The sequence below is a fragment of the Acinetobacter sp. UBA2581 genome, from assembly GCF_002339435.1.
Classification (GTDB): domain Bacteria; phylum Pseudomonadota; class Gammaproteobacteria; order Pseudomonadales; family Moraxellaceae; genus Acinetobacter; species Acinetobacter variabilis.
In genome coordinates this window covers 1,733-59,403 of sequence record NZ_DDLD01000103.1, presented here as the reverse complement: position 1 = coordinate 59,403, position 57,671 = coordinate 1,733, and the positions used below count along the sequence as shown (strand labels likewise).

Here is a 57,671-nt window from a genome sequence, read left to right as displayed (position 1 = left end):
AATAAAACCTGGATTTGATTTGTATGAAAATGAGGGTGTATATGAAATCAGAAGAAAAAGACGATTTAAATGGTCGGGTAGAGATATAGAAAGCAGCCTAATTGAATTTTCTAAATATCATAGTTCTATTAGGACTAGGATAATTCCTATTTATTCAACACAAAATCGATGGTACTTAAAAAAATCAGTAAAAAACCACAACAATATAAAGAATTCATCTTTAGTTTTGATATATGCTGCGATGCATAGATTAAGTGAATTAAGCCGTTACGATCCTATTTCGTTTTCAGGACATTTTAATGTTAATCATAACTGGTTATTGAACGAATTTATTAAAACTTCAGGTTCACAATTTATCTATGGTATAGCTTCTGAATTAACAGGACTTGAATTCATGAAGCCTGATGCATTTTAAATGTAATTTGAATTTGGTTTTTAGGAAATGCTATGAAACTCAACTCATTCTCCCCAATCCCTGAAGATGATGAAGAACTTCATCTTCCTGAACTGGTGTACTGGGCATCCCTAGGTGATGTTGAACAGGTTGAGCAGGGCTTACAAGAAGGTCTAAACGTTAACTCCGCTGATGAAGAAGGCTATAGCGCATTACAAGCTGCTGCTGAAAATGATCATCTTGAAGTGGTGAAGTTACTGGTGAGTAAAGGCGCAGATGTCGATCATCGCAGTACCTATACCGCTTTGGAATTGGCAGAAATGGCCGGTAATAAAGATGTAGTGGCTTATCTAAAAAGCCTGAAAGGCGGCATTTAAATAAAATAAGATCAAGAAAATAAAAAAGCCTCCAGATGGAGGCTTTTTATGGTTTGAACTTAGGCCGCATCGCCCTCCAGTTCTTTTAAGATAGCGTCATTGAAAGCAGGAATGTCATCCGGATTACGTGAAGTAATCAGTACCCAGTCGCCAGTATTGCAACGGTGAACCTGTTCATCGACCCATTTACCACCGGCATTTTCCAGATCCAGTTTGAGGCTCTTGTATGAAGTCAGGTTTTTATCCTTAATTCGCTGTGCATCAATCAGAACCCATGGCGCATGACAGATTGCGGCAATTGGTTTTTGCTGATCAGCAAAATGCTGCACGATTTTCTGGGCAGATTCATTAATTCTTAAAGTATCTGCATTCACAGTGCCACCAGGAACAACCAAGAGATCATAATCATCCAGTGTGACATGATCAAAACTGGTATCAGGCGTATATGAGGTAGCAGCTTTAGTATCGCCTTTTACAGTCGCCACCTCTTCATTTTTTTCTGCCGCATGAATCACTTCAAATCCTTTGGATTTTAGAAAATTTAAAGGCTCGACCAGTTCATCATGTTCAACGCCTTGGTTTGAAGTAATAAAGAGGACCTTTTTTACCATGATTGCTATTCCCAAAAAATGTGAGGATTTTCAGATTAACAACAAGGCGATTCTTACAATGTTGGATTTTTAGCTCGGAACTGTTAAACAATGCTAAGAATTTATAGATAAAAAAAGCCCCAACATCCTGTTGGGGCTTTTTTCGTATCTCGTGCTTAGGTATAACTCCTGTCGTACCTCACATCCTGGTGCACTACTTTATTCTTCTTGTTTTTAGGTATTTGAGCTTCCTGCTCTGTATGTTTGTAGAATAGTCTGAACCTGAAAACTGGCATAGACGTCGATGACATCTATCATTGTACGTCTGGGCTTACAGGGTGAAGACCAATTTCCATAAGTCATTATATTATTTAGAAGTGTATATCTAAGCCGATATAAGGACCTTTAAATTCCAGTTCCAAAGCTGGCGCATTATTTTGTTCGGCATCAATATTCATGATGCGATAGCCGACTTTAGCCCCTACATCGACCAGCAGGTTATCAATAAAGTCATATTGTAGTTCAGCCTGAACATCAGTCTTTTTAATATCGCTACCATGACTGTAAACCGCTTCAGCTTTAGCACTCATGCCAGTAAATGGCAGTTTTACCCCAGCTGTAGCATAGAGTAATGGACTGTATTCATCTAGATCGTACTGAGTCAGGGCACCTGCATTCAGATCTCTGACTGTACCATCCAGATTAGTCAGACCAGCACCAATATCAGCATGCACAATGGTATCCAGCAGTTCGTAATACAGAATATAGTCGATATTATTAAGTTCGATATCGGCAGTATTCAGCGGGGTGCTTTGTTCGCTATTATTGTCCAGACTCACATATTTGATTTTGGCATTTGGCAGTAGTGGTACTGGATGTTCAAATGCAACCGACAGTTGTGCTGTACCTTGGCGATCCAGGTCCTGTTTGCCGGCATTGGCAGACTGGCTATAACCGTCAAAATTCCAGTAGCTGGCATCTGCTTTAAGACCAATCACATCCGCATGGCCTATGCTGCTCAGTCCTAATCCTAGTAATAATGCAGTGAATAATTGTGTACGCATTTCTAATTTTCCTTACGCTTTCTTCAAATTGAGCGATTTTGTTACCTAAATACATCTTCTTAAACGTAATCAGTAAGTGCATGATATAGGTAATTTCTAAAATGTATATGCTAATGTGAAGGGCAGAATAATGGGATCGACAGCAGCACAACATCATCAAGACTATTCATTATATGTGGCAGGACAGCCGGTACAAACGGGTGAATGGCTGGAGGTCAAACATAAATATAGTCAGGAGCTTTATGCTCGTGTCGCGCTGGCAGATGCTGAAACTTTAGAAAAGGCAATTCAGTCTGCGACTCAGGCAGAAGCAGAAATGGCAGCATTGGAACCTTTCCAGAAACAGAAAATTCTGCTGCATTGTGTGAAGCGGTTTAATGAAATCCGTGAAGAACTGACTGAAATCCTGATTGCGGAAGGTGGCAAGCCACGTAAAGCAGCCAGCGCAGAAGTAGAGCGTCTGATCAATACTTTCCAGATTGCGGCAGATGCGGTCACCCAGATGGATCAGGGCCGTATTTTGCCTCTGGCAGTCACCGCTGCAGCTTCAGGCTATCAGGGTATGGTTAAACAAGTTCCGATTGGTGCTGTATCCCTGATTAGTCCGTTTAACTTTCCATTAAATCTGACTGCACATAAAATTGCGCCGGCAATTGCTGCAGGTTGTCCATTCGTGTTGAAACCGGCGAGTCTGACTCCGGTTTCAGCCTTAAAAATTGCCGAGATTCTGGCAGAAACTGATTTACCGAAGAATGCCTTCTCAGTTCTGCCGTGTCCACGTGATCTGGCGGATGTACTGGTTACAGATGACCGTTTTAAATTGCTAAGCTTTACCGGTTCCGATGTCGTGGGCTGGGATATGAAAGCTCGTGCCGGCCGCAAAAAAGTCACACTGGAACTCGGTGGCAATGCCGCAGTGATGATTGAGCCAGATACTGAACTTAGTGAACAGCTGATTGACCGTCTGATTGGTGGCGCTTATGGTCATGCAGGGCAGGTGTGTATCAGCGTGCAACGTATTCTGGTGCATCAGGATATTTTTGAAGAGCTGAAAGACAAGCTGGTTCAGAAACTGCAAAATCTGAAAGCCGGTGATCCGAATCTGGAAACGACTTTGCTGGGGCCAATGATCAAGGAAGCTGAAGCTAAACGTTTGCATCGCTGGATGGAAGATGCCGTAGCGCAAGGTGCCCATGTACTGACCGGTGGTGAAGTGAAAGGGGCGATGTTTGAACCGATTCTGTTGGAAAAGGTAGATCATCAACTTGAAATTTACCGTAATGAAGTTTTCGGTCCAGTCGCCATTATTGAAGCTTATAGCGATTTCGAATCAGGAATTGCCTGTATTAATAGCAGTCGCTTTGGTCTGCAAGCCGGTATCTATACTCAAAATCTGCAGAAGATGATGTATGCCTGGGATCATCTGCATGTGGGTGGTGTGATTATCAATGATATTCCATCATTCCGTGTCGATAATATGCCTTATGGCGGTGTCAAAGATTCCGGTCTGGGCCGTGAAGGCATTCAGTCTGCGATTCGTGACATGCAGGAAGAACGTATGCTTGTCATCAAATGTTAAGCTGACCGAATCAATCAGTACTATTCCACAATCAGCATAAGGCAGGCCGGTTGTGGATTTTTACTTTTTATTGCTCAAAAAGACAGCAGGCTAGGCAGAAAAGATAGGCTGAATAAATTAAGACACAACTCTGTTTTTATTCAGAAGAAAATAAGTGAAGAAGGTATAAAAATACTTTTTCAATCTCTATTTAACACTTGATGAGTTGAGCATGAAAAATTGCTTGAAAACTGTAGTAAAACTTAAAAACAATACATTCCAAAAAGTTTGTATACATATAACTAATAAAATCAAGAGCTCAGCGTAGAATTATTGAGCATTTGATAAGAATAGATTATAAAAAAAGAATGTTTTAAGCAGAAATTACAGAAAAAATTTGAAAAAGTCAGTATTGTTGAACCATCTACAAGGTCGGCCTTCTGCTCAGACTTTAAGCAAGCTGTCCGGCTAGCTGACCTGTTTGTATATTAGAGTTCGATGCCCAAAAGGTATAACTCTAATTCAAACACCCGAAATAATTGAAATGCTTCTTCAGTGCTCGCGACATAACCATAACAAGCAGTATTGAATGAAGTTTAAAGTTTAGGTGTTCTATGACAGATACTCGAGAGAATTGGTCGGCACGATCAGGATTTATTATTGCAGCCATTGGCTCTGCCGTTGGTTTGGGGAATATTTGGCGCTTTCCATACGTTGCCTATGAAAACGGCGGCGGGGCATTCTTGATTCCTTATCTGATTGCGATTTTTGCAGCAGGTTTACCTCTATTATTTTTAGATTATGCAGTCGGACATAAGTTCCGCAAAGCACCACCGATGGCCTATAAAAAACTCATGAATGCAGAATCTCTGGGTTGGTGGCAGGTCATGGTGACCCTGATCATCGGGATTTATTATGCCAGCGTCCTGTCTTGGGCCGGCAGCTATATGATTTATTCCTTTGGGCAGCAATGGGGCACAGATACTCAAGCCTTTTTCTTCAATAGCTACCTGCAAAATGGTGAGGGCCTGACCTTCGGTTTCGTCCCTGTACTGTTCTTTGGTCTGGTGATCGTTTGGGCAGCCGTGATGCTGATTCTTTACGGTGGGGTACGCCGTGGGGTGGAACTGGCGAATAAAATCTTTATGCCTTTGCTGGTAATTTTATTCACGATTCTGGTGATTCAGGCGGTACGTTTACCGGGTGCAATCGATGGCTTAAATGCCTTCTTTACCCCAAACTGGGAAGCCATGACCAATTATAAAGTCTGGCTGGCTGCTTTTGGTCACATCTTCTTCTCACTCTCAGTGGGCTTCGGGATTATGTTGACCTATGCCTCTTACCTGAAACGTAAAACAAACCTGACCGGTTCAGGTGTCGTGGTGGCATTAGCTAACTCGTCTTTTGAAATCCTGGCAGGTATTGGGGTTTTTGCAGCACTTGGTTTTATGGCGTTCAGTTCAGGTGCAAAGGTTGAAGATGTAGTCTCTGGTGGTATCGGTCTGGCCTTTATTGCCTTCCCGAAAATCATTTCCAGCTTAGGTGCAGGTGGTGATCTGTTTGGCTTCCTGTTCTTTGGTTCATTGACTGTAGCCGGTATTACTTCCATGGTGAGTATCCTGCAGGTGCCAATTGCGGCATTCCAGGACAAGCTGGGCTGGTCAAAGAACAAGTCAGTGACGATTATTGCCGGTGGTTCAGCAGTTGTATCCACCTTGATGTTCTCGACTCATAGTGCCATTACCTTTGTCGATATCATTGACTACTTCGCTAACAACATTGGTATTGTGGGTGGTGGACTGTTCTCGATTATTTTATTGTCCTGGTTCCGTCGTCCATTGATGAAACAGCTGGAAATGCATGTCAATGAATTTGCCAGTGTGAAACTTGGTGGCAGCTGGAAATTCATGCTGACTGTGATCACGCCCTTATCTTTATTATCGGCATTAGGTTTAACCCTGAAATCAATCATGGCAGAAGGTTATGGTGACTATCCTGCAAGTACACTATGGATGATTGGTGGGGGCACGATTGCATTCTTTATTCTGGGCGCCATTCTGTTCAGCCTAGTTAAAGATCGTCATAGTTAGGAGAACGAATATGAATACATCTGCATTAATTATGATGATTTTCTCCATGGTTTTATTATGGGGTGGTCTGGCATTGGCTGTCATGCATCTGGCAAAAAATCCAGAAGAACCAGAAGACTAAAAATCTTCACATAAACACATTGTTGCTGTAAATGAAAGTCATTATCATCTTTGGTGATAATGACTTTTTTTATGGGCAGACTTATGGGAATTGCTCCCGTTACTGATGCACAAGTCTATACTGCTTTTGCAGTGACATTTTTAGCAGGCCTGGCTACCCTGGTGGGTGGGGGATTGGTGCTGTTCTTAAAAAAACCTAATTACCGGGTTTTAGCCTTCGGACTGGCCTTTGCTGCGGGAGCAATGATCTATGTCTCTCTCACAGAAATTTTAAATAAATCTATTAGTTCTTTTAGCCTGGCCTTTGATGAAAAATCCGGTTTTGCTTATGGCACCTTTGCTTTTTTATTGGGTGTGGTACTGGTCTTATTGCTGGATCGATTCGTTCCTAATCCGCATGAAACCATTGAGGCACAATCGAAACAGGATCTGAGTCAGCCGCAACTGCTAAGAACCGGCCTGCTGGCCTTATTCGCGATTAGTGCACATAACCTGCCAGAAGGATTGGCGACTTTTTTTGCGACGCTGGAAAGTCCTGCACTGGGTGCACCTTTGGCGGTTGCCATTGCAATTCATAATATCCCTGAAGGTGTCGCAATTGCATTACCGGTTTATGGTGCAACAGGCCGTAAAGACTATGCACTTGTGGCCAGTCTGGTTTCAGGTCTTGCTGAACCTCTGGGCGCTGCGCTGGGCTATTTCATTCTGGCACCATATATGAGCCATACTATTTATGGTATGGTGTTTGGGATCATTGGTGGGGTGATGGTTTATCTGGCACTAGACGAACTCTTGCCGACTGCAAAACGTTTTTCTAAAGGTCATGAAACCGTGTATGGTCTGGTCAGTGGGATGGCGGCACTGGCGACCAGTCTAGTGATTTTTAAATTTGTACAATAATAATCTCAAATCAAGACAATAAAAAAGGCAGCCGAAGCTACCTTTTCTTTTAGCAATATCATTTAAGCAGTCTTTTCAATCCGGCAATAGAAAAAGCCATCGCCTTGACCGGTTTTAGGTAGCAGCTGACGACCATGGATCTGTTCAATGCCCCAATCGGCCTCAATTTTAATTTCTTTAGCCTCGGGATGTTTGCTAAAGAATTCGACCATCTGCTGTTCATTTTCTGCTTTTAGAATCGAACAGGTGATATAAAGCAAAGTACCGCCAACTTTCAGTTGCTGCCACATATTTTCTAGAATCTGTTTTTGCAATTCCACCGTCTGGGTGATATCAGTTGAATGACGCAGTAAACGAATATCTGGATGGCGACGCATTACACCGATGGCTGAACATGGCGCATCCAGCACGATACAGTCCGGCTGTTCCGGTGCCTGCCAGGTAATGGCATCTGCAGCCTTAATTTCAACATGATCGCCTTCTAGTAACAGACGTTCAAGATTTTCAGTGACACGTGTTAAACGCTTGGCATCCTGATCCAGTGCAATCAGTTTACGCGGCTGATATTTTTCTAGAATATGCGCCGTTTTACCACCCGGTGCTGCACAGGCATCAATAACATACTTGTCCTCCAGATTTGGCAATAAGGTAGCGCAGAGCTGGGCATGTTCATCCTGTACCGAAAAACCACCGATATCAAAACCAGGTAAATCAGGTACTTGTACATTGGCATCGAGAATAATCCCGACCTTGGAAATCGTACAGGCGTGGGCAGGAATTTCGTGCTCTTCCAGAATTTCCAGATAGTCCTCGCGGCTAACCTGACGTTCATTTACGCGCAAGGTCAGTGGAGCAATCTGCTTTAACTCATGACTTAGTTCAGTGAGCTGTTCTGGCCAGTCTTTTTTCAGGCGTTTAAAGAGCCAACTTGGCAGGCTATGAGCCTGATCCAGTGCTGCCTGAAATTCCGATGTTTCACGTGAAACACGGCGCAGGATGGCATTCACTACGCCACTTAAAGCCTGATAGCCGAGTTGCTTTACGGCAGTCACGGTTTCAGAAATGGCAGCGTGTGGCGCGATTCGGGTTTCCAGTAACTGGTATAGGCCGACATAGAGACAGGTTTCTACCGTGTCATTATTTAAAGGCTTCACTAGCAGAGGCAAGGTAATACTTTTAAGTGCATACCATTGACGTAAAGTACCCAACACCAGTTCATGGAACAGGGCACGGTCACGGTCAGCCACTTTCTTTAAATGCAGCGGCAAAATGCTAGCCAGAGATTGTCCTTGCTGTACAGCAAGTAAGGTACGAATCACTTGGGCACGCAAGTTAAGGTGAGATGTGCCTGATTCAGAATGACTCATGCCAATAATTGTCCTACATGTAATTTTTGGGTCTGGTTAATTTGTACCGGATTGAGCGGTTTGCCGCCCGGCCATTGCAGTGAAGTGAGACACACTGCTTTTTCATCACCACAGGCTACATGCACACCCTGTTTATCAATCGCCAGAATCGTGCCAGCGGCATGACAGTGTGCATTTTTTTCTGAGAGTACCGAACCCCAAACCCGCAGGTTGTTATTTTCATCTAGAGGGATAAAAGCCACCGGCCAAGGATTAAAGGCACGGATATTACGGTCAATATTAGAGGCAGTACAGCTCCAGTCAATTCGGGCTTCTGCTTTAGATAGCTTATGAGCATAGACGGTAAGTTCTTCGTCCTGCACTTCCCGTGCGGCTAAATACTGTTGTAATTTTTCTTCAGATTCCAGTACCGCTACAATTGCTTCCGCACCTTGAGCAGCCAGTTTATCGTGCAGGCTGGCTGAAGTATCTTCTGCAGTGATAGGACATAAAGTTTTATACATCATATCACCAGTGTCCAGCCCGGCAGCCATTTTCATGATGGTCACGCCAGTTTCGTGATCACCCGTTGCAATTGCACGTTGGATCGGCGCAGCACCGCGCCAGCGTGGCAGCAGTGAACCATGAATATTCAGGCAACCATATTTAGGCGTATCCAGAACCACTTGCGGCAAAATCAGACCATAGGCAGCTACGACCATCACATCAGCATTCAAGGCTTTTAACTCAGCCTGAGCAGCCAGACCTTCTTCAGTTGAAGACTTAAAATGAAGTGGTTGATATACCGGAATGTCATGTTCAAGCGCCAGCTGTTTCACAGCAGAAGCGGTAAGTTTCTGACCACGACCGGCTTTACGGTCCGGCTGAGTATAGACCGCCACAATTTCATGATCGGTTTTGAGAAGCGCAGCCAATGCAGTTGCTGCAAATTCTGGTGTGCCTGCAAATATGATTTTCACACATGAAATTCCAAATAAACTTGGCAGCTATTATAAGCTAAAAGCCAAATGGCCGCCTAATCTACAATGCACTTAACTGTTACAGCGATTATAGACTCATACTTTTAATTAAATTTTATATAAAAAAAACTCATGCAAATTCTAAAAATTATTCATGAAAGTTTTGTATTGTCCAATCCATGATGGCGGTATAGTAGCTTTATTAAGAGATTTTTATTGTCAGCTCACCGAGACCTCTCTATAGACATTTTTGTCTGCATCTACAACGAATAGGTCATCTTGTAAAACAATGGCTTGTAGTATGATAGGTCTAACATTCGACTGATTTAAGCTCATTGTCAGTATGATCTAGCCAGAGTGAACTTTTTTCGGTTCATTTCAAGCTCAAACTTTGTTGGAAATATAAAATGCCTGACTATCGTTCAAAAACATCGACACACGGAAGAAACATGGCGGGTGCGCGTGGCTTATGGCGCGCAACTGGGATGAAGGATGAAGACTTCGGTAAACCGATTATTGCCGTGGTGAACTCATTCACCCAGTTTGTACCGGGTCATGTTCACCTTAAAGATCTAGGCCAGCTCGTGGCACGTCAGATTGAACAGGCAGGCGGTGTAGCAAAAGAATTCAATACCATTGCTGTAGATGACGGCATCGCGATGGGTCATGATGGTATGTTGTATTCACTGCCTTCACGTGACCTGATTGCTGACTCGGTAGAATATATGGTCAGCGCACACTGTGCCGATGCCATGGTGTGTATCTCGAACTGTGACAAGATCACTCCGGGGATGCTGATGGCAGCAATGCGTCTGAACATTCCGGTGGTCTTCGTGTCTGGCGGTCCGATGGAAGCGGGTAAAGTAAAAATCCGTGGTAATGACAAAGCCATCGACCTGATCGATGCGATGATCGTTGCGGCAGATGATAACTATACTGACGAAGAAGTTGCGGAATACGAACGTTCTGCATGTCCAACCTGTGGTTCATGTTCAGGCATGTTCACTGCGAACTCAATGAACTGTTTGACTGAAGCATTGGGTCTATCGCTTCCAGGTAACGGTTCAACTTTGGCAACTCATGCGAACCGTAAAAAACTGTTCGAACGTGCAGGTTCTCTCATTGTTGAACTGGCAAAACGCCATTATGAACAGGACGATTACAGCGTATTGCCACGTTCAATGGTGACCAAAGCATCGTACGAAAATGCCATGACTTTGGACATCGCAATGGGCGGTTCAACCAATACCGTTCTGCATTTATTGGCTGCTGCAAACGAAGCGGGTGTGGATTTCACCATGGATGACATCGACCGTCTGTCTCGTAAAGTACCAGTGCTTTGTAAAGTTGCTCCTGCGAAGAATGACGTGCATATGGAAGATGTACACCGTGCCGGCGGTATTATGTCGATTCTCGGCGAACTGGATCGTGCAGGCCTGTTAGATACCTCTGTCGGTACGGTTCACGAAGCAACATTAAAAGATGCTTTGGACAAGTGGGACATCATCCGTACTGAAGATGAAGAAGTGTATAAATTCTTTAAATCAGCACCAGGTGGTGTACCGACTCAGACTGCATTCTCACAAGATCGTTACTACTCACGTCTGGACGGCGACCGTGAAAATGGTGTGATCCGTAATGCAGAACATGCCTTCTCTAAAGACGGTGGTCTGGCTGTGCTTTATGGTAATATCGCACTCGATGGCTGTATCGTAAAAACGGCTGGTGTAGATGAATCGATCCTGAAATTTAATGGGACTGCACGTGTATTTGAAAGCCAGGATTCTGCTGTAGATGCGATTCTGGGTGGCAAAATCACAGCAGGTGATGTAGTCGTCATTCGTTACGAAGGTCCACGTGGTGGCCCTGGTATGCAGGAAATGCTATACCCAACCAGCTACCTGAAATCTAAAGGTCTTGGTAAAGAGTGCGCACTTCTGACTGACGGCCGTTTCTCTGGTGGTTCTTCAGGTCTGTCGATTGGTCACGTTTCTCCAGAAGCTGCTGAAGGCGGTGCGATTGGTCTGGTTGAAGATGGCGACCGTATCGAAATTGATATTCCAAACCGTACCATTCACCTAGCTGTTGATGATGCGACTATGGTCGCTCGTCGTGCAGCACAGGATGAAAAAGGATGGCATCCAGTGGAAGACCGTCCACGTAAGATTTCTAAAGCATTAAAGGCCTATGCAATGCATACCACAAGCGCTGCAAAAGGTGCAGTTCGTGAAATCTAAGCTGTAAATCTTTATAGCGCAAAAAAGCACTCCAGAGGAGTGCTTTTTTATTTTTGATAATTGCACTACCTCAAATAACTGAATCAGATACACAGAGTCTTACTTTTATCTAAAGATCGCTTTCTATACAATCAAATAAAACCTAGACAGCTTTTAGGCTTCACAAGAATTACATCCAGGACGAATAAAATGAGTAAAGACAATATCCGAGAACATTCTGCTTCCGTCTATGAAGGCATCGAAAATGCACCGGCCCGTTCCATGATGCGTGCCACCGGTTTTCAGGATGAAGACTTTACTCGTCCGTTTATCGGGATCGCATCGACCTGGGCCAATGTGACTCCTTGCAATATGCATATTGATGGCCTGGCACGTACAGTCGAGCAGGGCGTGAATGCTGCCGGTGGTAAGGGCATTATCTTCAATACCATTACTATTTCTGACGGGATCTCGAACGGTACTGAAGGCATGAAATATTCCTTGCTATCGCGGGAAATTATTGCCGATTCGATTGAAGCAGTAGTTGGTTGTCAGGCCTATGATGGCGTGATTGCCATTGGAGGTTGTGACAAAAACATGCCGGGCTGCATCATGGGCTTGGCGCGCTTAAACCGTCCGGGTCTGTTTATTTATGGCGGTACCATCAAACCGGGTGAAGGCCATACCGACATGATTTCGGTATTTGAAGCGGTGGGCCAGCATGCCAAAGGCGAAATTAATGCGATTCAGGTGAAACACATTGAAGAAGTGTCTTTGCCAGGGCCGGGTTCTTGTGGCGGGATGTATACCGCGAATTCTATGGCCTCTGCAATTGAAGCGCTCGGCATGAGCCTGCCGGGTTCATCAGCACAGGAAGCGGTGTCTGAAGACAAACAGATCGATTGTGCCCGTGCCGGTGAAGCAGTGATGAATCTGCTCCGTCTGGATATAAAACCACGTGACATCATGACCAAAGCGGCTTTTGAAAATTCAATTAAAGTATTGATTGCATTGGGTGGATCAACCAATGGGGTGCTACATCTTTTGGCAATGGCACATACGGCGGGTGTGGAACTAAGCCTGGATGACTTTGTACGAATTGGAAAAGAAATTCCTGTCGTGGCCGATGTCCGCCCATCCGGTAAATACCTGATGTCAGAACTGATTGCTATTGGTGGAATCCAGCCATTGATGAAACGCATGCTGGATGCTGGCATGCTAGATGGTTCCTGCCTGACTGTGACTGGAAAAACACTGGCAGAAAACCTGGCCGATGTAGAAGATTATCCAGAAGGTCAGCAGATTATCTTGCCATTCGACAAACCGGTGAAAAAAGATTCGCATCTGATCATTATGAAAGGCAACCTGTCACCGAATGGGGCTGTGGCCAAAATTACCGGTAAGGAAGGCCTATATTTCAAAGGACCGGCACGGGTGTTTGAAGGTGAGCAGGGCGCGATGCGCGGGATTCTGGATGGCGAAGTTCAACCAGGTGAAGTGGTCGTCATTCGCGGTGTCGGGCCTAAAGGTGGGCCGGGTATGCCGGAAATGCTGAAACCGACTTCTGCCATTATTGGTAAAGGTCTGGGGGATTCAGTCGCACTGATTACTGATGGCCGTTTCTCAGGTGGAAGTCATGGTTTTGTGATTGGTCATGTCACACCGGAAGCCTATGAGGGTGGCCCGATTGGTCTGGTACAAAATGGCGATGAAATTTTCATTAATGCGGAAACCCGTGAAATGACCTGGCATATTTCGGATGAAGAGCTTGCTGCACGTCAGGCGGCCTGGGTGAAACCGAAACCGAATTACACTCACGGGGCACTGGCGAAATTCGCCAAACTAACCTCTGGGGCGGAGACCGGGGCCGTGACTGACCTAAATCTTGAAATCTAAAGTCCTAGAAAACATTGAACATTTGTTGCTGACTTGATATAAGTTTTGCACAAGACTTATATCAGGTCATAAACATCCTCATAATAGGATGTTGAATAAAACGATCCTGCTGGCAAGGGCTGGCATGACAAAATCTTTTCGAGGCACCTCTCATGTCCCTGCTACGCCGTTGGTTTGATCCAATCCGATCGAGTTGGTTTTACCAGAAACCAGTTCGTCAAACGGTGTTATCTATTGAAGATGGCTTGAGCATCCATTTAAGACTGGATGATGTTTATAGTTATCTGGCGGTACAACAGTTACCGCAACTAGAAGAAATTCTCAGTCCGGAACTGAAGCCACTCAAAGTCATCATTTCAGATCAGCAGGCTGAACCGCCTAATCAAATGTCTTTTGATGAATGGCAGCACTATTGTCTGAATGATGCCAAAATTTTATCTAAACAGCATCGTTTCAGCTTTCATGAGACCCCAGAATTACCGACAGCTGACGCCTTAAAGCAGGCAGAAACTATCCTGAGAAATACACCGTTACGCGGACAGGATTTTCTATATTTGCTAGAAGATGTATTCCATATGCTCTGGCAAAAACAGAACGGAAAATTGCGCACCTTATATGCGATGGCTAGCCGTCATCATGCGCCGCAGAATTTTCCGGAACGAATTTTTGAGCATAGTCCGATTCTGGCCAGCTATTTCCAGTTTGGCGGACGCCAGTATCAGGCGGTAGATGACTTGTTACGTCTGACCCGTCGCCTGAAACAGCAGAGATTACTGACCGGCAACCCGATTTTCCTGATCAATCATATTGAATGGCGCGAGCATCTGATCAGTGATGCCGAAGAGCTGAATGAAATCCAGTCCATGGATCCAGAGCTAGACCTGTATATCGCTCTGGAAGATCCTATTTCCTGGTTGTTGCTGGCTTATATCAAGGAAGAGCTGGCTGATTTTTATAATATCCAGTTGAATGTCTATCCGCTGTCTTATCAGGGACGCGACTGGTTTGACTGGAGTCTGGCGACGCGTTTATCCAAGCGGACTGAAGTCAAATTTACCCCATTCTGCCGGCCAACTGAGCAGGCCGTGATACCGATGGCGCAATTGTTTTATAGCTGTCCGGAAGAGCAGCGGATTGAAGCCATGTACCAGATTCTGGAAGCGGTCTGGACTCGTGGTTATGATCTGTCTTATGCAGCGCATTTCAAGCGTATGCAGCAGGAACTGAATATTACTGAACTGACTCAGGAAGATGTTCTGGCCAAATTGCAGGAAAATGACACCTTATGTGAAATGAAGTCCCAGCCGAATTTACCCGTCCTAGAACTGCGTATTGATGGGCAAAGTTATACATTTAATAGCTTATATCGTGTCTGGATGATTGAAAGTATTTTCAGTAATGTGTTAGAAGAAAAGTATAAGAGTGATAACTAAACTGAAAGTGACTGAATAAACATGGAAAAAATCAAAGCTGAATCATTACAACATGCACGTCAACAGATCGATGCCATTGATACAGCTTTAGTCGAGCTGATCGCTGCGCGTCAATTTTATGTTGATCAAACCACCCGTTTTAAAAAAACTGAAACTGATCTGCAATCGCCGGAGCGTATGGAACAGATCGTGGAAAATGTCAAAGCCTTGGCACAACAGCAAGGTGTGGATCAGGCGTTTATTGAACATCTATACCGGGAAATGTTCCAGTATTTTATTCAGCGTGAACTGAAAGAGTTCCGTCCTTAAATAATTTTCATATCCGATTTTTGCTGATGAATCTGATGAGTTTCAGCACGTCCATCTGAAGCCTCAAGATTTACTTGAGGCTTCCTTCTTAAAACCCTGATTTTACTCTATTCGTGATTTCTATAGCATGGGCTTAAATCAATTTAGGGTCATCAGATGACTGCTTTTGTTATTGTTATTTTTGCTCTGGCTGGTCTGATTAAAGGCACCATTGGATTAGGTTTGCCTGCGGTGTCCATGGGTTTGCTGACCATATTTATGAGCCCATTCCAGGCAGCAACTTTACTGATTGTGCCTTCGATGCTGACCAATTTCTGGCAACTCTTTGCCGAAGGTCATGTGCTGAAACTGATTCGCCGTTTCTGGCTTCTGCTGGCAGGCATTATTGTGGGTTCGGTCTGGAGTATTTTCCCGACTTTAGGCCATTCTGAATTTCATAGTGAAGCCTTACTAGGCGGGATGCTTGCTCTATATGGCCTATATGGTTTACTGGCAAAACGGATGCCAGATTTAAGCCAGCATGAAAAGTGGCTTTCTCCGATTATGGGATATCTCGGGGGTGCCTTGACCGTGGCGACTGGGGTAGTGGTAATTCCAGTCGTGCCTTATTTGCAAACCCTGCATTTAAAACGTGATGATCTGGTTCAGGCCTTAGGGTTGGTATTTACCACCTCGACGGTGTGTTTGGCAGTTTTTCTGCACCGAAACCCGGTGGAAGATATGCCGATCGATTATACCATGTCGGCCATTGCACTGATTCCGGCCTTGATCGGGATGTGGTTCGGCAAAAAAATCCGTTCCCGTATCCCTGAACAGAAATTCCGGACAGTATTTTTTATCAGCCTGATCGCCTTAGGCAGTTATATGATGCTGCATCAATTCGGCTGGATTTAATTCAGGATTTTTTGTACATCCGTAGAAATGAGGAACTGGCTAAAGTGCTGATAGGCCGTGCTTAGTTCATCAAAGTTCTTTGCAGCTAACAATAACTTGCGGTTGGCCCAATCTCCCGTCAGTTGGATTTGCTGAAATGCATAGAGCTTCGACAAACGTTGTGCAGCACGTTTTGGCATGATCGCGATACCTACACCATTGGCCACAACCTGGGCAATGGCGGCAAAATTTGGTAAGCGTAAGCGGTATTGAATTTCACAGCTCAGCAAGCGAGCTTGGGTTTCAATCGACTGCTGCAGAGAGTGATATTGCATCAAGCCAACAAAGGGATAATTCAGACAGTCTGCTAATGTTAATGCCTGATTAGCTGCTAAATCATGCTGTTCAGGGCAGATCAGCACCAAAGGATCATCTGAAAATTCCAGAGTCTGTAATTGAGGGGCAGGAAAAAAGCTGGAAATAAGTCCCAGCTTGGCAGTACCACTCGCCAAAGCCGCAATGATGTCATTGCTCTCTGCTTCTTTGAGGTCGATCTGGATATTTGGGTTATTTACCAGATACTGTGGCAATAATAGGGGAAGGTACTCACTTTGTGCTGAAGAGTTACACCATAAGCTGATATTAGAATGGAGTCCTTCACTAAAGCCGGCCATGGCTTGAGACAACTGTTGTCCCTGTTGCAACAGGGCTTGGGCATGCTCAGCAAAAACCTGACCTGCAAAAGTCATTTTTACCCCAGCAGAATGGCGGCTGAACAGACTGACCTGATATTGCTGTTCCAGCTTTTTAATCCGCTCACTGGCTGCCTGTAAGGAAATGGCAGAGCGTTCAGCACCTTTGGTCAGACTACCTGTGTCGACTATATTGAGAAAAAGACGTAAATCAAAAAAATCCAGACGCATCGGCAGGATGCTCATATAAAAGATCAGGCCTATTTAAACAATTCTTGCGATATAAAAAAAGCAGCCCGGAGGCTGCTTGAAAATTTAAGTCTTCGAATTATTTTTTATCGACCAGACTAAAGAACCAGTTCAGGAATAACGCAGCAAAGGTCGCTGTACCAATTCCACCGAGGTTAAAGTTACCAAAGGTTAGAGCAAAGTCACCTGTACCCAAAATAATGGTCACTGCTGCCACCATCAGGTTTTTGTTCTGTGAAAAATCGACTTTATTTTCGATCCAGATTTTCGCACCGGCAATAGTAATCAAACCAAAGACTACAATAGAGGCGCCGGTTAAAATCGCCGTTGGAATGGTATGAATAATCGCACCAAACTTCGGTGATAAACCGAGGAATACCGCAAATACACCCGCAACAGCAAAGATAATCGTTGAATAGACACGGGTAACGGCCATCACACCAATATTTTCACCATAGGTGGTCATACCCGGTGCACCCACACCACCTGCCAGGGTAGTCGCAATACCGTCTGCCACAAAGGCTTTACCAATATGCGGATCCAGATTTTCACCGGTCATGGCACCTACGGCTTTAATATGTCCCAAGTTTTCTGCAATCAGAATCAGGGCAATAGGCGCAATGATCAGCATGGCATTGATATCAAATACAGGCGCATGGAAGCTCGGAACACCAAACCAGCCAGCTTGCTGAATTGGCGCAAAATCAATTGCAGTACCATAGCCCATCACATTACTTAAAATGTAGTAAATGAAGTAAGCCAGCAATAAACCGATCAAGAGCAATAAACGCTGTACCAGACCTTTGGTAAACACTGCAATGGAACCCATACACAGTACGGTCACCAGTGACATCCACATATTAAAGGTATTACCCATGACGTTTTTCACGGTCACAGGGGCCAGGTTCAGACCAATAATCATCACCACCGCACCGGTCACGACAGGCGGCATCAGTTTTTCAATCCAGCGTGTTCCCGTTGCCATCACCAGAACACCCATTAAGGCATAAAGCACACCACAGGCAATAATCCCGCCAGCGGCGACACCAATATTTGGATTCAGTCCGCCAGCACCTGCATAACCGGTTGCCGCAATCACTACCCCAATGAACGCAAAGCTTGAACCCAGATAACTTGGTACACGACCACCCGTGATCAGGAAGAACAGGATGGTACAGATCCCCGACATTAAAATGGCCAGATTGGGATCAAAACCCATTAGAAATGGCGCCAGTACCGTCGCACCGAACATGGCAAAGGCATGTTGTACCCCCAAGATCAGGGTCTGGGCAGGCGGTAAATACTCTGCGGTACCTACTGGTCGTGCATCGATACTACCCTCATAAGGACGCCACTTGGGAAACCAATTGGACATAAAATGAGCACTCAAAAGATAAATTGTGCACATCATACTCTTGTTTTTTAGAAGATTTAATCACTGAAACAAAATTTTTGTTCAAATTAATTCTATGACTTTATTTGAGATTTTACCGTGCGGTAAAAGTTTTTTAAATCAAAACTAAAGTTAAATCAGTGGATTAATTCCCGGACAATTCATATTCAACTTCTATAAGTAATTTTAATTTGATATATAAATAAAGCTTTTTTTGGCTATTGACTGATCAATAAAAAAGCACATCGTGTAGATGTGCTTTAAATGGAAGAGAAAAAAATCAACCGGTATTTCGTAAACCAGCTGCGATCCCGGCAATACTCACCATCAGGGCATGATCGACCGGAGTGTGTTCAGCCTGCTGCTGTTCCAGATATAACCGACGACGTTTCATCAGTTCGGCTTGTAGTAAATGGAGCGGTAACAGATAAGGTTTACGCACCGTCATAGACTGGTCCAAGACGCCATTACTACTGAGCAGTTTTGATTCACCTTTTAAAGTGAGTAGGGTCTGAATAGCATCCTGCAAGCGTTGACGTAGTTCCGTGCCGAGCTCTTTCAGGTCTTCATCCTGAGTCAGATGCGATTCGTAATAGAGCGCGACATTGCTGTCTGCTTTGGAGAGTACCATTTCCAGCATATCAATCAGGGTCTGGAAATAAGGCCATTCGGTTAGCATCTCATCCAGAATTGTACGTTGCCCTTGATCCAGTACCTCATTTAATGCGGCACCTGTACCCAGCCAAGCCGGTAACATCAAACGAATTTGAGTCCAGGCAAAGACCCAGGGAATAGCACGCAAGGATTCAATCCCGCCGCTGACCTTACGTTTGGCAGGACGTGAACCAAGCGGCAACATTTGTAATTCCAGTTCTGGAGTCACGGTACGCAGGTATTTCACGAAATGTGGATTTTCACGTACTGTCTGACGATAGACCTGTACCGACAGATCCGTCATTTTATGCATCAGATCACGCCATTCCAGTTTCGGTTCGGGTGGCGGTAATAAAGTCGCTTCCAAAGTCGCTGCAGTATAAATTTCTAGATTTTGTAGCGCGATTTCTTCCAGACCAAATTTAAAGCGAATCATCTCACCCTGTTCAGTCACCCGGATGGCGCCTGAAATCGAACCCGGCGGTTGTGAGAACAGCGCTTGCTGGGTTGGTGCACCACCACGGCTGATCGAGCCGCCACGTCCATGGAACAGGGTTAGCTGGATACCATGCTGTTTAGCAACTGCGGTCAATTCTTCCTGCGCACGGTACTGTGCCCAGTTGGCTGACATAAAGCCCGCATCTTTGGCCGAATCCGAATAACCAATCATGACTTCATGCTTACCCTGAATATGCTGCTTGTACCAATGCATATTAAAGAGTGTCGACATGGTGTCAGCAGCGCCGTCGAGATCTTTTAAGGTTTCAAATAAAGGTACTACCCGTAAAGGCTGTTTAATCCCGGCTTCTTTTTGCAGCAGCAAGACAGCCAGCACATCACTTGGGTATTCGGCCATGGAAATAATATAGGCACCCAGAGATTCACTTGGCTGTTCAGCCAGCGTGCGCATAGTGGTAAACACTTCCTGCACATCCGGATGTTCAATCAGGCTACCCGCTGGTTCATTCAGGTGTTTAGGTAGTAGAGGCCGTTTACTTTGCAGTTCCTGCAACAGGAAGTTTTGACGGGCCTGTTCAGTCCAGGTTTCGAAATTACCCAGACCCAGATATTCAGTAATGGCTGAAATGGCCTGACGATGACGACCGGATTCCTGACGGATATCCAGTTTGAGGAGTTCAATTCCGAAACAGTTCACCCGGTAAATCAGGTCCAGCAGACTGCTATTGGCAAGTTCTGCTAGATTGCAAGCCATCAGTGAGCGATAACAGGTCAGTAAAGGTTTTAATAACTCATCTTTACTTTTAATCACCCGGCTATCATCCGCATCTTTGCCATGCAGTTTTTCAGCCAGCCAGGCACGGGTGATTTTTAGACGTTCACGGATATCGCGTAAATATTCACGGTACGGTTCAGGATGTTGATGGCCTAACGCCTGTGTAATTTCATCACTGCATTGCTGAATAGAAAGTTCCCAGCGCAGGTTTTCAATATCACGCAGATAGAGATCAGCTGCTTTCCAGCGCGACAACCACAATACTTCCTGAGTCACATTATGTGTCACATTCGGATTGCCATCCCGGTCGCCACCCATCCAGGAAGCGAAACGTACCGGAGCAACATCCAGTGGTAGGGTCTGTCCGCATTGCTCCTCAACCATGCCGTTCAGTTCACGAATGAATTTAGGTACAGCATTCCAGAGGGTCTGTTCAATTGTCGTAAAGCCCCATTTGGCTTCATCCACCGGGGTTGGGCGATGTTGACGGATTTCATCAGTTTGCCAGGCAGAACTGATGAGCTGTTTTAAGTCAGCCAAGACTGCCTGACGTTCACGCGGGGTCAGTTTCTGCTGGTCAAATTTGGACAGGGCATTATTGATGCCATCATATTTCTGGATCAGGGTGCGTCGGCTGACTTCTGTTGGATGTGCGGTCAGTACCAGTTCAATCTTTAATTCACAGATTTGCTGATATAAGGTTTCTGCAGAAATTTCTTGCTGTTTGAATTTCTCAAATAAAGGCACCAGAGGATTTGGAGATTCTGTAGTTTCCTCAAATTCGCTTTGACGGCGACGACGTACCACATGGTACTGTTCGGCAATATTGGCAAAGTTTAAGAAATGAGTGAAGGCACGGGTCAATGGCAGGATTTCATGATCTTCTAAAGTCAGGAATAATTGTTCCAGCTGTTTTTCTGCTTCAACCTGTCCATCGCGAGCGCCTTTCGATAAGGCCCGAATTTGCTCGACCTGATTAAACAAATCCTGCCCCGCATGTAACTTCAGGGTTTCTCCCAGTAGATTACCCAGTAAACGTACGTCTTCGCGTAGAGGTGCATCAATCTGTTGAACCATTTTTTATATCCCTCCGATTCTTCCTTTGACTATACCCCGACTGCATGACAATCCAAGTCTTTTACAGACAAAAGTTGAATATCATTTGTTGATAATTGGATGAATTTTAGTCCTTATACTGTTGTAAGGATCAGGCCAGATAGAAGAAATTTAACGAGAAATCGCATATTTCAGCATAAAGATCTCGATGGCCTGTTGAATGATCTGATGGCGTTGTTGCATGTCAGGTAACGGGCTTAAGCTCAGTAAGACTTTGTGATGCCGCATACCTAACAGTAAGGACACCATCAGTTCGGTCTGATGCTGCGGATCATCAGTCTGGATAAATTGATGTTGCTGCGCCTGCTCAAAGAAATCATGCCAAGCCTGATTCAGCTTGATATGTGAGGCTGTATAAAAACGTTCCGCCAACGGATTTTTTTCATAGGCCAGTTGCATGATGAGCAGGTCCAGTTTGAGAGCTTCTGGCAGATTGGCAATATTGAATGAGCGCAGACAGATCTGATATAGCTCCTGCTGAAAATCACTATCAGGCTGCAGAACTTTAGGAGATTCCTGCAAAATTGCCTCACAGGTTTCTTCAACTGCACAGCTAAACAGCGTGGCCTTATCCTGAAAATGATTATAGACAGTGAGTTTGGTCACACCGGCTTCCAGCGCAATCTGGTTCATGCTGGAACCATGATAACCATGCTGTAAAAACAGCTGTTTCGCTGCGTTCAGAATACGCTGGCGTTTCTCCAGATCCTTGGGTCGTCCAACCGGTATTTGCACAATTTCATCCAAAAAAAATCAATATGGTCATTGTTTTAACTGCAGAATCCTAATTAGTGTACCGGGTGGTATATTAATTAAAAAATAAGCAATTTATATATCTACTTATTTTGCCCTAAAAATGATGATTAGATAAGAGCGAACAATAATGAGCACGATACAGAGCGCACTGGCTGGCATGATCGTCCTATGCAGTATGGCTTTCTCAGGATGTAGTAAGGACAGCGCTGCAGCAGAACAGGAAGTTCCATTTGTCATGGTGACCACACCGAAAACTTCACATCAGGAATTGAAAAGCTATGCCGGTGATGTCCAGGCACGTCAACAAACAGCACTGGCGTTCCGGGTAGGCGGGCAGGTCACCCAGCGCTTTGTCGATGTGGGCGATCAGGTAAAAGTGGGGCAGGTCTTGGCGACCCTAGATGTGAAAGATGCTCAACTTCAATTAAATGTAGCACGTGCCCAGCTGGAAAGTGCTCAATCGGCCAGTAAAATTGCTCAGGATGAATTACAGCGTTTCAAGCAGCTGTTACCCACCAATGCCGTGAGCCGTTCGCAATATGATGCGATTGAAAACCAATATAAGGCAGCCGCGTCAAATCTGAAACAGGCCCAGTCTAATTATGATACGGCTAAAAACCAGACCGCTTATAACCAGCTCATTGCTAATAAAAATGGGGTGATTACTGCACGCAATATCGAAATTGGTCAGGTCGTTGCAGTAGGGCAGGCTGCCTTTGAACTGGCAATCGCCGGTGAGCGTGAAGTCGTGATTGGGGTTCCTGAACAGGCGATTTCCGAAATTAAAACCGGTCAACCGGCCTGGGTCACTTTATGGTCTAAACCAAATGAAAAATTCACCGCTTTTGTTCGTGAGATTTCACCAGCAGCAGATCAATCGCGTACCTTCCGGGTGAAAGTGGCTTTACGCGAAGGTAATAGCCAGATTCAGCTCGGCCAGAGTGCCCGGGTGTTCTTTCAGAACAGTCAGGACAATATCCTTAGCGTTCCTTTATCCAGTGTTTCAGCGACCGATCAGCAAGCCTATGTGATGGTAGTCAAGCCGGATCATACCGTCCGCAAAGTGCCGGTGCAGCTGGGTGCTTATGGCCGTGATTCTGTGCCAGTCCTCAGAGGGTTAAAGGCTGATGATTATGTGGTGATTGGTGGGGTTTATCTACTGCGTGATCAGCAAAAAATCAATCCGATTGACCGTGAAAACCGTAGTGTGAAAATTCAGGCAGGGGGTTAAATATGAATTTTAACCTGTCTGAATGGGCTTTAAAGAATAAAGGTCTGGTACTGTATTTTATGATCCTGCTCGGTTTGGTGGGCATCGTATCCTATTCCAAACTGTCACAAAGTGAGGACCCGCCGTTTACCTTTAAAGTGATGGTAATCCAGACCTATTGGCCGGGTGCCAGTGCCAAGGAGGTGTCCTTACAGGTCACCGACCGGATTGAAAAAGAGTTGATGACTACCGGACAGTATGACCGGATCATGGCCTATTCCCGTCCGGGGGAATCCATGGTGACTTTTATTGCCAAGGATTCTTTGGCTTCCAAGGATGTCGCAGATGTCTGGTATAACGTTCGTAAGAAAATCAATGATATTCGCCATGAATTGCCGCAAGGCGTACAAGGCCCATTCTTTAATGATGAGTTTGGCGATACCTTTGGCAATATCTATGTCATCAAGGGCAATGACTTCGATTATGCGACGCTTAAAGAATATGCCGACCGCTTACAGTTACAGTTGCAACGAGTCAAGGATGTCGCCAGAGTTGAACTGATTGGTCTGCAGGACCAGAAAATCTGGATCGAAATCTCCAACACCAAAGCTACCCAGCTCGGTATTCCGGTCACTGCCATTCAGCAGGCACTGCAGCAGCAAAATGCCATGACTCAGGCTGGCTTTTTTGAAACCGGTTCTGACCGGATTCAGGTTCGGGTCAGTGGTGCGCTGAATAATGTCGAAGAACTGCAGCAACTGCCTTTACTGGTGAATGGCAAGACTATCCAGCTTGGTGATGTGGCGGAGGTTTATCGTGGCTTTACCGATCCGGCACAACCGCGTATGCGTTTTATGGGCGAAAATGGCATCGGTATTGCCGTATCGATGCGTAAAGGCGGTGACATCATTGCCTTGGGTAAAAATCTGGAACAGGAATTTGCCCGTTTGCAGAAAACTTTGCCTTTAGGAATGGATCTGCAAAAAGTTTCAGATCAGCCGGTAGCAGTGAAACGCAGTATTAATGAATTTATGAAAGTTCTGGCCGAGGCCGTGATTATTGTTCTCTTGGTGAGTTTTTTCTCACTCGGGTTCCGTACTGGTTTGGTGGTGGCTTTCTCGATTCCGTTAGTATTGGCGATGACCTTTGCCGGGATGCAACTGTTTGATGTCGGTCTGCATAAGATTTCTCTGGGTGCCCTGATTCTGGCACTTGGCCTGTTGGTAGATGACGCGATCATTGCTATTGAAATGATGGCAATCAAAATGGAGCAGGGTTTTAGCCGCTTACAGGCAGCCGGTCATGCCTGGCGGACGACTGCTTTTCCAATGCTGACCGGAACCCTGATTACTGCTGCCGGTTTCCTGCCAATCGCGACAGCAGCATCCAGTACCGGGGAATATACTCGCTCGATTTTCCAGGTGGTGACACTGGCACTGTTGGTATCTTGGATAGCAGCCGTCCTGTTTGTACCTTATCTGGGTGACAAACTCCTGCCAGATTTTAACAAGGATCTGGTGCAGAGAGCGCCATGGTATCAACGTCTCTGGGCGCGTTTACGCAAACGCTCTGAACCGGAGCCGCTGGTGCATCATGCCGGTGAACATCATGATCCTTATCAAACCAAGTTCTATCAAAGCTTTCGTCGCTGGGTGAATATCTGTGTCACCTACCGTAAAACAGTCATTGCGTCGACTGTCGGGATTTTTGTGCTATCCATTTTGATGTTTAATCTGGTGCCTAAACAATTCTTCCCGCCATCGAACCGTGCCGAAATTCTGGTAGATCTGAAACTGGAAGAGGGCGCTTCATTAAAAGCGACTGAGGCTGCGGTGAAAAAAGTTGAAAACTTCCTGTCTAAACAGGAGGGGATTGATAACTATGTCGTCTATGTCGGTACCGGCTCACCGCGTTTCTATTTGCCATTAGACCAGCAATTGCCGCAAGCCAGCTTTGCCCAGTTTGTGGTATTGGCTTCATCACTTGAAGACCGCAATGAAATCCGTAAATCCTTAAGCGACCAGATTCGGGTGCTGTTACCAGAAGCCCGTACCCGCGTATCTCTGCTGGAAAATGGCCCACCCGTCGGCTATCCATTACAGTTCCGAGTATCGGGTGAAGACCTGGGATTAGTCCGTCAATGGGCACAGAAAGTTGCAGCAACGGTCGGAGATAATCCGAATACTACTAATGTGCATCTGGACTGGGGCGAGCCAAGTAAAGTGATTAAACTGGATATCGATCAGGACCGTGCCCGTCAGCTTGGCGTGAGCAGTAGCGATTTGGCCAGTTTTCTAAATAGTTCAATTTCTGGAACTGCGATTGATCAATACCGTGAAAAACGTGAACTGATTGAAATCCGTTTACGGGGTGATCAAGCTGAACGTGTCGATGTTGGTTCACTGAATAGTCTGGCCGTACCAACTACAAATAGGAGTTCAGTTCCTTTGGCCCAGATTGCCAAGATCGAATATAGCTTTGAAGAAGGCCTGATCTGGCATCGGAATCGCTTACCGACCATTACCGTACGGGCCGATATCCGGACGCAACTGCAACCGGCAACCGTGGTGAATAAGTTGAAAGATCAACTTGAGCAGCTCAGAGCAGAAATGCCAAGTGGCTATCTGATTGAAGTAGGTGGAACAGTCGAAGAATCTGCGCGAGGGCAGAATTCAGTGAATGCGGGTATGCCATTGTTCCTGGCAGTGGTGATGACTTTGCTGATGATTCAGCTTAGAAGTATTTCACGTGCCTTTATTGTCTTCCTGACGGCGCCATTGGGCATTATTGGCGTGGTCTTATTCCTGTTAATTTTCAATAAACCTTTTGGTTTTGTGGCCATGCTGGGCACAATTGCTTTGTCAGGCATGATCATGCGTAACTCATTGATTCTCATTGACCAGATTGAACAGGATATTCAGGCAGGTGAATCGCAATGGAATGCCATTATCAATGCCACAGTGCGCCGTTGCCGTCCGATTGTCCTGACTGCACTGGCTGCCGTTCTGGCCATGATTCCTTTATCCAGAAGCATTTTCTTCGGACCAATGGCGGTTGCCATTATGGGAGGATTAATCGTTGCAACGCTATTAACACTGTTTTTCCTGCCAGCCTTATATGCACAATGGTTTAAAGTGAAAAAAGTTTAAATTCTGTTTAAATTTGTCATAATTTCAGGTGCGAAATATTGAAAATTTCAATATAGTAGTACCTGATTTTTTAATAATTCAAAAAAGACATACTGCTGCGGAACTCGCTTGTGCTGGGCCGTACACTAAGGTTGATTAAACATGACTCAAGACACACTCATCAAGATGCGACGTTCCGTGGCGATGGCTTATGTCTTCATGTTTTTTGCCTTATTTACAGTGGTGAGCGGCATATTCGCCTATTGGTATGCACGTAAAATTACCCAGATCGATTATGCTGAAGTCTGGCTGCAGGCACAGGCACTCTGGATCATGCGCAATATTGTAATTTATTCGGTACTCGCCATTTTTGCAGCGCTTTGGTTCATTCCATTATTTTTCTTTGCCTGGGATAGCCAGCTTTGGGTGAAAGCCTGCACAGTCGCAGGTGTGGTATTCAGCTTTATTGCTATTATTTTCCTCATTAATGCCTGGTTCAAAGGTATCTTCAAATTTTCTCAAAACAAAGCCGTATTCTAAGCTTTCAATTTTTTTCAGAATTCCCCTTGTAAAGCTGGGTTTAACCCCAATTTTAGACCACAGTCAATATTAAATAGAATTCCGTGAGGAGCATCGCCAGATATGGCTAAACGTGATTATTATGAGGTTTTGGGCGTCTCTAAAACCGCTAGTGATGATGAAATTAAAAAAGCCTACCGTAAGTTGGCGATGAAATATCATCCAGACCGTAACCCGGACAATTCTGAAGCTGAAGAGAAGTTTAAAGAAGCTTCAGAAGCGTATGAAGTTCTGTCAGACAGCGAAAAACGCAGCATGTACGACCGTATGGGCCATCAAGCCTTTGAAGGTGGTATGGGCGGTGGTGCTGGCGGCTTTGGTGGTTTCAGTGCGGAAGATATTTTCAGCCAGTTTGGGGATATTTTCGGTGGAGCCTTTGGTGGGGGAGGCCGTGGCCAGCAACGTCAACGCCGTGGTTCAGACTTACGCTATGTGATGGAATTGACGCTTGAAGAAGCAGTCAAAGGCGTTAAGAAAACCATTACTTTTACTGCACCAGCACCATGTGACGCCTGTGATGGTAAAGGTTCTAAAAATCTGAACGATGTTGAAACCTGTCCAACCTGTCATGGTGCCGGCCAGGTACGTATGCAGCAAGGTTTCTTCTCGGTACAGCAAACCTGTAGTACCTGTCGTGGCCAGGGCAAGATCATTAAGAATCCATGTAATAAATGTCATGGTTCAGGTGTATCTGACCGTCAGCAAACTTTGGAAGTTACTATTCCAGCCGGTGTGGACAATGGCGACCGCGTACGTTTGACTGGTAAAGGTGAAGCGATCCGTGATGGCCAATCAGGTGATCTATACGTTGAAGTCGTGGTACGTGAACACGAAATCTTCCAGCGTGATGGCGCAGATCTGTATATGGATGTGCCGATTTCAATTGCGGATGCGGCTTTGGGTAAAGAAGTTCAGATTCCGACACTAGATGGTCGTGTCAGCCTGAAAATTCCTGAAGGTACGCAAACTGGTAAACTGTTCCGCCTACGTGGTAAGGGCGTGAAACCAGTACGTTCAACCATGCAAGGTGATCTGCTTTGTCGTGTTGTTGTAGAAACACCGGTGAACCTGACTGCGCGTCAACGTGAACTGTTGAAAGAATTGCAAGCGACCATGGAAGATGAGGGCAGCCAGTCTTCTCCAAAGAAAAAATCTTTCTTTGATCGGTTGTTTGACTGATCTGGATAGATAAAAAAGGACGCTCAGGCGTCTTTTTTTATGGCTTAAATTCGGGAAAGGTGTATGAGTTAATTATTAGATAGAAATGATAAGAAAATTATTCTTTTAATAGTATTAGCTTTTTAAGAAGGATTTATATCCCTCATGCAGAGAAATATAAATCCTGTCATATTATTGCGCTTCAGTGGCTTGAGCTTCTGATGCTGGAGCTTCACTTGCAGGTGCTTCAGCAGCTTGAACTTCAGATGCAGCTGTTTCAGTTGCAGCAGGAGCTGTTTGTGCTACTTCTTCAGCAGCAAAAGTTTGTGATGCAGCAATTAACGCTACCCCGGCAAAAGTTAATTGAACTAATTTCATATAAATTTCCTTGTATTAAAAATAGTGTACTACTCAGTACACTTGGCAAAAATGTTGACATAAAATGTAGATATTGATGTTTTTTTGTGTGTACTTATGTTTACTAATGTAATTTTATGTTATTTAAATAATTGAAATATAAGATTAATCATTAATCTCATAAAATTGAGCTAGTGGCAAAAAATATAAGAAAATGGATTTTTTAATGTGATGTATATCACATATTTGCACATTTAAAGGATGAAATTTAGTTTAAATACTAAAAGAAAAACCCCAGCATCCTGCCGGGGTTTTTCGTATGCGTTCGCTCGGTATAACTCCTGTCGTACCTTACTGTCCTTGTGCTGATCTATTGTTATTCTTGTTTGGAACTTCCTGTTCCTGATGAGTTCATCATAGGAAACTTCCAGTATTCTGGATAGCTGCAAAAGGCCGAGATTAATGTGAGCCAAAGCGTACAAAGAGTCTGGTTTTACCTTTGCCAAATAGAAAAAATACTTTGTCTTTTAAGACCTCATCATCAGGATATGAAAATTCTGAATTAATGATCTTTCCATTCATTTAACTAATAAAATATTGTGAATAATCGGGAATATTAAAAGAATTGTTACAAAAACTGATTTCTATTAAATTTTTAGCAATCATGAGATTATTAAGAATTTGATATATAAAATTAATTTTTAGGCTGACAATCTTACTAAATAGGAAGGATTTAGAAGGTTATTTAATCTGTCGATTCCTCAAAACTTGCAGAACTTTTTCTAATTTGTAATCCTTGCGACCAAGGGTGTCTAGCTGAGCTAAGGCAGGTATTTGTTGTAGTCGGGCCGCTACAACTGATAACAGGTGCCTGTATGTTTAATTTAAAGATTTTTAATAAGATCTCTACCGAAGTTTTGACCTTAAAAAATGACCTTGAGCTGAATTCCGAGATTCAACTCATCACTAAATATAAAACATCTATTTGTGAAGATTATAAAAAAGCGATTGTATTGATCTTTAAAGAACGTGGATATACCAGCTTGGAAGTCGGTCAACTACTTGATGCTTGATCCTTAAACATTCCTAAATTTAAAAAAGTATGGATTTATACTTTCATTTACCCAAGCAATCCATCGCGTTTCATCGAAAATAATGCCATGCGCTAAAGGCATATGCTTCAGTACGCGATAATGGATATTTAATTCAATAATATCAGTAATACTTATATTGCTGAGGCGGTCAAGTTGGAGTTTCAATATATTTCCCTTAAATACAAATGATCTGAATATGAAAAATCAAGATAATACGTAGTATGGGAAAATATTTTTTATTTTATTAAATTCAATTATTTAAAATTAAAATTTAATTCTTATTAACTAGAATTCTTCTTTAAATAAGTTTATCTCTGACTAACCATTTAATCATTATTCCTCTAATGGAATTATTTTTTTTTTTTACTCGTCCATAAACTATTGTTTATATGGACTGCATATCAAAATCCCTCATGACCTTCTTTAATTCTTTTCATTGATTTTTATGCGATCAATCTTAGTGTTATGAGCGAGTTTTGCTATAGTAAGAGCAATTTCGAATCAACATCAGGACTATATTATGTCAGCGACACCACGCATTGGGATTTTAGGTGCAGGCGGCCGTATGGGACGCATCCTTATTCAGGCGGTGAAAGAAGCCGGTTACCAATTGGCAGCAGCTGTTGAGCGCCCTGAAAGCTCATTGATTGGCGCAGATGCCGGTGAACTGGCTGGTGTAGGGAGCCTAGGTGTAAAGGTTGTCGGCCATCTTGAAGAAGTAGTCAAAGACTGTGACGTGGTGATCGACTTTACTGCGCCTGCTGCGACGGTGAATCATCTTAAAATCTGCCGTAAAAATGGCGTTGCGATCGTGATTGGTACTACTGGTATGAATGACGAACAAAAAGCTTATCTGGATGAATCTGCAAAAGAAACTCCAGTGGTCTATGCAGCGAACTATTCGGTTGGTGTGAACGTTTCGATCAAACTGCTAGAACTTGCCTCTAAAGTCTTTGGTGATACGGTCGATATTGAAGTGATCGAAGCACATCACCGCCATAAAGTGGATGCGCCATCAGGTACAGCTCTCATGATGGGTGAAGCGATTGCTGGAGCACTGGGTCGTGATCTGAAAAAAGATGCGGTATATCACCGTGAAGGACATACGGGTCCACGTGAACGTAAAAGCATTGGTTTTCAGACCATTCGTGGCGGTGATATCGTCGGTGAACATACTGCGATGTTTATTGGGGAAGGCGAACGCGTTGAAATTACACATAAAGCTACCAACCGTATGAACTTTGCAGCCGGTGCCGTACGTGCAGCAGCTTGGGTCGTTGGTCGTGATGCACGTAAATATGACATGAAGGACGTACTTGGTTTTAACGATATTCAAGTATAAATTTTCGTCAAAATCCTATATAAAAATAACTTAAAACTAAAATAAGATGACAATGGAATGAAGAAATTAATATTAATGGCGTGTGCTGTAGCCTTTGCCGCTACAGCACAGTCAACCTCTGTGCAGAATGCCAAGCTCAGCATTAATAAAAATAATATTAAAGTCTGGACCTATCAGGATGAGCGGAATCCCGTTTTTCTCTATAAAGCCGAAACCACCTACAATGTTCCGATTGAGAATGCCGTTTCTCTGATTCTGGATGTTGATCATGCAGTGAAATGGGTGCCTTATATGGGCAGTATCAAAGTGCTGTCGCGTGATGATAAAAAAGGTGATTTTACCCTGTATATGGTGCTGGATTTTCCATTCCCTTTAAAAGATCGTGATCTGATTGTGCAGGGTAAAATGATCAAGGATGCAAATGGTCAGATCACCATTAAGAATAAAGCGATTCAGACTGGGTATGCCCTAAATCCGAATTATGTACGTTTGACTGATTATCAGGGAGACTGGACTTTCCAGAAACTGGCCAATAACAAGGTCAAGGTATCGACTTATGGCTATGCCAATCCTGAAGGTTCGATTCCTTTAAGCTTTGTGAATATGTTTGTGCAGCAGCAGCCTTATCAGATGCTGCAAAAGATGAAAACCGAACTGGCTAAACCTGTGATAACGCCTGTGTTACCCGAAGCTTTACGTTAAATAACCAATAAAAAAAGTCCGCATCAGGTGGACTTTTTTATGAAAGAAGTTTTAAGGGCATTGCTGCGTAGTCATATCTTGCTGTGGAACCAGTTTCATTTGAATTAAAACCAGAAGCAATGCAACAGCACTGAGCCCAGCACCAGCAAATGAAACCGTACTATAGCTAAGTCCCAGATTTAGCACACTGGCTCCCGCAATCGCACCCAAAGCATTCCCGAGGTTAAAGGCACCAATATTTACCGAAGAAGCCAGTCCAGGCGCATCATAAGCCACGGACATGACTCGCATCTGTAAAGGTGGAACTACGGCAAAGGCAGCAGCACCCCAGATGATTAATGCCAGACCTGCGCCAAGAGCTGTGCTTGCCAGAATCGGGAAGAGCAGCATCATCAGCATGAGCAAGATTAAAAAGCCAATCAAGGTTTTATCTAAGGATAGATCTGCAAACTTGCCACCCAAATGATTACCAATCGAGAAACCTACCCCGATCAACACCAGCATTAAAGTAATCAATGCCGGTGAGGCTTTAGTAAAGCTTTGCAGACTTGGCGCAATATAAGTATAAAGAGCAAACATGGCCCCCGCACTCATTACGGTGGTCAATAAAGCTAAAACAACAGGCAGGCGGGTCAGGACTTGCAGCTCCTGCCTTACATCCGGTTTCTGGCTGCTTTGGCCTTCAGGCAAGGCTTTCCATAGGGAGAACATGGTCAACAAACCAAGCAGGGAAATACCCAGAAAAGCCATACGCCAACCGATGTGTTGTCCTATCCATGTTGCCAGTGGCACCCCGCCAATATTGGCAATGGTCAGGCCCATAAACATCATGGCTACGGCGCTGGCCTGTTTATCTTTCGCAACAACACTGGCTGCGACAACCGAACCAATTCCGAAGAAAGCACCATGATTCAGGCTGGTGATGATGCGCGCCCCCATCAGCCCCAGATAATTAGGCGCTAATGTCGCCAGAATATTACCAATCGTAAAAATCGCCATCAGTAAAATGAGTGACTTGCGTTTGGAATAACGGCTTAACCAGAGGGTCATTAGCGGTGCACCCAACATCACCCCTAAGGCATAGGCACTGATCAGCATCCCGGCACGAGGAATCGAAATCTCCAGATCACGGGCGATTTCTGGCAGAAAACCCATTGGAGAAAATTCAGTGGTACCAATTGCAAAAGCGCCAACCGCCAGTGCAAGCAAAGGAAAATTAATTTTCATGGTTTCTGCTTAGTCCCAGATAGGTGCAAGCTGGTCCGGATCGACTTCGCGACCATTACGCTCCAGGGTACTGATCAAGGCCATTTCTTCCTGGGTCAGCTGTATCTCCTGCGCTGCCAGATTGGCAAGCAGATGTTCACGTTTGGTTGAAGATGGAATCACCGCAAAGCCTTTTTGTAAGGCCCAGGCCAATGCAATTTGTGCTGTCGAAGCCTGATGCTGGGCAGCAATCCCTTGCAGGACAGGATCATTCAGTACTTTGCCATAAGCCAGTGTCATATAAGAGGTGACATCAATATTCTTTGCTTGTAGGAAATTGACCAGACGCTGATTTTGTAAATAAGGACTGAGTTCAATCTGGTTGGTGGCGATATGCTCCAGACCAATACTATCAATGGCTTGTTGGGTTAGCTCAATATTGAAATTAGACACACCGATATGCTCGGTCAGACCTTGCTGTTTGGCTTCTAATAAAGTCTGCATCAGCTCAGGAACTTGAACGCCTAAGCGAGGTGCAGGCCAGTGAATGAGCGTCAGATTGACTGCATCGGTACGCAATTTATGCAGACTCTCTTTGAGGCTTGGAATTAATTTGTCTGGTGCGTAATGATCTGTCCAGATTTTGGTAGTAATAAACAGCTCGTTACGATTAACTTGGCTTTCTGCAATAGCCTGACCCACTTCCGCTTCATTGGCATAAATCTGTGCCGTATCTACGGCGCGATAACCGACTTCCAATGCTGTTTTGACTGAATCAATGACGGTCTGTCCAGACAGGCGAAAGGTACCGATACCAAATTGAGGAACAATATTCATAGCTTTAATCTTTAAGTATTTTCGATGTTGAATATTTTGTACTTTTTATTGTTGCGAAAAAATAGCTGAATTTGCAAAATATTATTGACCGAAAATCAATAAAAGAGTGACAAATGAAATCGACGATTGAAGAATTACAGGCTTTTGTCACTATTGTGGATAGTGGTTCTATCGTCATGGCGGCAGAACGTTTGGGGCAAACCACTTCGGGTGTCAGTCGGGCGCTGCAACGTCTGGAAAATAAATTAAATGTCACTCTTTTAGAAAGAACAACACGTAAGCTGAAACTGACTCAAGAGGGCCAGCTATTTCTAGAAAAGGCGCGCAAAATTCTCAATGATTTGGCAGAAGCTGAAGATGCTTTGCTGAAATCAGATACTGATACGTCAGGATTGATTCGGGTTGATTCAGCGACACCTTTTGTGCTGCATGTAATCGTGCCGCTAATTCAGGAATTTATGCAGCGCTATCCCCAGATTGAAATTGAACTGAATAATCATGATCAAGTGATTGATCTGCTGGAACATAAAACCGATATCGCGATCCGTTTTGGAGAACTGCATGATTCCAGCCTGCATGCCAAATTATTATGCCGCAGCCGTTTGTATATTGTGGCTAGCCCTGAATATTTACAGCAAAAGGGCAGACCGCAATCAGTGGCAGATTTATCGGAGCATACTTTACTGGGATTTAGTCAGCCTACGCATTTGAACACCTGGCCGGTACGGCTAAATGGCGAACCTATCACTGTAAAGCCAAAGATTAGAGCACCCAATGGGGAAACGGTTCGTCAATTGGCTTTATATGGGGTTGGTATTACTTGTCTGTCACGCTTTCTGGTCGAGGACGACTTACAGGCGGGTCGTTTAGAGGCGCTATTTGAAGAGCAGATTGAGCTGCATTATCAAAAAATTCATGCGGTCTATTACCGTCAGGAGCATTTGCCTAAACGGGTACATCTATTTATTGAATTTCTGGCTCAGAAGCTGGCTAAATATTTATAAACCAATTATTTGCAAATACAGCCATAAAAAAAATCTGCCCTAACATGAGGCTAGGGGCAGATCTAGATTTACTAATGATTAGGACAAATTAGAAATCGGCTTTCAGTACGATCCGGTAACGGGCTTTGCCTGAGTGCAGACGTTCAATCGCAGTATTAATTTCCGACATTGGGAATAACTCAATTTGTGGCGCAATATTTTTACGTGCTGCAAATTTCAATAACTGACGTAAAGCTGCTGGTGAACCTGTTGGCGAGCCAGTCACTGATTTAGCACCACCAATCAGTGAACCTGCAGAAATTTGCATGGGTTCCAGTGGTAAGCCCAGCATATGTACCGTGCCATTTGGTGCCAGTGTTGATAAATAAGCCTGCCAGTCCAATGTGACATTCACAGTACTCATTAATAGATCAAATTTACCACGAAGCAGTTTAAGCGCTGCTGGGTCACGACTATTTACTACATGGTCTGCACCCATGGCTTTTAGTTCATCAGTTTTATCCAGATTTGAAGTAAAGGCAGTAATTTCACAACCCCAAGCTTTCAGCAGCTTGATCGCCATATGTCCCAAACCGCCAATACCAATGACACCAACGTGGTGAATAGCCTGAATCTGATGTTTCAGAATCGGATCAAATACGGTAATCCCGCCACAGAGCAGGGGACCGGCACTTTCCGGATCCAGATCTTCAGGTAAGGGAATTGCCCATTGCCAGCCAGCACGGACTTTATCCGCAAAACCGCCTGCATGACCGACGATGGTTGCAACCTGACCACCGGTACACAGCACTTGCTGACCTGAAATACAGGAATCACAATGTTGGCAGCTTTCCGCAGTCCAGCCAATACCGACACGTTGACCTACTTTTAGACCTTTAGCTTCAGAACCCAGTTGCGTAATGGTACCAATCACTTCATGTCCGGCCACCACAGGATATACTGAAGATCTCCAGTCATTATTGAGTACTGAAATATCAGAATGACATAGGCCGCAGTATTCAACTTTCACTTCGACCTGATGCGGCTGAAGTTCACCCGCATCAAATTGATAAGGTTCCAGGGCGGCACCCGCAGACATTGCGGCGTAAGCGTGAATAGTATTATTGGACATAGGTTCAGCTCTTATTTGAATGGGAGGATATTGTTTTAAAGTGACAGTGATTTTCATGGTCATCGACCATGCCGACTGCCTGCATAAAGGCATAACAGATCGTAGGACCGACAAACTTAAAGCCTGCTTTTTTTAAGGCTTTGGACATGTTCTGGCTTTCAATGGTTTGTGCCGGAGCCTGGTGATAATCTGCCACATCATTATTCAATCGGGGCTGCTGGGCAAAGGACCATAACCATGTGACCACATCAATCTCTTGAGATTTAAGCTGTTGCCAGGCCCGGGCATTATCGCGAATTGCAGTCAGTTTACCAATATGCCGGATTAGACTAGCATCTTGCAGTTTTGCGGTGAGTTGCTCATCTGTAAAAGAAGCAATCGTTTCAATAGAATATTGAAAGAAATGTTTCCGATAAGATTCACGTTTTCTGAGTACGGTAATCCAGGCTAAACCGGCCTGCTGACCTTCCAGACACAGCATTTCAAACAGGCGTTTTTCATCATGCAGCGCCTGTCCCCATTCCTGATCATGGTAGGCAGTATAGAGGGGATCATCAGAGCACCAGCCACAGCGTTGGATCGTCAAGGGATGCTCCTTTTGATTATCTTATAATTTAAATGTCGTCCACTGATCTTGCTGATTATCCCAGTAGGACAGTTCTGCCTGCTGCAGATCACTGAACTGGATCCACATATCCTTACCACTTTTGTCGGCATAACCGGTACTGATCAGAAGCGCCTCTTCAGTAATTTCCATGATCCAGCCCTGATAGGTCTGGCCATTGAGCACGATTTTCTGTTGATTGCCTGATTCTGCAAATTCGACCAGACGGTTGATCAACGCTTCTGACATGTAAACTTCCTAAAATTAACGTAAATATGGATAAGGGTTAACGACACCACGGCCCTTACCATTTAAATAGAGACCATAATGCAGATGTGGCGCGGTATGGCGGGCATTGCCAGTATTACCGACATAACCAATGACATCGCCCTTTTTGACATAGTTACCGACTTTCAGGCCACGCTTATGACCATCCAGATGTGCATAATAATGCCAAGTGCCGCCTGGACCCAGAATCCAGACTACTTTACCACCCAAATTGTTATTCCGTAAATCTGCGATCAGACCAGGCGTCGCACTACGAACCTTGGTTCCACGTGGAGCCAGAATATCAATGCCCTCATGCAAACGGCCGCTACTACGCGAAGCTCCCCAAGTATCTTTCAATTCACGAGCCTGGACCCGATCTACCGGAATCGGCAGAGAAGAGGGCATACGCATATGATTCAGTTTTTTGACCAATGCCGGATTAAGCTGAACCGCAGAAGGATGTTTCGGTGCGCTACTACACGCCACCAGAAATAACATCACCAAAGAAAGCCCGACAAACGCAAGAGAATGGCGCAAAATATTTATCCTTAAATGAGGCCAGTTGATTCTTCTTGTTCCAGACTATGTCATAAATTTACGGTAGAAATCAATTTTTTCATGGCGGTTGGAATACCTGCATTGACTGCAGTTTCCGGGTTCATCCAGAAGCCCTGTAACTCAATCGCCAGATGTTCCTGCTGATCTTCATCGACTGCAAAAACCATGGCTTCAAGCTGCCAGGTAAAATGGGTAAAACTGTGGCTGATCTGGGTCTTTTGTACGAGATTCTTCAGACCCAGTTGCTGGCACAGTTGTTCAAATGCATGAGTGTCTTCAATAATTGGCAGACACCAAAGCCCACCCCAAAGACCACTATTAGGACGTTGCTGCCATAGCCATTCATCACCTGATTGGATCAACAGCACTTGAGCTGCTTTGACCGGTACCGGCTTTTTGGCTTTTTTAAAGGGCAATTCATTTTCCAGACCCTGCTGATGTGCCTTGCAATGTTGCTGCATTGGGCAATACAGGCATAAAGGCTTTTTTGGAGTACAGACAGTCGCACCGAGATCCATAATCGCCTGGGTATAATCATGATTCCGATCAACCGGGCAGAGTTGTTCAGCAAGCTCCCACAAGGCACGTTCATGTACTGGTTTAGACAGATCATCTTCGATCCCAAAAAACCGTGCCAGCACCCGTTTGACGTTGCCATCCATGATTACGCCGTACTGACGTAAACCCAAAGACATTAAGGCTCCCGCGGTTGAGCGGCCAATGCCGGGCAGGGCGATCCATTCTTCCAGGCTCCTCGGGAAATGGCCCTGACTTGCCACAATACCGGCTGCCTTATGTAAATTACGGGCACGCGCATAATAGCCCAGCCCCGCCCAATAGGGCGCAACCTCATCCCAGGAAGCTGTACCGAGATCCTGTACCGTCGGAAAACGCTGAATAAACCGCTCAAAATATTGCAGCACGGTTTTGACCTGAGTCTGCTGTAGCATAATTTCAGAGACCCAGACCTTATAGGGATCATCGGCCACTTGCCACGGCAAATCATGGCGGCCATGCACATCAAACCATTCTAAAAGGGCATCTGAAAACACAAACATGAAAATAGAACAAACTGGAAAACGAGGCTTAGTATAACTGAAGAGACTCAGCTAAAAGATGAAAAGTCTGCTAAAACAGCGAGACTGCAAGAGTAAAAATGAATAAATGGAAGGGACAAGTGAACACTTCGAAAAGCATTCACTCAGTAAAAAAATTAAATTCTTATTCTTCAATGCCCCAGCGTGCATCCAGCTTTAATACCTTGCCTTCATAACGCGGGATAATATGAATGTGCAAATGCTCTGATTTTTCCTGAAATACTTCGCCATCATTAAACCCAATATGGAAACCGGAAGGTTGATAGCGTAGTTGCAGTTCATTACGTGCTTGTTCAAGTAAGGACATCATGCTTTTACGTTCTTTATCTGTGATTTCAAAAAATGAAGCCACATGACGTAATGGAGTAACTACATAATGTCCTTTGGACAGCGAGTTCGGTTCAGGTAACACGACAGCAAAATCATTTTTAGCCAGAATATCGTATTCGTCAAAATTACAGTACGGGCAGTTATTTTCAGTCATGATATTGGCTCCTTTCATTGAATTTATTTTTTTCAGGTATGACCTGGCCCGATTATGAGCCAGATCAATTTATCTGTTATCAAGCGAGTTGTCGTGCCAGTAATTCATACATGGCAGCCAAGCTTTGTTTTTCTGCTTCAGCATTGTAGCCTAGATCTACACCATTGGCCTTGGCGCGCTCATCTGCAAGCGGGTTACTAAATCCATGCTTGGCATTTTCAAATACAATCACATTATGCTCGACCTTAGCCGCCTGCATCTCTTCTTTAAAGCTGGCAACATCATCCAGGCTCACCATACTGTCCTTTTCACCATGTAGGACCAGAATTTCTGCCTGTACCTGGCCTTCCTGTGCAGGTGCTTTAGGAGATAGGTTGGCATGGAAAGTAGCTACAGCTTTTAACGGTGCATTTGAGCGAGCCAGATCCAGAGCAACTTTACCACCGTAGCAGAAACCAATCGCAGCCAGTTTTTCCGGATTGACTTCATCCTGTGCCGCCAAAGTATCTAAAGCAGCTTTCGCACGGTTCACGATAGTGTCCGGATCTTCGAAAGTCTGCATCATCCATTGATAGGCCTGATCAGAGCTAGTGGTTACTTTCTTGTCACCATACATATCAATTGCCAGCGCGGCATAACCATGTTCCGCTAGTTCACGGGCACGCTGTTCAGTATAGTCATTGCGGCCCCACCATTCGGGTGCCACGATAACACCTGCTACAGGTACATCAGTTTCCGGTGCGGCAAAATAACCAATCAAAGTGCTGCCATCCTGAGCCGTATATTGAATTTCGCGGGTCTTGATTGCTGCCATGCTGAAGTCCTCTATTGTTGTTGAATATTTTGATTAAACTATAAAATAGCAAAACTGCTATGAATATGCATGAAAAGCTCCAACTAATTCGTTTCTCATCAGTACAAAAAAAGAGAGGCAAATAATTTGTCTCTCTTTTTAATTTTTACAATTAAAGGAATTTTTATTTAATAATTTCCAGTAATTCGATATCAAAGATCAGAGTACTATTTGGTTCAATGATATCTCCCGAACCAATCTGTCCATAGGCCAGATCAGCAGGGATAAAGAAGCGGTATTTAGCACCGACTTTCATCAATTGTAAGCCTTCTGTCCAGCCAGTAATCACTTGGGTGGTGCGGAAATCGACTGGCTGCTGGCGGGCAATCGAACTGTCAAAAACGGTACCATCGATCAAACGGCCTTCATAATGTACGCGGACATTACTATTTGCGCTCGGCGATTTCCCTTTTCCTTCTTGAAGAATCTGATATTGTAAACCTGATTTTGTGGTTTTTATCCCCGGTTTTTTTGCATTTTCAGCCAGAAAAGCCTGACCAATTTTGGCATTTTCATCCGCCTGTTTTTTCAGGGTAATCAGCTCTTTGGCTTCAGCCTGACGCTTAAACTGGGTCAAGACCCGCGCCATGTCTTCTTCACTTAAAGTCGCCTGTTTCCCCGCGGCTGCAGCTTTTAAACCGGCGCTGAAGGCATCCAGATCAATGCCTTGTAAGGAATCTGCATTACTTTTTCCCATCAGATAACCAAAGCTGTAGCCGACCTGTTCAGCCTCAGGGCTTTTATTGGTGACTTCTTTAGCAAACAAACTGCCAGAACTCAGCAGTAAAACCATCAAACTTATTTGTATTTTCATGATTCATTCTCAAAATAAAGGAGAGCGCGTTGCTCTCCTTTTCGTGGATTATTTTACTTCGATGAGTTCCACATCAAAAATCAAAGTACTGTGTGGAGGAATCGTACCTGGCACGCCCTGTTCACCATAACCGAGTTTAGATGGGATATACAGGGTCGCTTTACCGCCTTCTTTCATCAGTTGCAGACCTTCAGTCCAGCCTGGAATGACCTGATTGAGTGGAAACTCAATCGGCTCGCCACGTTCAACCGAACTGTCAAATACGGTGCCATCTACCAGTTTACCAGTGTAATGCACTTTCACAATTGAAGAGGCTTTTGGCTGTTTACCTGTACCTTCTTTAGTGACTTGGTACTGTAAGCCGGAAGCAGTTGTTTTAATACCTGCTTTTTTCGCATTTTCAGTTAGGAAAGTATCACTTGAAGCTTGAGCCTGTTTTGCGCTATCAAGCTGCTTTTGTTGCATTTCTTTCTGGAATTGCTCATAAGCTGCCTGTAATTCTTCTTCCGTATAGGCAGGTGCAGAACGCGCATGTCCTTCACGTACACCGGTCACAAAACTGTTAATGTCCAGCTCAGGAGGAGTCTGATGCGCCACTTCATAACCGAGTGCATAGCTGATTTTAGACACAGCAGAGGCATCTTTAGATGCTTTTGTAGTTTGAGTAGCAGGGTTTTGAGTTGCATAGTAAACAGGTACTAGCGCGGCACCGCCTAAAAGAACAGCGACGGCAATCGGTAAGGCCTTACTCATGTATTTGTCCAATCTAATGTTATCGTTGAGGTTCAGTCCATCTTAGCAGAAAATTTTAAGAAATCTTGTAGAACGGGTGGTTTTTTAGCAAGTGAATACCGGTATTTGGTATGGCTCAAAAATAAAAAAAAACCAGCAATGATTGCTGGTTTTTTTAGGAGCTATCAGATTAGCTGGTTTTGGCTTTCGGCTTATAACTATACGTATAATCATAGCTATAGCTGCCACCTGCTGAACGCTGGATATCATTCAGGATCAGACCATTGACAGTACTGCCAGCCTGTTTAAAGCGGTTTACTGTAAGTGCCAGTTCCTTCATCTGGGTTTTTGCATAGCGTGCTACAACCAGATTGAGTCCGACATATCGGGATACAATGATCGCATCTGTAACAGCCAGTACCGGTGGAGTATCAATAATAATATGGTCATAGTAAGGAATCAGTTTTTGCAACAATTCCTGGAAGCGTTCTGAATTCAGAAGCTCGGCTGGATTAGTTGCATTTTCCCCACAGCTGATGACATTTAAGTTCGGCACATTGGTGGTTTGTACCACTTTATCCAAAGACACGTGTTCATTCAGATATTCGGTTAATCCATACTGGTTATCCAGATTAAAATATTTGTGTATATGACCACGGCGCAGGTCTGCATCAATGATCAGTACACGCTTATTTTTTTCTGCCATGATGACTGCCAGATTGCTGGCAACAAAAGATTTTCCAACTTTTGGTGCTGGCCCTGAAATCATCATGATATTGTTTTTAGCCTGAGTCAGGGCAAAGTGACTTGCTGTACGAATGCTTCTTAAACTTTCAACTGCCATATCATCACTGTGTTTCAGTGCCAATAAGAAAGGCATTTTTTTCTTTTTCAGTAATTTCAGACCAGGTTTCTGAACAGTCGAATGAGCGATATTGGCATAGACTGGAAGATCCAGCTGGTATTCGATCTGACTACTATCTTTCACCCCAGAACGTAGCATGTTACGGAACAAGGCCACCAAGATACCAAGGAAAATACCGAAGCAGAAGGTTAAAAATAAAATCAGAGGCTGTTTTTGTTGAATCTGGTCAACTGGCTCAAGTGCGGTATCAATAATATGAACATTACCGCTTTCACCCGCTTTAGCAACACGCAGTTGCTGATAAGAATTTACCAGATTGGTATACAGTTGCTGTTTCACTTCAACGTCACGAGACAGTTGTAAATACTGGCGTTGAATCTCTGGAATATTTTTAAGTGTTGAATTTAATTCACGAATCTTGCCATTCACTACGCGAAGTTGGGCTGTAATTTCACGCATGGCTGGATGAGCAGCTGCATACTTTGCACCTATTTCCGCCTGTCTCTGTTCAAGTAGTGCTCTTTGTGATTCTAAATTAACACTCTGATTTAAATATAATTCTGATTCTCTGGTGATATCAACAGTATTATATTTTTGGCGGAAGCGATTGAAGGCAGACTCTGCATCATCAAGCTGTTTCCTTAAATCCGGCAATTGTTCATCCAGGAAAGCCAGTGTTCGTGCAGTGTCTGTTGAACGGCGTGTAATATTATGCTGGCTGTAAACTGCTAAAATCGTATTCAGGACTTTAGTGATGTGCTGTTTATCTTGACCCTGATAGCGAAGTTGCAAAACGCCGCTCAGATCACCTTTTTCTGTAATCGTATAATTGGCAAGAATAGAATCGATCGCTGCAGGCAATGAGAGCTTTTTCACCTGATAGCTATTATCGAGATTATCTTGAGTAAAGATGGCAATTTTCCAGTCGCCTTGTGCAGCTTTAGCCTCAACCGGCTGGTTCAGTGCGCCTTGAAAAACAATTTCTTCAGTCAGTGGATTGATCAGGCTAAAGCTCTGTTGTTGAAATTTTAGCAGCAGATTTTTATCCAGATAGGCTACAGGAACTTCAAACTGACGGATATCAAAGCTTTTTTGACCATCTTTAAAGCGTACAGTTTTGGTCTGATATTCAGTTTGAGAAGTTCTGCCTTGAATTAAACGGTTGATAAAAGAGTCTTCAGTGCTGGCAATATGCAGATCCAGATTTAAACGGTCAATTACGGATTCGAGAATCGTGCGTGATTTTAAAACCTCAATCTCGGCGTTGGATGAAGACATCTGACTCACAATGCTGGACAGACTGCCAAGTAAAGCAGCTGATGAGCCTCTACTTTCTTCGACCTGGACGATTGCATCAACCTTATAGTTAATCGCTGCGGTACGTATGTAAAGCAGCACTACAATCAGGCTGAGCAAACCACATAGCAGGATGAGCTTCCATTGCGCGAGCAGGGAAAAGAACACCCCTTTTAGGTCAATCATATTATCGGTATTGTTATTTTTGTTCATAATTTTACTATCTAAAAGTTTAAAAGTGATTTTTCCAGTCGCTGATGCTGTTTCGAATTAATTCAAAAAACTGCATCAATGACTTGCTGCCCCTGCGAGAAAGGATCCTCAATATTCTGTTTTTTATCCTCTCTGAGTATGTCGAGTCCGCTAAAGACCAGACATTCTGATTATGATCAGAATAATGTTGTCTTTAATTTAATCTGTTTCATATTCGGTTTTTGAGCACCATGGAGTTGCAGGTGAAGTCCATGGAGGAATTAAAAATAGTGTTTTTATTGCTAGTCCCGGTCATTATTTCAATGACCCAACCTTATAGATTTAATCTGAAAGTACGGGTAGATCTTATAAATAAATGTTTAGCTATTGATTGATGATCAACATGTCCAAAACAGATTGCTAAAAGATTTTTAATTTTCATACTTTCACCTATCGTATAGCTGAACCAGCGACATATGAAAATGGAAGAATCTGGCTCACTACACGCTCCCAACGGGTCAGACCGGTAGCATCAACATAGACAATATCGTTACTATTCATCTTGAACTGTTTAGCCAGACCAAAATCTCCCAGATTTTTTAGACTTAAGTGATAGATTTCAGTCATCTTGTTGTCAGAATTGCCACGCAAGACATAAATCCGACTCGGATTGGCAGAATATGGATTAATCCCTTCGCTTTCGCCCAGTACATCAGCAAGTGTCATGCCTTGGTCACGGATAGGTAATGGTTTATTGGTGCCGGCTTCACCCATGACATAGATTTTCTGGTTTTCCCGAGGACTGATATACAGGGTGTCATTGGGTTGAATCAATAGCTTATGTAAGGAATAACCCGCTTTTTCCAAAGCAATCGTGTTCAAATCATAGGTCACACCTTGGCGTACGAGCTGGATTGAAGTGGAATCACCTTGCTCATTAATCCCGCCAGCTAGGCCCAGCGCCGTATACACACTTACCGGCTGATCAGTCAGATAAAATTGTCCAGCTGATTTCACGTTACCTACTACTGAATACCGCTGTCCCTGATAGGAAATTACTCTCACGACCACATCCGGATTATTCAAATAAGGAATTAACAGACGGCGTACTTCCTGATTAACTTGTGGAAGGGTCTTTCTGGCTGCTTTATAACGATTGATGAATGGAAACTGGATATAACCATTCCGGTCAATCTGATAACCATTGTTATTGTCGCTGGCTGTAGGAACGGCACTAATTTCGGGATAAGCCCATAGCTGGAAAGATAAAATATCTCCCGGATTCAAGCGGTAATCCTGCACCTCAGTCTGAAATAGAGGAGCATAATGACTGAGATTATGCGTTTGCGCAGACTGTACTACAGGTAATGTATCCTGAGTCAGTTTCACCAGATTGACTGGAGTTCCCAGTTCAGTTTGATAGATTCCTTCTGTCGGTAAATCATACGTTTGAAAGCCGGATGTTGCTGCACATCCAACCAGAGATAGGCTTAAGGTAAAAGTACCTAAAAGGTGTCTATAGTTCACTTGAAACCCCTTTGTTTTTATATGTTCAGAATTGGTATTTATTAATAATTATTAATTTTTTTGAATTTGGTTTATGTGATTAACGTCTAAAAAATATAATAGATCACATACCTTGTCTATAGCTATTCTTAAGTCAATTTAATAAGTCTAAGCTGAAATTTAACTGTAAGATTGACGAAAATAGACGTGAAACCGTGATTAAATAAGCTGTAGAGATATAGTGAATTGCTTAAGATGACATAAGAATATTAATTGTTTCCAATTGTTATTTTTAAATAAGTACTGTTCTTCACGGATAGAAGGAATTAAGCCCTAAAATTAAAATAGAAAAGTATTTTCATATAATTTTTATCTAATCTAAAGGTTTTTTAGATCATTGATTTTTATTAATATTCAATTATATTTTAATGGATTTTAAAATAATTTATTTTTATAGTAATCAAAATAATCTGTTGTTAATTAAAATAATATTTAATTAGTTTAGGTGATTGTTAAATTAATATTAGTGGAAAATTATCTGAAAACTAAAAGCCTATATCAGATGGATTATGTTTAAAAAAAATTATCCGGATTTTTAAAATGTAACGACATTTGATGATTAGCTGTTCTATGGGTGGTTTGTGTAATAAAATTAATATATCTTATAGACAAATCAATAAAAATAGACGTGCCTAGACAGCATCGATATATTAAAAATAATTTGTGAAAAGTAAAATAAAAAATATTAAAGGATAATCAAAATGGTGATGAATATATTGGTAACCGGTGGGGCCGGTTTTATTGGATCTGCCGTCATTCGGCATCTCATTAACGAGACTGAACATCATGTATTAAATGTTGATAAGTTAACTTATGCAGGTAATCTGGAATCACTTATTTCTGTATCGGATCATCCCCGTTATCAATTCGCACAAACTGACATTTGCGACCATGTATCTTTAACCCGATTATTCTCAGAGTTTCAGCCAGATATTGTTATGCATCTGGCTGCAGAGTCTCATGTAGACCGTTCGATTGATGGTCCGGCAGAGTTTATTAATACAAACATTGTGGGAACTTACACCTTATTAGAAGTAGCTCGAAAGTATTGGCAGAATCTATCTACGATTAAAAAGTCTAGATTCAAATTCCATCATATTTCAACAGATGAAGTATATGGCGATTTAGAAGGTACAACAGACTTATTTACTGAAACTACGCCTTATTTACCAAGCTCACCTTATTCAGCGAGTAAAGCCAGTTCGGATCATTTGGTTCGAGCCTGGCATAGAACCTACGGTTTGCCAGTCGTAGTTACGAACTGTTCAAATAATTATGGCCCTTATCACTTCCCTGAAAAGTTAATTCCTTTGATGATTTTAAATGCCTTGGATAGTAAGTCATTGCCGGTTTATGGCAATGGTCAACAGATCCGGGACTGGCTTTTCGTAGAAGATCATGCGCGTGCTTTATATCAGGTTGCCACTAAAGGCATCGTGGGGGAAACCTACAATATCGGGGGGCATAATGAAAAACAGAATATTGAGGTAGTTAAAACCATTTGTAAAATTCTGGATGAGCTCAAGCCTCGTCCAGAGGGAAAAACTTATGCAAGCCTCATTACTTTTGTTAACGATCGGCCAGGTCATGATTTGCGTTATGCGATTGATGCTTCAAAAATCGAGCGCGAACTGGGTTGGAAGCCACAAGAGTCCTTTGATACAGGTATCCGGAAAACGGTGCAATGGTATCTGAATAATCTGGAATGGTGTCAACATGTTCAGGATGGTTCTTATCAGCGTGAACGTTTAGGGGAGGCAGTATAATGTTAAGAACGACAAAAGGGATTATCTTGGCGGGCGGCTCAGGTACACGTTTGCATCCTATTACTAAAGGAATTTCAAAACAGTTACTTCCAATTTATGACAAACCAATGGTTTATTACCCCTTATCTGTATTAATGTTGGCCGGTATTCGTGAAGTCCTTGTGATCAGCACACCAGAAGATATTGAAGGATTTAAGCGCTTATTAGGGGATGGTTCGCAATTTGGCATGGAGCTGAGTTATGCGATCCAGCCTCGTCCTGATGGCCTAGCACAAGCCTTTATCCTGGGTGAAAAATTTATTGGTCAAAGCAATGTATGTCTGGTACTAGGCGATAATATTTTTTATGGCCAAGGTTTTACACCGATGTTGCGTCAGGCCGCAGCACGACAAAAAGGTGCAACAGTATTTGGCTATCAAGTGAAAGATCCTGAACGCTTTGGTGTCGTAGAGTTCGATGAACAGCAACGGGTAATCTCAATCGAAGAAAAACCCAAAAATCCAAAATCTAACTTTGCGGTGACAGGTTTATATTTTTATGACAATGATGTCATCCAGATTGCCAAACAGGTCAAACCCTCTGAACGGGGTGAGCTGGAAATTACCTCAATTAACCAAGCTTATCTGGAACGTGGTGACCTAAATGTTGAATTACTGGGACGTGGATTTGCCTGGTTAGATACAGGTACCCAGGGAAGTTTGCTTGAAGCGGCTCAATTTGTTGAAACGCTTGAAAGGCGTCAAGGTTATAAAGTTGCTTGCCTGGAAGAAATCGCCTTAAATAATGGATGGTTGAGCAAAGAACAGGTTTTAGCGATTGGCCACACCATGCATAAAAATGGCTACGGTCAATATCTGATTTCTTTGGTGGGGTAATGAGCATGAATTTAATTGAGTGGATTGAATTACCTAACCTGGGAGATCACCGTGGCAGTCTGGTCGTCGCAGAAGCCAATCGGAATATACCTTTCAGTATACAGCGACTTTATTATATTGCTGGTGCTCAACCTGATGTTCCACGCGGATTCCATGCACATAAGCAACTTCAACAGATTGCTTTTGGAATTCAAGGAAGCTGTAAAATGCTGATGGATAATGGCAAAGAAAAACAGGAAGTTTTAATCGCTCAATCTAATAAAGGATTATTAATCCCACCTATGATTTGGCATGAGATGCATGATTTTTCAGAAGATTGCATCCTCTTGGTACTAGCAAGTGATTACTATGATGAAAGTGATTACATTCGTAATTACGACCAGTTTCTAAATGAAGTAGATCAGAATTTGGTTGAGCAGATCACAAAAGAATAAAATTAAAGTTAATTCATTAGAATGAAGGCCTTGCAAAAGAATAAGCTTCAGAAGATAGAATTAAAATAATAATAAATATTAAGGAGATATATGACGTGATTAAGCCGCTTACATCATTGCGTATGTTTTTCGCACTTTTTGTTTTTCTGAGTCATTTGGCTTTTCTAAAAGAAACAGATTATGCCAATATTTTTAATAGTATCTTTGACGAAGGCTTTTTAGGGGTCAGCTTTTTCTTCATTTTGAGTGGATTTATCTTAGCCTATAATTATAAAGAAAAGTTTTTAATCGGAAATATTTCAAAAAGAGAATTTTATATTTCTCGTCTAGCCAGAATATATCCAGTACATATTGCCACAACAGCACTGGTATTTTTATTAACTTTTGCTCAGTCTGGAAAGGGCTGGGAATATTTAATACAGCATGTTTTTCTGATACAAAGTTTTTTTACCTCAGAAGAGATCCATTTCTCATTGAATTCTCCTTCCTGGAGTATCTCTGATGAAATGTTCTTCTACCTGCTGTTTCCATTTGCATTTTTGATTTCTGAAAAAATCAGAAGTTATATTTTTATATTATATCTTATAGGTATTTTGATTCTAAATATTCAGCTCGATAAAAATCAGGATCACTATTGGTTATATATTTCACCATATGTACGTTTTTCTGACTTCTTACTCGGTATTATCCTGTTTGATATTTTTGAAAAAGTAAAAGTGGGCTATTCCAAAATTAAGCAACCTATAGTTATATTTGAATTAGGGGCTATTTTACTTTTTATTTTATTCTTTATATTTCATAATAAAATAGATATAAGTTACAGGTATTCAATTTACTACTGGGTGCCTATGGCAGCAATTATTTTAACTTTTGCACTGTCTCATGTTGCTCAGAACAAAAGTATAATCACCCAGTTTTTGTCAAATAAATACATGGTGTTAGCAGGAGAAATCAGTTTTTCCTTTTACTTGCTGCATGTTATGGAAATACAAATTTTAAATTATATAAGAAAAATATTTTCATTGAATATGGACTTAATGCTGTTTTCCTTTTTTATATTTATTGCCACGCTAATCGCTAGCTTTTTAATGTATAGATTTATTGAAAAACCGCTAAATAAGAAAGTAAAACAATTTTTATTGGAGCCAAGCTTTAAATCTAAAGGTTATGAACTGAATAAATAGGATTGTATTTAAATACTATAGGTATATTAATTTTAATTAATATGAGACTAAAAATAAATATAAATTTTTATATGAGATTGATAAGAATGATTCCTTTTCTTGATCTGAAAGCGATAAATACTCAATACCGTGATCAACTGATTACAGCTTGCACTCGGGTAATTGACTCTGGATGGTATATCTGTGGCAAAGAATTAGAAGAATTTGAGCATAATTTTGCAAATTATTGTGGAACACGATATGCCATAGGTGTTGCTAATGGTTTGGATGCTCTTATTTTAACGCTACGCGCATGGAAAGAATTAGGAAAACTCAAGGAAGGAGATGAGGTTATCGTCCCTTCAAATACCTATATTGCAAGTATCTTAGCAATTTCACAGAATAATCTGAAACCGGTACTGGTTGAACCGGATATAACGACTTTTAATATTGATACCAAGAAAATTGAGACAGCCATAACTCCAAAAACAAAGGTAATTTTGCCTGTTCATTTATATGGACAGCTCGCTACAATGCCAGAAATTATGACCATTGCCAAAAAATATAACTTGCTGGTTTTAGAAGATTCAGCCCAAAGTCATGGTGCTGAAATAAATGGTCAAAAAGCAGGAAATTGGGGCAATGCTGCAGGTTTCAGTTTTTATCCAGGTAAAAACTTAGGTGCACTCGGTGATGGGGGCGCAATTACCACCAATGATGCTGAGTTAGCGCAGATGCTTAAAGCTATACGTAATTATGGTTCACATGAAAAATATAAAAACCTGGTACCGGGTGTAAATAGTCGTCTTGATGAAATTCAGGCTGCCATCCTGAATGTGAAACTAAAATTCTTAGATCAAGAAAATCAGCATCGTCGACATATTGCAGATCTATATTTAAAAGAAATTCACAATCCAGCAATTGAGCTACCATGCAAAAATATAGATACCGAGACTTATGCTCAACATGTCTGGCATTTATTTGTGATCAGAACAAAATATCGGGAAAAATTACAACAATATTTAGCAGAAAACGGGGTACAGACACTCATTCATTATCCAATTCCTCCTCATAAGCAGCAGGCTTATCAGGAATGGAATGGCTTAAGTTTTCCAATTTCAGAACAAATTCATGCGGAGGTTCTAAGTTTACCAATCGGACCAACTTTATCTATGGATGAAGCAAAGCAGGTTGTTCAGTTATGTAATGGTTTTCAGGCATAGATGAATCTATTTAGGACCAGTGTACTGAATGGTGTAGCCGTTTTGATTAAAACCATCACCATGTTTGTACTAAATAAAATTCTGGCTGTATATCTAGGACCCACTGGATATGCAGCGATCGGTCAATTCCAGAATTTTATTCAAATGGTGACGACCTTTGCTGGCAGTGCCATTAATACCGCAGTAGTTAAATATACGGCTGAATATCATGAAGATGAGACTAAACAACGTGCAGTCTGGAAAACAGCAGGGAGTATTGTTTTTCTATTTAGTCTCCTTTTTGCGATTCTCATACTTATTTTTCAAAAGCAGCTGGCATTATATATATTTCAATCACTTAAGTTCCAAACGATTTTTATATGGTTTGCCATTTTTTTAATATTTTTCAATTTCAATACGCTATTTTTAGCCATATTGAATGGAAAAAAAGAAATTTTAAAACTGGTGCTTGCAAATATTGCCGGTAGTTTATTTGCACTTATGATCACTGGTATTTTGGCAATCAAGCTGCAGTTATATGGAGCTTTAATTGCATTATCCATTTATCAGTCAATTGCATTTATAGTGACATTAATACTCTGTCATAGAGCAGACTGGTTTGAGTTTTCCTCACTATTAGGAAAAATAGACTTAGAAATTACCAAAAAGTTTGCCTCATTTATTCTCATGGCATTAGTCAGTGCGATTTGCGTGCCGCTATCGCAAATGTTAATTCGGGCCTACTTGACCCAAGAATTTAGTCTGGCTTATGCGGGTTATTGGGAAGCGATGATCCGTCTAAGCACAGTATATCTTTTGCTTGTAACCACTACATTAGGCGTGTATTACTTGCCGCGCTTAGCAGAACTAAATGCAATTGATGAAATTAAGAAAGAGGTCTATTTAGGCTACAAGTTTATTTTTCCACTTGCTGTTCTAGGCGGAATTTGCGCTTTCATACTACGTGATTGGATTATCAACTTATTATTTAGTCCATCTTTTGCTCCTATGCAGGATTTATTTCTTTGGCAAATGATGGGAGATGCCTTGAAGATAGGAAGCTGGATACTGGCTTATTTAATGCTCAGTAAAGCAATGACTAAACTCTATATTTGTACAGAGATTATATTTACAGTGTCTCTCATTGCTTTAACTTATATATGTACTCAAGTATTTGGTTTTGAAGGTGTTTCTATTGCTCATCTCATAAATTATGGGCTGTATTGGATCGTAATCAGTTTATTTATATTTAAACAATTAAAATAAAGAGGGAATAATATAATGATAAGTGAACAACCCCTAGTCTCTATAGTTATACCAAGTTATAATCATGAAAGGTTTATACATGATAGTATTAAGAGTGTCATTGACCAGTCTTATCAGAATATTGAGTTAATTATTATTGATGATGGATCTACAGATGCTTCAGTGGAAAAAATACAAGAATTAATTCCATTATGTGAAAAACGGTTTACCCGATTTGAGTTTAGACATCGTCCGAATAAGGGCTTAAGCGCAACTCTAAATGAAGCATTAGAATGGGCACAGGGGGAATATTTTTCCTCCCTTGCTTCTGATGATATAATCTTAAAAGATAAAATAAAAATACAAACCAAATTTCTAAGCCAGAATAAGAACTGTATAGCTGTATTTGGAGGAGTATCAATTATTGATAATGATTCTAATCTTGTGAAAAATAGAGTTAAAAAAAGAAAAAGTTATACCTTCGACCAGATTTTATTGTTAGAACATGATTTGCCGGCTACTACACAACTTATTCGTACTCAAGCTTTAAGAGAAATAGGTGGCTACAATGCAGAAGTACAAATAGAAGACTGGTATATGTGGCTGCTTTTAGCGCAAGAAGGGGAGTTATGCTATCTTCCTGTGCTTTTTGCAAAATATCGCTTGCATGATAATAATATGCATAAGCAAACGACTCTTATGCACGATTCAAGAATGATGATTCTAAGTGAATATCAGAATCATATTTTATTTAATAAAGCAAAAAAGAGAGCTTTGTGGATTAATGCATTTGAATTAGGGCTATTATCTAAAAAGAAATCATTAGAAAAGATGATAAAAATTTTAAAAGAATATCCTTCAGAAATTTTAACATATGATTTTTTTAGATTTTTTTATTGGCTACTAATTAAAAAAGATTTTTAATAATTAAAAAAATTATATCAATAATTGTATTTTAACTATATTTAATAAAATAATTTAGTTAGTAATATAAAAATATTAATCATTTCTTTTGCTGATTCTAGGCATTAGATAATAATAAAAGGAATGGATAATGATTATTTTAAATGAAAGTAATTCAAAAAATAACATTATTTTTTTAGATGATATTAATTTAAAAGATAAAGTAGTCATATACTTTATCTTACTATCATTTTTCTTATCTCAGTTTTATTTTTGGTCCAGTGGGGTTCCACAATTTAGTCATCTTTTTATTATAGCGGCTATATTTTTATTATTCAGTCGTAGCTCAAAAATAACCATCGAATACTCAAGTGTAGCCTTAATCTTTGTCGCATATACAGTTTGTGTAAATTTTGCTTGGTATTTGATCGTTCTAGATCCTAGTTATATGGTTTCTACCATTTACTGGATCTTTAATTTGTTGTTTTTTTTATTATTAATGAATTTGAATTCCTCTCAGGTTAACTTTTTTTATGAAAAAATATTATTTCTCATTCCATTTTCCTATGTAATAGAAATTGCGATCTGGGCAAGTGGATTGGGTCGTTACAATTTTGAACCACGATATAACGGTCTTTTTAATGATCCCAATCAGATGGCATTTTGGGTTTTAACTACCTGTGCTATTTTTTTATATATTTCTGAAAGTAATTTAAAAAAGATAATCGTTTATTTTTTAGCTTTATTCTTAATTCTATTGACCATGTCAAGGTCTGCTTCAATTGGCTTCTTAATGCTGACTTTAGGATTTATATTTAGTCAAAAAGGGGATCTGAATAAAAGAATATTTGTATTTTTTGGCATATTAGTCATTTTTAGTACCCTCAATTACTTTTTATATCATTTAGGGGCTTTTGATAGTGTTGTTCTGCGTTTTGTCGAAGGCTTGGATCAAAAAGACAGCCAGGCTGAAGGACGAGGTCTTTTTAATTTCCTTGAATATCCTCAATATTTAGTTTTTGGTGCTGGTCAAGGTGCACACTGGTTATATAACCCGAAGGGAAACGAAATTCATTCAACTTGGTTAGGTATCCTTTTTTATTATGGGATCGTCGGTATCTCTTTATTTTTAGTCTTTTTATATCAAATTTTTAAAAAATTATCATTTTCAAACAAGTTGATATTCTTGGGACCGATGCTATATGGGTTTACAACTTATAGTGCAAGGACACTCATTTTTTGGTTTTTATTGGCCGCTTTTTTACTATTCTCAAATAATAATAAGGAAGAATAAATATGTATATTTCTATAGGAATTCCATTTTTTAATGCTGAAAGATATTTAGAAGATGCGATTAAATCGGTATTAGCGCAAACTTTTCAAAATTGGGAATTAATTCTGGTAGATGATGGGTCAACAGATCGATCTTTAGAAATTGCCCGCTCATTTAATGATCCGAGAATCCGTATCATAGCTGATGGGCATAATAGAAGATTACCTTATCGCTTAAATCAGATTATCAATGAAGCAAAGTATGATTTTATTGCACGTATGGATGCCGATGATTTAATGGCAGTCGATCGTCTTCAAAAGCAAATTAAAGTACTAAATGAAAATTCAGATATTGATGTCGTAGTCACCAGCTTATATTCAATTGGAGATAAGAATGAAATTTTAGGAAAGAGAATCTATTCTAATCATCAAATGCAACCCAAAGAAATTTTACAAGGTGTTACTAATATACTGCATCCTTCATTACTTGCCCGAAAGGAGTGGTGTAAAAGGAACCCGTATCAAGTCGATAATTGTCTAGCAGAAGATTATGAACTATGGCTTTCAGCTGCGATAAAAAATGATTTTAATTACGTGGTTTTACAGGAACCCTTGTATTTTTATAGAGAAGTTGAAAATGTAAAAAAAGAAAAAATGATCCGTGGTTACAATACCCAGATCGGAGTAATCAAAAAATATTATAATAGTACTATTTCCGATCTTGAAAAAAATAAGATTGTTTTAAAGTTTGAAATTAAAAAAATTATTGTAAAAGTACTAAATTTTTTGAACTTAATGCAGATCCTACATAAGCGTAGAGTTACATCAGTCTCTGACTCCGATAAAAATTTTTATGCTGCACAATTAGAACTTATAGAGCGTATAAAGCCATGATCTCTAAAAAAATTATCATCATTGGAACGACTGCCTCTAATCTTTACGGTTTTCGCAAAGATTTTATTTTGTCTTGTCTGGCACAAAATTATCATGTTTATGCCTTTGTATCCGAATATACAAATGAGTGGGTGGGCAAAATTCAAGATTTAGGAGTCACCTTAGTGACATATCAGCTTAGTCGAGGAGGATTGAATCCCTTGGCTGATCTACGTTCAACTTGTCAGCTGGCTAAAAAAATAAAAGAAATTCAACCTGATATCGTATTCTCCTATTCAACTAAGCCTGTTATCTATGCAACGCTAGCGGCCTATAAGACTAAAGTGCCTTATATTTATGGCATGATCGAAGGCCTAGGATCACCTTTTACTATTCATAAATATGGCCAAAGCTTAAAGGCTAAATTCATACGTTTTGTGCAGGTGTCACTATATCGGCTTGCTTTTCCTTATCTAGATAAAATTATTTTTTTAAATCATGATGATCCTAAGGATTTAGTCCATCATTATAATTTGCCACATAAAAAAAATGCGATTGAAGTTTTGGGGCCGATTGGCCTTAATTTACAAGATTATGCTTATACAAAATGGAATAATCAGGACAATATATCATTTATATTTATAGCTAGATTGATCGCTGAGAAGGGAATATTTGAATATATAGAAGCAGCAAGAATAGTAAAAAGAAAATATCCTGAAGTTGTATTTAAAATTATTGGTGGATTAGATCCTGAAAATCCAACTGGCTTAAAGCAAGCTGAATTAGATCAGCTAATACAAACAGGTATTATTGAATATAATGGTTTTGTGACTGATGTAGATCAAAGGCTACGTAATAGCGCAGTTTTTGTATTACCATCTTATTATCGAGAGGGGGTGCCCCGTAGTACACAAGAAGCAATGGCTATAGGACGTCCAGTCATCACCACTGATGTTCCAGGCTGCAATGAAACTGTAGTCGATGGGGTGACAGGTTTCCTAATTCCTAAATGGGATGTAGCTGCATTGGTAGAGAAACTGACTTATTTTATAGAACATCCTGAACAAATAAATAAAATGGGCTATCAAGGATTCCTTTATGCTAGAAAGAATTTTAATGCGGATCATATAAACCATAGACTATTACAAATGATGGGAATTAATGGGCTTTAAAAAAAGTAATAGTATTTTTTTAATAAATAGAAAAATTATATTGGATTTAAAAATAATAACTGGGATATAGATATGGGTATTATAATGAAAGAAGACTTAGGTTTTCAAATACATAAATATGAAGCTTCAGATAAAATAATATGGAATGAGTTTTTATTAAAATGTAAAAATTATCATTTTATGTTTAATCGCGATTTTATAGAATATCATGCTGATCGATTTGAGGATTTCTCACTAATATTTAAAAATGAAAAAGGGAAAATTATTGCTTTATTGCCTGGAAATATTAAAGATAATATTTTTTATAGTCATCAAGGCTTAACTTTTGGTGGTTTTTTAATTAATAGAGATGTTCATGCATCTGACATGCTAGAATTATTTACTTTATTAAAAATTTATTTAAAACAAAAAAATATTGATAAGATTATATATAAATGTATTCCTGTTATTTATCATAATTATCCTGCTCAAGAAGACTTGTATGCTTTATTTCGTAATGATGCTAAGCTTTATCGACGAGATATTAGTGTTTCTATTGATCTAAATGAAGAATATTCATACTCAGAAAGTAAAAGAAGATCAGTCAATAAGCTCAAAAAAAATGGGGTTAGCTGTGAGGAAGTAGATCAACCTAGTATGGTTTGGGGAGTAATCCGGGAAGTACTGCGTCAGCATCATAACCAACAACCTGTACATAATGAAGATGAAATAGATTTATTAAAAAGCCGTTTCCCTAATAATATAAGAGCATATAAATGTTGTCTTGATGGCAATATTGTGGCAGCAGCTGTGACTTTTGAAACTGAAAGAGTAGTTCATACTCAATATTTGGCTAGCAATGATAAAGGTAGGGAAAACAAAGTATTAGATTATGTCATTGATTATTTAATAGATAAAAGTAAGAAAAATGCCAAAATATTTGATTTCGGTACTTCCAATGAGAATGAAGGGCAATACTTAAATATAGGATTGATTGATCAAAAAGAAAGATTTGGTGCACGTGGTATTGTGCATGATTATTATAGTATAGATTTATAATCACCTAATTTGAACTAGAATTACTTCACCTCATTATTAGCCAGAGGTGGATTTTTAATTTTCTTAAATTTTAATAATTAAAAATAATAATTGATTAGATATTAGACCTCTTGCGAAAGTCGTTATTGCAAGTTAATTCGGTTTACCAGTGCAGCGATTAAGTTAATGCGTAAACCGAATCTTTTCCGTCTATTTCGATAGCGTTCACTTAATATTCTAAATCTTTTCAATTGACTATTAATGTGTTCGATCACAACTTGTATTTTTCCAATCATTTTATTGTACTTTTTCTCAACATCAAATAAGGGTAAATTCTTCTTTTTCTTTATTGGCATCAATAACTTAAAACCATCTTGCTCTAATCCGTAGTACCCTAAATCGGTCATAACATATTCACAATGTTTGAATTTCTTAACCGTTTTTCTTGCC

The 57,671-nt window shown here is 41.7% G+C and carries 53 protein-coding genes (1 of these 53 cut by a window edge); 30 read left to right on the top strand and 23 right to left on the bottom strand.

The window, feature by feature from the left end:
- Both B3Q46_RS13370 and B3Q46_RS13365 read left to right on the top strand, forming a co-directional pair.
- Nucleotides 1-415, top strand: partial view of a YaaC family protein gene (locus B3Q46_RS13370; protein ID WP_004780383.1) — the 3' end only. 611 nt of this gene lie to the left of the window's left edge; 415 of the gene's 1,026 nt are visible here — the last part of the coding sequence; the start codon falls outside the window, past its left edge; its stop codon occupies nt 413-415.
- A gap of 32 nt (nt 416-447) precedes the next feature.
- Nucleotides 448-771, top strand: coding sequence for an ankyrin repeat domain-containing protein (locus tag B3Q46_RS13365; protein WP_004780384.1), 324 nt, complete (start codon nt 448-450; stop codon nt 769-771).
- 59 nt (nt 772-830) lie between these two features.
- Here the strand turns inward: B3Q46_RS13365 and B3Q46_RS13360 are convergent, their stop codons facing one another.
- Nucleotides 831-1,382 (bottom strand): type 1 glutamine amidotransferase domain-containing protein, encoded by a 552-nt coding sequence (locus B3Q46_RS13360; RefSeq protein WP_004780385.1) that lies wholly within the window; start codon nt 1,380-1,382, stop codon nt 831-833.
- A gap of 350 nt (nt 1,383-1,732) precedes the next feature.
- Nucleotides 1,733-2,425 (bottom strand): TIGR04219 family outer membrane beta-barrel protein, encoded by a 693-nt coding sequence (locus B3Q46_RS13355; protein WP_004780388.1) that lies wholly within the window; start codon nt 2,423-2,425, stop codon nt 1,733-1,735.
- Between the two features lie 130 nt (nt 2,426-2,555).
- Between B3Q46_RS13355 and B3Q46_RS13350 the strand changes: the two genes are divergently transcribed.
- From B3Q46_RS13350 to zupT, 4 genes are all read left to right on the top strand, one after another.
- The gene (locus B3Q46_RS13350) at nt 2,556-4,004 is read left to right on the top strand and encodes an aldehyde dehydrogenase family protein (protein ID WP_004780390.1); all 1,449 of its coding nucleotides are present in this window, start codon (nt 2,556-2,558) and stop codon (nt 4,002-4,004) included.
- Nucleotides 4,005-4,597: 593 nt separating this feature from the next.
- A complete protein-coding gene (locus B3Q46_RS13345; protein ID WP_004780391.1) occupies nt 4,598-6,073 on the top strand; it encodes a sodium-dependent transporter in 1,476 nt (491 codons plus the stop codon).
- 10 nt (nt 6,074-6,083) lie between these two features.
- Complete coding sequence (locus tag B3Q46_RS13340) at nt 6,084-6,194, top strand: methionine/alanine import family NSS transporter small subunit (RefSeq protein ID WP_004780392.1); 111 nt, start codon at nt 6,084-6,086, stop codon at nt 6,192-6,194.
- A gap of 83 nt (nt 6,195-6,277) precedes the next feature.
- The gene (gene zupT / locus B3Q46_RS13335) at nt 6,278-7,093 is read left to right on the top strand and encodes a zinc transporter ZupT (RefSeq protein WP_004780394.1); all 816 of its coding nucleotides are present in this window, start codon (nt 6,278-6,280) and stop codon (nt 7,091-7,093) included.
- A gap of 62 nt (nt 7,094-7,155) precedes the next feature.
- On the opposite strand, the gene rsmB is transcribed toward zupT, so the two are convergent.
- Nucleotides 7,156-8,460: a 16S rRNA (cytosine(967)-C(5))-methyltransferase RsmB gene (gene rsmB, locus B3Q46_RS13330; protein ID WP_286716175.1), complete on the bottom strand. Its 1,305-nt coding sequence runs from the start codon at nt 8,458-8,460 to the stop codon at nt 7,156-7,158.
- Entirely contained in the window at nt 8,457-9,419 is a 963-nt protein-coding gene (fmt, locus tag B3Q46_RS13325) for a methionyl-tRNA formyltransferase (protein ID WP_004780397.1), read from the bottom strand. Before fmt ends, rsmB begins: the two co-directional genes overlap by 4 nt.
- A gap of 407 nt (nt 9,420-9,826) precedes the next feature.
- On the opposite strand from fmt, the gene ilvD (B3Q46_RS13320) reads away from it, so the two are divergent.
- The 5 genes from ilvD (B3Q46_RS13320) (at nt 9,827) to B3Q46_RS13300 (ending at nt 16,167) form a co-directional block, all read left to right on the top strand.
- Nucleotides 9,827-11,656, top strand: a complete 1,830-nt coding sequence (gene ilvD, locus B3Q46_RS13320) for a dihydroxy-acid dehydratase (protein WP_081400876.1) — start codon at nt 9,827-9,829, stop codon at nt 11,654-11,656.
- A gap of 189 nt (nt 11,657-11,845) precedes the next feature.
- Complete coding sequence (ilvD, locus tag B3Q46_RS13315; protein WP_004780401.1) at nt 11,846-13,531, top strand: dihydroxy-acid dehydratase; 1,686 nt, start codon at nt 11,846-11,848, stop codon at nt 13,529-13,531.
- A gap of 152 nt (nt 13,532-13,683) precedes the next feature.
- The gene (locus B3Q46_RS13310) at nt 13,684-14,964 is read left to right on the top strand and encodes a hypothetical protein (protein WP_004780402.1); all 1,281 of its coding nucleotides are present in this window, start codon (nt 13,684-13,686) and stop codon (nt 14,962-14,964) included.
- Between the two features lie 21 nt (nt 14,965-14,985).
- Nucleotides 14,986-15,273, top strand: a complete 288-nt coding sequence (locus tag B3Q46_RS13305) for a chorismate mutase (protein WP_004780403.1) — start codon at nt 14,986-14,988, stop codon at nt 15,271-15,273.
- Nucleotides 15,274-15,429: 156 nt separating this feature from the next.
- Complete coding sequence (locus tag B3Q46_RS13300) at nt 15,430-16,167, top strand: sulfite exporter TauE/SafE family protein (protein WP_004780405.1); 738 nt, start codon at nt 15,430-15,432, stop codon at nt 16,165-16,167.
- Here the strand turns inward: B3Q46_RS13300 and B3Q46_RS13295 are convergent.
- The 4 genes from B3Q46_RS13295 to B3Q46_RS13280 all read right to left on the bottom strand — a co-directional run bounded on the left by B3Q46_RS13295 (nt 16,164) and on the right by B3Q46_RS13280 (nt 22,219).
- Nucleotides 16,164-17,069 carry a LysR family transcriptional regulator gene (locus tag B3Q46_RS13295; protein ID WP_004780407.1) on the bottom strand — a complete coding sequence of 302 codons (906 nt, stop codon included), beginning with the start codon at nt 17,067-17,069 and terminating at the stop codon, nt 16,164-16,166. The genes B3Q46_RS13300 and B3Q46_RS13295 overlap by 4 nt on opposite strands.
- 97 nt (nt 17,070-17,166) lie before the next feature.
- Entirely contained in the window at nt 17,167-18,462 is a 1,296-nt protein-coding gene (locus B3Q46_RS13290; protein ID WP_004780408.1) for a solute carrier family 23 protein, read from the bottom strand.
- A 298-nt stretch (nt 18,463-18,760) separates the two neighbouring features.
- Nucleotides 18,761-21,445 (bottom strand): phosphoenolpyruvate carboxylase, encoded by a 2,685-nt coding sequence (gene ppc, locus B3Q46_RS13285; RefSeq protein WP_004780414.1) that lies wholly within the window; start codon nt 21,443-21,445, stop codon nt 18,761-18,763.
- A gap of 150 nt (nt 21,446-21,595) precedes the next feature.
- Nucleotides 21,596-22,219 (bottom strand): TetR/AcrR family transcriptional regulator, encoded by a 624-nt coding sequence (locus B3Q46_RS13280; RefSeq protein WP_004780415.1) that lies wholly within the window; start codon nt 22,217-22,219, stop codon nt 21,596-21,598.
- A 148-nt stretch (nt 22,220-22,367) separates the two neighbouring features.
- On the opposite strand from B3Q46_RS13280, the gene B3Q46_RS13275 reads away from it, so the two are divergent.
- The 4 genes from B3Q46_RS13275 to dnaJ all read left to right on the top strand — a co-directional run bounded on the left by B3Q46_RS13275 (nt 22,368) and on the right by dnaJ (nt 28,336).
- Nucleotides 22,368-23,471: an efflux RND transporter periplasmic adaptor subunit gene (locus tag B3Q46_RS13275; protein ID WP_004780417.1), complete on the top strand. Its 1,104-nt coding sequence runs from the start codon at nt 22,368-22,370 to the stop codon at nt 23,469-23,471.
- Nucleotides 23,472-23,473: 2 nt separating this feature from the next.
- Nucleotides 23,474-26,599, top strand: coding sequence for an efflux RND transporter permease subunit (locus B3Q46_RS13270; protein ID WP_004780419.1), 3,126 nt, complete (start codon nt 23,474-23,476; stop codon nt 26,597-26,599).
- 141 nt (nt 26,600-26,740) lie between these two features.
- Nucleotides 26,741-27,118 carry a hypothetical protein gene (locus B3Q46_RS13265; RefSeq protein WP_004780421.1) on the top strand — a complete coding sequence of 126 codons (378 nt, stop codon included), beginning with the start codon at nt 26,741-26,743 and terminating at the stop codon, nt 27,116-27,118.
- A gap of 102 nt (nt 27,119-27,220) precedes the next feature.
- The gene (gene dnaJ, locus B3Q46_RS13260; protein ID WP_004780422.1) at nt 27,221-28,336 is read left to right on the top strand and encodes a molecular chaperone DnaJ; all 1,116 of its coding nucleotides are present in this window, start codon (nt 27,221-27,223) and stop codon (nt 28,334-28,336) included.
- 171 nt (nt 28,337-28,507) lie between these two features.
- Here dnaJ and B3Q46_RS13255 read toward each other — a convergent pair whose 3' ends face one another.
- Nucleotides 28,508-28,693 (bottom strand): hypothetical protein, encoded by a 186-nt coding sequence (locus tag B3Q46_RS13255; protein ID WP_004780424.1) that lies wholly within the window; start codon nt 28,691-28,693, stop codon nt 28,508-28,510.
- An 854-nt stretch (nt 28,694-29,547) separates the two neighbouring features.
- Between B3Q46_RS13255 and B3Q46_RS13250 the strand changes: the two genes are divergently transcribed.
- The 3 genes from B3Q46_RS13250 (at nt 29,548) to B3Q46_RS13240 (ending at nt 31,810) form a co-directional block, all read left to right on the top strand.
- Nucleotides 29,548-29,745, top strand: a complete 198-nt coding sequence (locus B3Q46_RS13250) for a hypothetical protein (RefSeq protein ID WP_004780426.1) — start codon at nt 29,548-29,550, stop codon at nt 29,743-29,745.
- Between the two features lie 541 nt (nt 29,746-30,286).
- Nucleotides 30,287-31,108 (top strand): 4-hydroxy-tetrahydrodipicolinate reductase, encoded by an 822-nt coding sequence (dapB, locus tag B3Q46_RS13245; protein ID WP_004780428.1) that lies wholly within the window; start codon nt 30,287-30,289, stop codon nt 31,106-31,108.
- 57 nt (nt 31,109-31,165) lie between these two features.
- Nucleotides 31,166-31,810: an START domain-containing protein gene (locus tag B3Q46_RS13240; protein ID WP_004780430.1), complete on the top strand. Its 645-nt coding sequence runs from the start codon at nt 31,166-31,168 to the stop codon at nt 31,808-31,810.
- A gap of 51 nt (nt 31,811-31,861) precedes the next feature.
- On the opposite strand, the gene B3Q46_RS13235 is transcribed toward B3Q46_RS13240, so the two are convergent.
- Together B3Q46_RS13235 and dkgB are read right to left on the bottom strand one after the other, a co-directional pair.
- Nucleotides 31,862-33,037 (bottom strand): MFS transporter, encoded by a 1,176-nt coding sequence (locus B3Q46_RS13235; protein WP_004780433.1) that lies wholly within the window; start codon nt 33,035-33,037, stop codon nt 31,862-31,864.
- A 9-nt stretch (nt 33,038-33,046) separates the two neighbouring features.
- The gene (dkgB, locus tag B3Q46_RS13230) at nt 33,047-33,853 is read right to left on the bottom strand and encodes a 2,5-didehydrogluconate reductase DkgB (RefSeq protein WP_004780434.1); all 807 of its coding nucleotides are present in this window, start codon (nt 33,851-33,853) and stop codon (nt 33,047-33,049) included.
- 113 nt (nt 33,854-33,966) lie between these two features.
- Here dkgB and B3Q46_RS13225 point away from each other — a divergent pair, with 113 nt between their 5' ends.
- Nucleotides 33,967-34,857 carry a LysR family transcriptional regulator gene (locus B3Q46_RS13225; RefSeq protein ID WP_286716165.1) on the top strand — a complete coding sequence of 297 codons (891 nt, stop codon included), beginning with the start codon at nt 33,967-33,969 and terminating at the stop codon, nt 34,855-34,857.
- Nucleotides 34,858-34,945: 88 nt separating this feature from the next.
- Here the strand turns inward: B3Q46_RS13225 and ahr are convergent, their stop codons facing one another.
- The 11 genes from ahr to B3Q46_RS13170 form a co-directional block, all read right to left on the bottom strand.
- Nucleotides 34,946-35,968 carry an NADPH-dependent aldehyde reductase Ahr gene (gene ahr, locus B3Q46_RS13220; protein ID WP_004780437.1) on the bottom strand — a complete coding sequence of 341 codons (1,023 nt, stop codon included), beginning with the start codon at nt 35,966-35,968 and terminating at the stop codon, nt 34,946-34,948.
- Between the two features lie 4 nt (nt 35,969-35,972).
- Complete coding sequence (locus B3Q46_RS13215) at nt 35,973-36,554, bottom strand: DNA-3-methyladenine glycosylase I (protein WP_004780438.1); 582 nt, start codon at nt 36,552-36,554, stop codon at nt 35,973-35,975.
- Nucleotides 36,555-36,575: 21 nt separating this feature from the next.
- Nucleotides 36,576-36,821, bottom strand: a complete 246-nt coding sequence (locus B3Q46_RS13210) for a hypothetical protein (protein ID WP_004780440.1) — start codon at nt 36,819-36,821, stop codon at nt 36,576-36,578.
- Between the two features lie 15 nt (nt 36,822-36,836).
- A complete protein-coding gene (locus B3Q46_RS13205; RefSeq protein WP_171064776.1) occupies nt 36,837-37,340 on the bottom strand; it encodes a M23 family metallopeptidase in 504 nt (167 codons plus the stop codon).
- A gap of 89 nt (nt 37,341-37,429) precedes the next feature.
- Nucleotides 37,430-38,458 (bottom strand): A/G-specific adenine glycosylase, encoded by a 1,029-nt coding sequence (gene mutY, locus B3Q46_RS13200; protein WP_004780443.1) that lies wholly within the window; start codon nt 38,456-38,458, stop codon nt 37,430-37,432.
- Between the two features lie 163 nt (nt 38,459-38,621).
- On the bottom strand, nt 38,622-38,981 hold the full coding sequence (locus B3Q46_RS13195) for an HIT family protein (protein ID WP_004780445.1): 360 nt from the start codon (nt 38,979-38,981) through the stop codon (nt 38,622-38,624).
- 79 nt (nt 38,982-39,060) lie between these two features.
- On the bottom strand, nt 39,061-39,795 hold the full coding sequence (locus B3Q46_RS13190) for a dienelactone hydrolase family protein (protein WP_004780447.1): 735 nt from the start codon (nt 39,793-39,795) through the stop codon (nt 39,061-39,063).
- Between the two features lie 163 nt (nt 39,796-39,958).
- Nucleotides 39,959-40,648, bottom strand: a complete 690-nt coding sequence (locus tag B3Q46_RS13185) for an FKBP-type peptidyl-prolyl cis-trans isomerase (RefSeq protein WP_004780449.1) — start codon at nt 40,646-40,648, stop codon at nt 39,959-39,961.
- Between the two features lie 48 nt (nt 40,649-40,696).
- Nucleotides 40,697-41,401: an FKBP-type peptidyl-prolyl cis-trans isomerase gene (locus tag B3Q46_RS13180; protein ID WP_004780450.1), complete on the bottom strand. Its 705-nt coding sequence runs from the start codon at nt 41,399-41,401 to the stop codon at nt 40,697-40,699.
- 169 nt (nt 41,402-41,570) lie between these two features.
- Nucleotides 41,571-43,754, bottom strand: coding sequence for a polysaccharide biosynthesis tyrosine autokinase (locus B3Q46_RS13175; RefSeq protein WP_004780452.1), 2,184 nt, complete (start codon nt 43,752-43,754; stop codon nt 41,571-41,573).
- A 429-nt stretch (nt 43,755-44,183) separates the two neighbouring features.
- The gene (locus tag B3Q46_RS13170) at nt 44,184-45,260 is read right to left on the bottom strand and encodes a polysaccharide biosynthesis/export family protein (RefSeq protein ID WP_004780454.1); all 1,077 of its coding nucleotides are present in this window, start codon (nt 45,258-45,260) and stop codon (nt 44,184-44,186) included.
- Nucleotides 45,261-46,006: 746 nt separating this feature from the next.
- Here B3Q46_RS13170 and rfbB point away from each other — a divergent pair.
- The 11 genes from rfbB to B3Q46_RS13115 all read left to right on the top strand — a co-directional run bounded on the left by rfbB (nt 46,007) and on the right by B3Q46_RS13115 (nt 57,242).
- A complete protein-coding gene (gene rfbB / locus B3Q46_RS13165; protein ID WP_034589646.1) occupies nt 46,007-47,065 on the top strand; it encodes a dTDP-glucose 4,6-dehydratase in 1,059 nt (352 codons plus the stop codon).
- On the top strand, nt 47,065-47,940 hold the full coding sequence (gene rfbA, locus B3Q46_RS13160) for a glucose-1-phosphate thymidylyltransferase RfbA (protein WP_004780457.1): 876 nt from the start codon (nt 47,065-47,067) through the stop codon (nt 47,938-47,940). The genes rfbB and rfbA overlap by 1 nt, the downstream gene beginning before the upstream one ends.
- Before the next feature lie 5 nt (nt 47,941-47,945).
- A complete protein-coding gene (locus B3Q46_RS13155) occupies nt 47,946-48,374 on the top strand; it encodes a sugar 3,4-ketoisomerase (protein WP_034589621.1) in 429 nt (142 codons plus the stop codon).
- A gap of 95 nt (nt 48,375-48,469) precedes the next feature.
- Nucleotides 48,470-49,558 (top strand): acyltransferase family protein, encoded by a 1,089-nt coding sequence (locus B3Q46_RS13150; protein WP_004780459.1) that lies wholly within the window; start codon nt 48,470-48,472, stop codon nt 49,556-49,558.
- Nucleotides 49,559-49,644: 86 nt separating this feature from the next.
- A complete protein-coding gene (locus tag B3Q46_RS13145; protein WP_004780461.1) occupies nt 49,645-50,760 on the top strand; it encodes a DegT/DnrJ/EryC1/StrS family aminotransferase in 1,116 nt (371 codons plus the stop codon).
- Nucleotides 50,761-52,005, top strand: a complete 1,245-nt coding sequence (locus B3Q46_RS13140; RefSeq protein WP_004780462.1) for an O-antigen translocase — start codon at nt 50,761-50,763, stop codon at nt 52,003-52,005.
- A gap of 15 nt (nt 52,006-52,020) precedes the next feature.
- The gene (locus tag B3Q46_RS13135) at nt 52,021-52,908 is read left to right on the top strand and encodes a glycosyltransferase family 2 protein (protein WP_004780464.1); all 888 of its coding nucleotides are present in this window, start codon (nt 52,021-52,023) and stop codon (nt 52,906-52,908) included.
- A 130-nt stretch (nt 52,909-53,038) separates the two neighbouring features.
- On the top strand, nt 53,039-54,181 hold the full coding sequence (locus tag B3Q46_RS13130) for an O-antigen ligase family protein (RefSeq protein WP_004780465.1): 1,143 nt from the start codon (nt 53,039-53,041) through the stop codon (nt 54,179-54,181).
- A gap of 2 nt (nt 54,182-54,183) precedes the next feature.
- On the top strand, nt 54,184-55,053 hold the full coding sequence (locus B3Q46_RS13125) for a glycosyltransferase family 2 protein (protein ID WP_004780467.1): 870 nt from the start codon (nt 54,184-54,186) through the stop codon (nt 55,051-55,053).
- The gene (locus B3Q46_RS13120) at nt 55,050-56,204 is read left to right on the top strand and encodes a glycosyltransferase family 4 protein (RefSeq protein ID WP_004780469.1); all 1,155 of its coding nucleotides are present in this window, start codon (nt 55,050-55,052) and stop codon (nt 56,202-56,204) included. The genes B3Q46_RS13125 and B3Q46_RS13120 overlap by 4 nt, the downstream gene beginning before the upstream one ends.
- A gap of 84 nt (nt 56,205-56,288) precedes the next feature.
- The gene (locus B3Q46_RS13115; protein WP_034589647.1) at nt 56,289-57,242 is read left to right on the top strand and encodes a GNAT family N-acetyltransferase; all 954 of its coding nucleotides are present in this window, start codon (nt 56,289-56,291) and stop codon (nt 57,240-57,242) included.
- Nucleotides 57,243-57,364: 122 nt separating this feature from the next.
- Here B3Q46_RS13115 and B3Q46_RS13110 read toward each other — a convergent pair.
- Nucleotides 57,365-57,671: transposase family protein (locus B3Q46_RS13110; RefSeq protein WP_286716159.1), on the bottom strand; the 307-nt coding region annotated here is incomplete at its 5' end.

Excerpts from the sequence above, each read along its gene's own strand:
- B3Q46_RS13270 (WP_004780419.1), top strand. The coding sequence starts at position 23,474 with ATGAATTTTAACCTGTCTGAATGGGCTTTAAAGAATAAAGGTCTGGTA.
- B3Q46_RS13300 (WP_004780405.1), top strand. The coding sequence starts at position 15,430 with ATGACTGCTTTTGTTATTGTTATTTTTGCTCTGGCTGGTCTGATTAAA.
- ppc (WP_004780414.1), bottom strand. The coding sequence starts at position 21,445 with ATGGTTCAACAGATTGATGCACCTCTACGCGAAGACGTACGTTTACTG.
- B3Q46_RS13290 (WP_004780408.1), bottom strand. The coding sequence starts at position 18,462 with ATGTCCAATTGGTTTCCCAAGTGGCGTCCTTATGAGGGTAGTATCGAT.
- B3Q46_RS13355 (WP_004780388.1), bottom strand. The coding sequence starts at position 2,425 with ATGCGTACACAATTATTCACTGCATTATTACTAGGATTAGGACTGAGC.
- B3Q46_RS13140 (WP_004780462.1), top strand. The coding sequence starts at position 50,761 with ATGAATCTATTTAGGACCAGTGTACTGAATGGTGTAGCCGTTTTGATT.
- B3Q46_RS13310 (WP_004780402.1), top strand. The coding sequence starts at position 13,684 with ATGTCCCTGCTACGCCGTTGGTTTGATCCAATCCGATCGAGTTGGTTT.
- B3Q46_RS13155 (WP_034589621.1), top strand. The coding sequence starts at position 47,946 with ATGAATTTAATTGAGTGGATTGAATTACCTAACCTGGGAGATCACCGT.
- ilvD (WP_004780401.1), top strand. The coding sequence starts at position 11,846 with ATGAGTAAAGACAATATCCGAGAACATTCTGCTTCCGTCTATGAAGGC.
- B3Q46_RS13195 (WP_004780445.1), bottom strand. The coding sequence starts at position 38,981 with ATGACTGAAAATAACTGCCCGTACTGTAATTTTGACGAATACGATATT.
- B3Q46_RS13125 (WP_004780467.1), top strand. The coding sequence starts at position 54,184 with ATGTATATTTCTATAGGAATTCCATTTTTTAATGCTGAAAGATATTTA.
- B3Q46_RS13205 (WP_171064776.1), bottom strand. The coding sequence starts at position 37,340 with ATGTTATTTCTGGTGGCGTGTAGTAGCGCACCGAAACATCCTTCTGCG.
- B3Q46_RS13130 (WP_004780465.1), top strand. The coding sequence starts at position 53,039 with ATGATTATTTTAAATGAAAGTAATTCAAAAAATAACATTATTTTTTTA.
- B3Q46_RS13345 (WP_004780391.1), top strand. The coding sequence starts at position 4,598 with ATGACAGATACTCGAGAGAATTGGTCGGCACGATCAGGATTTATTATT.
- B3Q46_RS13240 (WP_004780430.1), top strand. The coding sequence starts at position 31,166 with ATGAAGAAATTAATATTAATGGCGTGTGCTGTAGCCTTTGCCGCTACA.
- B3Q46_RS13340 (WP_004780392.1), top strand. The coding sequence starts at position 6,084 with ATGAATACATCTGCATTAATTATGATGATTTTCTCCATGGTTTTATTA.
- dapB (WP_004780428.1), top strand. The coding sequence starts at position 30,287 with ATGTCAGCGACACCACGCATTGGGATTTTAGGTGCAGGCGGCCGTATG.
- rfbB (WP_034589646.1), top strand. The coding sequence starts at position 46,007 with ATGAATATATTGGTAACCGGTGGGGCCGGTTTTATTGGATCTGCCGTC.
- rsmB (WP_286716175.1), bottom strand. The coding sequence starts at position 8,460 with ATGAGTCATTCTGAATCAGGCACATCTCACCTTAACTTGCGTGCCCAA.
- B3Q46_RS13225 (WP_286716165.1), top strand. The coding sequence starts at position 33,967 with ATGAAATCGACGATTGAAGAATTACAGGCTTTTGTCACTATTGTGGAT.
- B3Q46_RS13135 (WP_004780464.1), top strand. The coding sequence starts at position 52,021 with ATGATAAGTGAACAACCCCTAGTCTCTATAGTTATACCAAGTTATAAT.
- dnaJ (WP_004780422.1), top strand. The coding sequence starts at position 27,221 with ATGGCTAAACGTGATTATTATGAGGTTTTGGGCGTCTCTAAAACCGCT.
- ahr (WP_004780437.1), bottom strand. The coding sequence starts at position 35,968 with ATGTCCAATAATACTATTCACGCTTACGCCGCAATGTCTGCGGGTGCC.
- B3Q46_RS13120 (WP_004780469.1), top strand. The coding sequence starts at position 55,050 with ATGATCTCTAAAAAAATTATCATCATTGGAACGACTGCCTCTAATCTT.
- B3Q46_RS13360 (WP_004780385.1), bottom strand. The coding sequence starts at position 1,382 with ATGGTAAAAAAGGTCCTCTTTATTACTTCAAACCAAGGCGTTGAACAT.
- zupT (WP_004780394.1), top strand. The coding sequence starts at position 6,278 with ATGGGAATTGCTCCCGTTACTGATGCACAAGTCTATACTGCTTTTGCA.
- B3Q46_RS13295 (WP_004780407.1), bottom strand. The coding sequence starts at position 17,069 with ATGCGTCTGGATTTTTTTGATTTACGTCTTTTTCTCAATATAGTCGAC.
- B3Q46_RS13350 (WP_004780390.1), top strand. The coding sequence starts at position 2,556 with ATGGGATCGACAGCAGCACAACATCATCAAGACTATTCATTATATGTG.
- B3Q46_RS13365 (WP_004780384.1), top strand. The coding sequence starts at position 448 with ATGAAACTCAACTCATTCTCCCCAATCCCTGAAGATGATGAAGAACTT.
- B3Q46_RS13265 (WP_004780421.1), top strand. The coding sequence starts at position 26,741 with ATGACTCAAGACACACTCATCAAGATGCGACGTTCCGTGGCGATGGCT.
- B3Q46_RS13235 (WP_004780433.1), bottom strand. The coding sequence starts at position 33,037 with ATGAAAATTAATTTTCCTTTGCTTGCACTGGCGGTTGGCGCTTTTGCA.
- B3Q46_RS13210 (WP_004780440.1), bottom strand. The coding sequence starts at position 36,821 with ATGTCAGAAGCGTTGATCAACCGTCTGGTCGAATTTGCAGAATCAGGC.
- B3Q46_RS13275 (WP_004780417.1), top strand. The coding sequence starts at position 22,368 with ATGAGCACGATACAGAGCGCACTGGCTGGCATGATCGTCCTATGCAGT.
- B3Q46_RS13190 (WP_004780447.1), bottom strand. The coding sequence starts at position 39,795 with ATGGCAGCAATCAAGACCCGCGAAATTCAATATACGGCTCAGGATGGC.
- dkgB (WP_004780434.1), bottom strand. The coding sequence starts at position 33,853 with ATGAATATTGTTCCTCAATTTGGTATCGGTACCTTTCGCCTGTCTGGA.
- rfbA (WP_004780457.1), top strand. The coding sequence starts at position 47,065 with ATGTTAAGAACGACAAAAGGGATTATCTTGGCGGGCGGCTCAGGTACA.
- B3Q46_RS13145 (WP_004780461.1), top strand. The coding sequence starts at position 49,645 with ATGATTCCTTTTCTTGATCTGAAAGCGATAAATACTCAATACCGTGAT.
- B3Q46_RS13115 (WP_034589647.1), top strand. The coding sequence starts at position 56,289 with ATGAAAGAAGACTTAGGTTTTCAAATACATAAATATGAAGCTTCAGAT.
- mutY (WP_004780443.1), bottom strand. The coding sequence starts at position 38,458 with ATGTTTGTGTTTTCAGATGCCCTTTTAGAATGGTTTGATGTGCATGGC.
- B3Q46_RS13180 (WP_004780450.1), bottom strand. The coding sequence starts at position 41,401 with ATGAGTAAGGCCTTACCGATTGCCGTCGCTGTTCTTTTAGGCGGTGCC.
- B3Q46_RS13255 (WP_004780424.1), bottom strand. The coding sequence starts at position 28,693 with ATGAAATTAGTTCAATTAACTTTTGCCGGGGTAGCGTTAATTGCTGCA.
- B3Q46_RS13185 (WP_004780449.1), bottom strand. The coding sequence starts at position 40,648 with ATGAAAATACAAATAAGTTTGATGGTTTTACTGCTGAGTTCTGGCAGT.
- B3Q46_RS13175 (WP_004780452.1), bottom strand. The coding sequence starts at position 43,754 with ATGAACAAAAATAACAATACCGATAATATGATTGACCTAAAAGGGGTG.
- ilvD (WP_081400876.1), top strand. The coding sequence starts at position 9,827 with ATGCCTGACTATCGTTCAAAAACATCGACACACGGAAGAAACATGGCG.
- B3Q46_RS13305 (WP_004780403.1), top strand. The coding sequence starts at position 14,986 with ATGGAAAAAATCAAAGCTGAATCATTACAACATGCACGTCAACAGATC.
- B3Q46_RS13250 (WP_004780426.1), top strand. The coding sequence starts at position 29,548 with ATGTTTAATTTAAAGATTTTTAATAAGATCTCTACCGAAGTTTTGACC.